Here is a 57,045-nt window from a genome sequence, read left to right on the forward strand (position 1 = left end):
CCAGCAAGGCCACCGCCACCGCCCGCACCCAGTCGGTATGCCCGGTGAGGGGCTGACCGAGAGGGCGGCCCTCTGCCACATCCCACACCCGCACCGTCTTGTCGTAGCCACCGGTGACTGCCACCGGGCGTCCGTCGAGGACGCCCACAGCGATCGAGGCGATGTGCCCGGTGATCGGCGGCCCCACTGGGCGGTCGGTTTCGACGTCCCACACCCGCACTGTCCCCTCGCGGGTGTGACGAATGACAACCAGCCGCGTCCCGAGGGCCGTCACCGCGAAGGGCCTGACTCCGTCGGAAGGCCTGGTCCGGTTCTTGTCGGTGATCAGGGACCACACCCACGAGGCGAGGCCGGCAGAGGCCACGGCCTGGCGGCCCTCCGGAGTCGTCAAGACGACCTCCCGCACGTCCCTGCCGGACGGCCCGGCCCCTGGAACAGGCTTCGCCCCGCTCGCCGCAGGCCGCCCCGCCCAGAAGTCCTCCACGTGTCCCCCGTTCGACCAGGACGGCCACCAGACTCCAGCAGGGCCCTCTCCGTCGGCCACGTGCACGGCACGCACCACTGCGGCCAGCTGTGGGTGGTCGGTGCGAAGGGCATGCATTCCCAGCAGCCAGCGCCGGACACCCGCGTCGCGGCCCCTGTAATGCAGGGACGCTCGGTACACCGCGGCCGACTCCCGTGCCCGGTGACCTGCGGCGCTGTCGAGCAGCGGGACTACGAACTCCGGATCGGCATGAACGAGGAATGCAGGATCCATGAGCAGGGAGTCCACGGACCCGCCGGACAACGCTTGTGCTATCGCCGTCTTCTGCTCAGCCCACCCAGCTTCGGACCATCCCCCAAAAGGTTCCGATGGCGTACCAGCCAAGACATCGTTGTGGCCCACGCGTCCACCCCCGTCACAGCAGGGCAACCTGGATGATGCCCCACCTCCACAGTGGCAGGCGATGATACATGTCGTGATCTTCCAAGGGCCGACGTTCCACCGGTCGGAACCGGACACCGAGCGACTACTGCCATGTGTCAGGTGAGGCTGGCACGCCTCCATGTCGGCCACCGCCACGCCGGACGCAAGGCACAAGGGTGTTTGCGCCCCTGGGATGAGTGAGGCGCATCCTGCAGACGAATGACGCAAACATCCACTTGCTGCTGTGAAGTCAGCCACGACACCGCCCGGCCCCCAGCTGCTCGGCGTACCGGAAAGCGGCTCCCAAACGACCGGCTGAGCCGCATGAGTTAAGCTGCTCGGCCGTGCCCACCGAGCAGTGGGCGACCGTTCTGAAGCAGCCGGAGACGGTCGCCTGGCTCATGTCACCGTGCGGGGTGGAAGAATGCGCAATCCGGCGGACGGTGCTTTGTCCGACATCTGGGTTCCCCGGTGGACTCGCTCGGAATGCGGAGGCACATCGTTGTCTCCGGTCAGCACTGTGGTGACCACGGTGCTCGACGGACACCGTGTCGCCGTCACCGCTGGCAAGGACGCCGCGTGCGTGTGGGACCTGACCGACGGCAGCTGCTCCGGTGAGATATCGGTCGGTGCGATGGAGGACATGGCGATCGTCCCGTTCGGAAATCGTCCGGCGGTCGCCGTCCTCGGCCACGATTCGCGCAGGGTCGGACTGTGGGACCTGGCCGCTGGACACCATGTGTCGGACCTGCCTGCCGAGGATACCCAAGCCGTGGCCGTAGTCATGATCGATGCCTGCCCGGTCGTCGTCACCGGCCACGAGGACTGCACGGTACGGCTGTGGGACCTGACGACTTGCCGGCAGATCGGTTCCCCCCTTGTTGGTCACACAACCTGGGTGGCCCACGTGGCCACTGCGATGGTCGACGGCCGTGCCGTCGCCATCACCGGCGGTGGCATGGACCTAGACCACGACTGGGACGAGAAGATACGAATCTGGGACCTCACGGAAGGCAGGCAGCTCACATCATTCCCCACCGCAGACGGCCCAGTCTCCGCGATCGCCGTGATGACACTCGGCGGCCGTCCCGTCGTAGTGGCCGGTTACTGGGACGGGCGGTTGGAACTGTGGGACATGACTACGGGACAGGCTCTCAGGGCATGGCAGGCCGAAAGCCTCACCGACCTCCTCTACCGGCCCGCCGGAGTCAGTGCACTGCAGACCATGGTGCTGCGTGGCCGCACCGTCGTGCTGGCCGGTCACGACGACGGCACCCTGCGGATCTGGGACGTGGCAACCGACGAACAGACCGGACCGACGCTCCAACTCCCCATCTGTGAGGGCGCCTCCGCACGCCAGCGGTCACTTGGGGCAAGGCGTCGTCGCGTGAGGCTGGCCATCGGTCCGGAAGGCGGTCTGGTCGCCTGCGCCGGCCAGGAGGTGGCGTTGCTGTACTACGGCGGGACGGCGCAGGGGTGTGACAGCGCCTGACCGGTCGCCGTTGCCGCTCGTGGCGCCGAGGCTTCCCCCCGGCTGTAACTGACGTCCTGGCCTGACCAGACCGGCGGCCCGCTCCGAAGCGGACCACCGAGACGCCGCGCCGACGGGGTTTTCCAGCGCCGTCGGCACGGGTTCGCTCCAGCGAGTGGGAGTGTTCGCCGAACAAACGGCCTTTCTGACTCTGTTCGTGAGAATGAGCAGCGATTCGGGCGGCAGCGGATCCGTGTCAGGTGGCGCGGATGTTCACGTGATTCGACGGCAGCCGAATACGGCCAAGTAGGTGGCCAGCACCACTCGATGCCCGACCGGTCGAACCACCAGCGGGGCGCCCAGCATCTCCTCGACCACGTCGTAGCCGGTTGCGGACCTGGTCCACTGGCTGCGGGATCACCGCCCGGATGTCCCGTTCGCGGAAGTGGGACCGGATCATGCGTGAGGAGTACGCCCGGTTCACGATCACCGTTGGCGCCAGACCGATGCCACCATAAGTGCCCGGTCGGCAAGCGGCAGACAGTCGATGGCTGGGCAAGATTCGACCGCGCGCTCCTTCACCGGGGGGTGCGGGGACGGAAGTCCGCTGCACGTTGAGTGAGACAACCCGGATTCTCATGGGTGTACGGCTCCGCTCGTGGCGGCAGCACCCTGCGTGACTTCGACAGCGCCGGACGCCTGGAGCCGCAGCACTGCCACCTCGGGGCCGAACGCGACCACGAGATCACCATTCGGTGCGGCTGTGAGCGCGTGCACGGGCAGAGGGAGCAGATAGTCGGTGGTGGCCCTGCGCCCTGTGGCCAGGTCGAGGAACCGCACGGTGTTGTCATGGCTGATGGCCGCCACGAGTCGCCCGTCATCGGTGCTGCTGACGGCTATCGCCCCGCTCGCACCTGACTCGGTGAGCTCGTGGCTGCCGACCTGGGCCATGGAGCTGAGGTCCCACAGGCAGACCGTTCCGTCCCGCCCCTTTGTCACCGCGGCAGGACCGCTGGGCAGCGTCGCGGTGGCCACCGAGGTCACCCAGTCCGTGTGGCCGGTCAATGGCCCGTCGACCTGGCGGCCGGTGGTGAGGTCCCACAGCCGCACCGACTTGTCCCAGCCGCCCGTCACCGCGATGGGCCGTCCGTCCAGAACAGTGGTGGCAACGGCTGTGACCCGGCTGGAGTGACCGGTGAGAGGCTCGCACAACGCCTTGCCAGTGTTGAGATCCCAGACCCCCACGGTGCGGTCGCTGCCCGCGGTGACCGCTACGGGCACTCCGTCCAGGTTCGCCGTGGCCATGGCGAGGACTCTGCCGTGGTGGCTGGGCGTCGCCGAGCGAACCTCTCGGCCGCTGACGGGATCGAGAATGTGCAAGGTCGCGTCCGGGCCGGCGGTCACGACGACCGGGCGCCCGTCCACGTCCGCTGTCGTCATAACGGCTGCCACGGTTTGCGAGGCATCGGTGACCTGCTGACCGGTGGCCACGTCCCAGGTCCGTACGGTCTTGTCGGAGCCCGCGGTGATGGCCACGGGCTTCCCGTCGAGAATCGTCGTGGTGAGGGCGACGACGGCGCCGGTATGACCGGAGCGGTGCCGGCCACCACCGTGAACCTGGGTGAGATCCCACATGCGCACCGTGCGGTCTTCGCCCGCGGTCAGGGCCACCGGACGTCCCTCCACGAGGGTGGTGTCGAGGTCCCACACCTGGCCGGTGTGCCCGGTAAGGGGCTCGCCCTGCTGCATCCGGGTCTCCAGATCCCACACCCGCACGGTCTGGTCCAGGCTGGCGGTCACCGCCAGCGTCGCTTGCCCGGCGGGCACGGTGTCCATGGCGCACACCCGCTCCGTGTGGCCGGTCAGCGGCCGCCCCGAGGGCCACCCTTCCACCGCGTCCAGCACAGTGACCGTGCCGTCCGGTTCGGCGGCGAGTGAAACCATTCGCCCCTGCAGCACCAGGGACCGGGAAGTGGCCCGAGGCCCGACTCCTACCGCGTTCCCGGTACTGATCCGGCCGCCTCTGCGGCCCGCTATCAGGTCCCACAGGTCTGTTCGCTCACCCGGGTCGGGGGACAGGGCCAGCAGTCCGTCCCCGGCAGCGGCACTCCTGATGGCTCGGATGTCGTCGGTGCGCTGAGTGCTCGTGGTCAGGTCCCAGACGTGCAGTGCCTGATCGGCTCCCGCACAGAGCACGACCCTGCTCGCGCCCAGGACCGCGGTCTCACGTCTTCGGATGGACGCGTCTTTGTCTCGGTAGTCGGCGGTCCAGTTCCCGACCAGTTCCGGTTCGGCCTGATAGTCGAGGGTGACGGCGACCACTCGGTTGTTGACCGCCGTCAGAGCTGACACGCCTGACAAGTCCTCCGCCTCCAACAACCCGAGCTCTGCCCGCTCGGCTCCTTCGATCGGGTGACCGGTGATGAGGTCCCACACGCGCGGCGGCTGGCCTTCCTCCTCAGTCACAGCGAACGGCCGCTGTCCTTCGACCAGAAAGGCATCCACGACCGCGAGACGCTCGGCGACTTGACGGTCGGCCATCAGATCCCACACCTGGACCGGTTGGTTCACGGCGGCGGCGACGGCGACGAGGCGCCCGCCCAGCACACCTATGTCCGTGACCCAGGGGAACGCGCTGATCTGGGCCCCGGTGAGCAGGTCCCATGCCTGCAGTGTCCGGTCCTTCCCCATGGTCAGAGCCACACGGCGCCCGTCCGGGGTCGCGCACTCCACCATGTCGACGAGTTCGCCTGCAGAACGGCCTGTCTCCAGATCCCACACGCCCACCGGCCCAAAGGCGTGCAGTGTGAACGCCAAGGCACGCTCGTCCACCAGAGCCGTGGCCACGGCCAGCAACTCGGCCGTCACCGACGACACCGAGTCGGTATGGCCCGTCGTCAGCTCATGCCGCAGCCTCCCGGTCGTCAAGTCCCACACCCGCACAGCCCCGTCCTTGCTTCCCGCAACGGCGACCGGCCGATGGTCGACAACCGCCGTCGCCACGGCCGTCACAGGAGCGTCGTGGCCTGTGAAAGCGCGCAGGAACCGAGGGTCGGAAGCAGAGCCGCTCGCCCACTCCGGAACCCACTCTGGACCGGGCTGCCCCGGCACATCCGCGCTCCCGAACCATGCGGCGAGTTCCGTCTCACCCAGCCGTGCCGCGTCCAGCGTCAGCACCTGGCGTCTCTGAACCGGCACCAGCGTCCGGTGCACTTCCGCCGAAGCCCGGTACACCGCTGCTATGGCCCGACTCCGAGAGTCGTCTGCACGGCCCAACAGCTCGATGACACGTGCCGGTTCCGTCGTGAGAAGGAGACTGGGATTCGACAACAAGGAATGCATGTCATGCGGCTCTTCCGCCGGTCCTTCGCTCATAGCCCCCGAGACTACGATCCGGCACTGACATCGGGGCCGTAGTGTGGATGGTGAGCCAGCAGTCTCCGCGCCAGGCGCCAGCCCTACAGCGTCGCCCATCGCCTGCTCGCAAGGCGGACGCGGATGCGGTGTGGAGGCGTTGACCGCTCGCGGCCATCACCAGCAGCCCGAGGCAAAGCCCTAGGCCGAAATCGTCAGCCCCGGCAAGGGACTCGGCGTCCGCTCCGGCCCGGCACCCACTACAAGCAGCAAGGCAAGATCCCGACCGGCACGGTGGTCAAGCTGCAGTTCAACGGCCAGCGCCTACGCTCCCTGCGCCGCGGCCTCGCCGACCTGCACCAGCCCCGCCGCTGCTTCCTCGGCAGCGGAGAAGTCGACCTCCTGGAACTTCCACGACACGATCCGCGCCCCCGCCGGAACTCGGTACACGTACTGCATACCGTTCTTGAACCCCGGCTGCAGCTGGTCGTTGCACTCCGGGTTCCCCTGCAGCTTGAACAGGTCCTTGATCGCGTCGTACCGGCGGCCCTGGTCGTCGATCAGTGAGTTCGCCACGGGATAGCCGCACGTGAGATCCATGCTGGCCTTCGTCTCGTTGCGAACCACCGTGTCGAGCACGATGAACACCGCCCCGTCCCCGGCCTTCACCGTCGCGGTTTCGCCCGGGTCGGTCTGCTTGATGCTGTCGGCCCGGGTCACCTTCGTCACGGTCACGTACGCGCCGCCGCTGCGGGCCTCGGTGCCGACCGCGGAGCCTGCAGCAGAGGGCGACGGAGACGGCGCGGCAGAGGGTACATCTACATCGGGGGTAGCCGGAGTACGCGTGTCCTCCCGGATCGACGCGGACGCCTCCGGCGCTGCTGCCCCCTGGTCGGAGACCAGGGTGTAGACCAGACCGCCGGAGGTGGCGGTCAGGGCGGCGGCCAGGCACACCGTGGCCGTTTTCCACGGGTTCCGAGGAGGCCCCGGCGCGTTCTGAGGCTTGGCCGGTATCGCATCATGCTGGATGTCGGTCATGGATCCGGCTCCTCGGGAGTACGGGAGAAGACTGGGCGCGCCGCTCCCATCGGGGTAGGAGCGTCCAGCAGCAACCACCGGATGGTATTGGGGCTGATGCCGTTAGGTGCTGCTTTTGCCTCTGTTGGTGATCCTGCTGGCTTATTCGGTCAGGCGGCGAGGGAGAGGTCGAGGCGGGCGAGGTGGCTGACGCGGGTGCGGTCGAGCGGGTGGCCGTTCTACCAGGCAAACCGTGTTTGACGGAATGGCTGCCTCGACGAGCGACACTCGGGCATGATGCGTGGCTGTGGGGCGGCAGCCGGTGGGGACGGATGAGCTGGTCGAGCACTGGACAGTGCTCGATGGCGAACCGGTGCTAGTGGTGGGCAAGCGGGGTGGGACGCGGCTGGGGTTCGCGTTGTTGCTGAAGTACTACGCCCGACACGGCCGGTTCTCCCGGGGCCGGGCGGAGTTCCCTGACGAGGAAGTGGAGTTCGTCGCCCGGCAGGTGAAGGTGTCGACCGCGGAGTTCGACTCGTACCAGTGGACTGGCAGCACGAACGAGTACCACCGCGCCCGGAAACGCGAGCACCCGAGGTTTTGGGTGTGCTCGGTGTATGACGCGGAGAAGCCGGCGGTCCGCCTCGCCATGACCTCACGCCTGCCCCTCGGCACCCCCACAACCTGAACCGCAGCCACCTCATCAAGGAGACCCGATGGATCCGGAAGCACTGAACCTCGTCCAGGCAGGCGGCGCAGCGATCGTCGCAGCCATGGTCACCGATGCCTGGCACACTGCCCGCACCCGGACCGTGCAGCTCTTCCAGCGACGTGGCCGTAACCCGCGGGAGATCGAAGCCCAGCTGGACCGCAGCGCCGCCCGCGTGAGGCGTGAAGGGACCGAAGCTGCCCGCGAGGGCGCGGTCGTCCGGTGGCGGGACGACCTGGAAGACCTCCTGAGCGAATACCCGGACGCCGCGGACGACCTCCAGGCTCTCGTCCGCGAGGTCGAGCCGCAGCTGCCGCCGGTCCAGCAGCAATGGGTGCAGAAAATCACCGCATCCGCCGCGGGGGCCACTGCCCAGGGCGCCATGTTCGGCAGCATCATCAACCACCCCGGCAGCCTCTCGGGAACCGCCGCCACTACGGGCAGCGGGGCGGACAGCGCCGCCGAGGAGAGGCAGGACAGGCGAGCGTGAGCGCAACAGACGGCCCGCAGCCGCGGTTCGTACAGAACGTCACGGGTGCCAATGGGTTCGCGTACGGTGCGATCGGCGCCGACATCCACGTCTTCGGCGACGGCTCACCGGTCTACCTGCTCCACAACTGGCACCCCGCCACCCCCACCGACCCCGGGTGGCTCCGCGAGCTGCCGAGCCGGATGCTCAACTCCCGCTTCGAGGTGGTGCCGTTCACCGGCCGGGAGACCGAGCTCGCCGAGCTGAAGGCCTGGCGGGACGGCGGACCGCGGCTCGCCGCGCACTGGATCCACGCCCCCGGCGGGCAGGGCAAGACCCGCCTCGCGGCCCGGTTCGCCGACGAGACCCAGGACGGCGGCTGGCGGGTGGTCACCGCCGCACACGGCCCCGGCTCCGTCCATCCCCCGCCCGGCAGCCAGGACCTGTCCCTGGACGGGCACGGCGGGGTGCTCCTCGTCGTCGACTACGCGGACCGCTGGCCGCTCACTCACCTCAACTGGCTCTTCAGCAACGCCCTGCTGCACCAGGACCTGCCCGCGCGGATCCTGCTGCTCGCCCGTACCGCCGACGTCTGGCCCGCCGTCCGCGCCTCGCTCACCAACCACCGGGCCACCACCTCCAGCGGACTCCTCACCGCCCCGCCCGACGGACCCGCCATGTACCAGGCGGCCCAGGATGCCTTCGCCGTGCGGTACGAGCTCCCGGCGGGCTCCGGCCCGGGCCCGGCGCCCCCGTACGACCTGACCCTCACCCTCCACATGGCCGCGCTCGTCGCCGTCGACGCCCAGGCGCACGGCCGCCGCGCCCCCACCGACATGGCCGGACTCACCGTCTACCTGCTCGACCGGGAGCATCTTCACTGGGCCACCTTGCACGCCCGTGGCGGCGCCAGCGCCACCCCGCCCGCCGCCATGAACAAGGCCGTCTTCGCCGCCGCCCTCACCGGAGCGGCCAACCGCACGCACGGCACCGAGGTCGTGCGCGCGCTGCGGCTCGACACCCCCACCGAACGCGTCCTCGACGACCACGCCCACTGCTACCCGCCGGAGCGGGACGGCGGGGAGACCGTCCTCGAACCGCTATACCCGGACCGGCTCGCCGAGGACTTCCTCGCCCTCACCCTCCCCGGTCACGAGGCCGACTACCCGGCCATGGAGTGGGCCGAGGAGGTCATCGGCGCTCTCCTCGGCCTGCACGCCGGCCGGGGCGTCACCTTCCTCGCCGCCGCCGCACAGCGCTGGCCGCATGTCGGAGCCCACCACCTCTATCCCATTCTCGCGATCGCACCGCGCCTCGCGCTCGCCGCTGGGAGCTCCGCCCTCATTGCGCTCGCCGCCCTGGACGACGTCCCCATCCGGCTGCTCGCCGCTGTCGAGGAGCAGTTCCCCGTCGGCCGGCACATCGAGCTGGACGCCGGGATGGCGGCCGTGACTCGGCGGCTCGTCACCGAACTGCACGCCCTGAATAACAGCCCCGCCGCCCGCACCACCGGCTTCCACAACCTGAGCACCCGCCTCCTGAACGCCGGGCTCGACGCCGAGGCCCTGGAGGTCGCCCAGCGGGGCGTGATCGCGTCGCGGGAGCTCGGCGACGACGTCCTGCTCGCCGCCGACCTGGGCCGGCTCGGCAACTGCCTGGCTCACAACGGGCGCCCAGCCGAGGCACTGCGGGCCACCGAGGAGGCCGCCGCCCTCGCCCGGCCGCTCGCCGCGGCCGAGCCCGCCCGGTGCGAGCCCTTGTACGCCGGCATCCTCGCGGACCTCGCCGTGCAGCTCTCCGAGACCGGCCGGCACGAGGAGGCCCTGGAGGCCGGCGAACGTGCGGTGGCGGCCTGGCGCCGGCTCTCCGCCGACGACCCCGCCCACGAGCCGCGGCTGGCCGACGCCCTGCACACTCTCGGCCGCCGGCTCTCCCACCAAGGGCTCCGAGCCGAGTCCGTCACGGTCTCCCGCGAGGCGCTCTTCCTCCGGCTCTCGCTCGCCGAACGGGATATGGCGGGGCACGAGCCCGGCCTCGCCGCCTCCCTCCTCACCCTCTCCGCCCAGTTGGCCGAGGAGGGACTGCCTGCGGAGGCTCTGGCGGTCTCAGGGCAGGCGGTGGAGAGCATGCGCGCCCTGGCCCGGGTCGATCCCACCGCCCACGACGAGGGCTTGGCACACGCCCTGGTGGCCCTCGGCGCCGACCTGGCCAGGGCGGGACGACTGCTGGAAGCGATAGACACGATGGCAGAGTCCGTCACCGTCCGGCGCCGCCTCTCCCGGGACAACCCGGCCGCCCACTCCGCCGAACTCTCGCAGTCCCTCTCCAACCTCGCTCTCCTCTTCCTTGACGCGAACCGGTCGGCCCAGGCGCTACCCGCCGCCGCGGAGGCCGTCCTGCTCCTGAAACTCCGCCAGGCCGAAGCGCCCGAACTCCACCGGGCCGGTCTCGGCCGGGCCCTGTCGATCCTGGCCGTCTGCCTGGACGCGACCGGCCGCCGGCCCGAACACCTCGGGGCGGCCGTCGACGCCGTCGGGCAGTACAAGGCCGCGTGGGAGGCCGACCCAGTGCGGTACGCCTTCGACCTCGCCCGCGTCTTCGACCAGCTGGGCCGGTACCTGGCGGCCGAGGAGCGCTGGGCGGACGCGCTCGGCGCACTGGAAGGCGGGCTCGCGTTGGCGGAGGCGTACACACACGTGGACCCGACCACGTACGCCCCCCTTATCTCCGGGCTGCGCACTGCGCTCGACGACTGCCGGCGGCGGACACGGCAACCCTGGTGGAGGCGACGAGGGCGGCGCCCGCGGTGGTGACACCCGCGACGCTGTCCTCGCGGCCGTACGGTACGGAGTCGGAGCTCACCCCTCACTGACGCCCGGCTTCTCCAGAATCAGACGCGACCCGCCGCACGTCGCCGCACGTGACACCCGTCGTTTGGGGCTGGTGACGATCCTGCTGGCTGTTCCGTGCCCGGCGGGCTGGCGGCTCGTTGGTCGGGGCAACAGCGGCCGCCTTGGCGTTCCCGGTCGCGGGTAGGGTGTGGAATGTCGATGCGGCCGAGGCCGTGGCCGAAGGTGCCTGAGCTGACCGCGCAGGTGGCGCGGGCGGTGGCGGCACGGGGCCCGTACCCGTTGGCGATGCGGGTCCGTGACGAGCTGGGCGAGCTGTTCGCGGACGCCGAGTTCGCTGAGGCCTTCGGAGCCAGAGGGCGGCCCGGCTGGTCACCGGGCCAGCTGGCGCTGGTGACGGTGTTGCAGTTCGCCGAGAACCTCACCGACCGGGCGGCAGCGCATCGCGTGCGGTACGGCATGGACCTGAAATACGCGCTCGGCCTGGAGCTGGATGATCCCGGGTTCGACGCCTCGGTGCTGTCCGAGTTCCGCACGCGACTGGTCGAGCACGGGATGGAGGAGAAGGTGCTCGACCTGCTGCTGACCGCCCTCAAAGACCGGGGCCTGGTGAAGGCCGGAGGCAGGCAGCGCACCGACTCCACCCGCGTGCTGGCGGCGGTACGCGATCTGAACAGGCTGGAGCTGGCCGGGGAGACGCTGCGGGCCACGCTGGAGGCGCTGGCCTGCGCGGCTCCGGACTGGCTGGCCGGGGCGGTGCCCGTCCGGGAATGGGCCGACCGCTACGGTCCGCGGACTCACTCCTGGCATCCGCCGGCTTCTACGAACAAGCGCGAGGAGATGGCCCTGGTTTACGGCCGGGACGGGTTCGCACTGCTGGAGGCGGTGCATGCCCCCGACGCCCCGGCCTGGCTGCGCGAACTCCCGGCGGTGCAGGTCCTGCGCACGATGTGGGTGCAGAACTACCACCGCACTGTGAGCGAGACCGGGGCGGAGGTAAAGCGGCGGGAGAGTAAAGACCTCCCGCCCGGCAGGCTGCGGCTGGCTTCTCCGTACGACACCGACGCGCGCTACGGCCTCAAACAGGGCTCCTGGTGGACCGGCTACAAGATCCACATCAGTGAGTCCTGCGACGAAACCGACGTGCAGGACGCTGCCACCGGACAGGCGGTGATCCCCGGAGCCGACGGACCGCCGCCGCGCTTGATCACCAACATCGCGACCACCGATGCCACGGTGACCGACGCAGAAATGACCGAACCGGTCCATCACTTGCTCGCCGCCCGCGATCTCCTGCCCGCCGAGCACTTCCTCGACTCCGGTTACGCGTCCGCCGAGTTGATCGTGGGCATGAAGAAGAACTTCGGGGTCACCCTGGTCACCCCGGTCCTGATGAACAGCTCACCCCAGGCACGTGCCGGCGCCGGCTTCGACCGCACCGCGTTCACCATCGGCTGGGACAAGCGACAGGCCACCTGCCCACGCGGGGACACCAGCACCTGGTGGAGCCCCGCCACCCTGCGCGGCACCAAGGCCATCGTCATCAAGTTCGACAAAGAGACATGCCGCCCCTGCCCGGTGCGCGACCATTGCACTCGCTCGAAGACCGGCGGCCGAACCCTCTCCCTGCAACCCCGCGAGGTGCAAGAAGTCCTCGACCATGCCCGCCTCCAGCAGGGCGACGAGCAGTGGCGAGCCAAGTACGCAACCCGCGCTGGGATCGAGGGAACCATCCACCAGGCCGTCGCGGTCACCGGCATGAGACATGCCCGCTACCTCGGTCTCCGAAAGACCCACCTGGAGCACGTCTTCTCCGCCGTCGCGCTCAACCTCATCCGCCTCGATGCCTGGTGGAACGGCCACCCGCTCGACCGCACCCGCGTCAGCCACCTCGCCCGCCTCGACCTCTCCCTCGCCGCCTGACCGAATAAGCCAGCAGGATCGTTGGTAGGCGCAATCCGGACGTCGGCACCTACCATCGGGCCCCGGACAAGACGAAGTCCCCGCAGCCGGGTGGCTGCGTTGCCTTCGCCCACATGGGAGGAGTGAAGATGGCGGGAATCGAAACCGTGTCCAACGGCCCAGAGCCTGTCTAATGATCTCCCTGCGGGCACAAGGAGGGCTCCGGGAGTCGGATGCACGCCCCCGACCACGAACCACCACGACGCAGATGAGACGTATGACAACCAAGATCCGGGCCATTCACGGGCCTAGCCACGGGAACTTGGCCCGACACGTGCCATCTGGGCTGGTCAGCGACGGTACGGCGCGCGTACCACCAGCACACGAAGAACCTGCTGGTCGTCTGCAGGACTGTTCCGGGGCGCCGACCTTAGCGTGCTGACAAGGGGAAGCCGGTGGTCACTGCCCGCCACGCCATGACGGTCGGGTGTAGCCGCAGGCTGAGGGTGCCAGCTAGCTCAATCTCATGGCGGTACAGCAGCGCGCACATCGCCAACTGCGAAGGTACAAGAGTTTTTAAATCGCAAGAGGCAGCAGTGTTGGGCGGCCTACCATGAGTCGCTGGCGATGAGACGGCCCCAAGTTCTGACGGCCCGAGTTGTGCCGCGAGTCCCGGTAACTGCTTGGTTCAGGCGAGGCAACAGACCACGACTTGAGCCGGTGACCCGCTCCACGTTTACGTTGCCCAGGAGGACAAACTGCGCTTCATCGTGCTCGATCGAGACGGTCCCACGAACGACGGTCCTCGCGCCTGCTTGCTGGCGCCACGCGGCGATCCAGGACCTGACAGCTATGCAGCGGACGATGAGTACATGACGCTCTACCAACTGTGGTTCCGTAACCACGGATCGCTCATCGAGTTGGGTGCGGTAAAGATCGGGTATGCCGACCTGATTCGGGGCGAGAGGCCTCTCGAGGCAGGGTCGTTCTCCGCACTATCGGGACTTGATCAGCGCCTGTACTGGTTTTCCGTGGGGCAGAGCGACCTTTATTACGAGAACATCCGCAAGCTTGGTAATGAGACGCGGCACGCGGTCTTGAACGGTCTGTGCGATATGGCGGTCGACCCCTCGGTCTTCGCAACCGCCATGCAATGGGACGTCACCCACACATCGCTGCTGCGTAGCCTCGAGACACGGACGGTGGCAGCCCAGTTCCGGCGCATCGCGCAGGGCGGTCCCCGGCTCACGGAGTACCGGTTCGACTACCTGGGCCCCGCCGGGCACGGCAGCTCGAACGGCAGTGCCACGAAACCCTGGCACCTCTCCTTTTCAGTCGAGCCGCATGCACAGCCCCCCACTAACATTCACGTTCTGATCGGTCGGAACGGGGTCGGAAAGACCACGGTGCTCGGCGACATCACCAGGGCCGTCGTACATCCGGAAGAGGACAGCGATGCCGTCGGGCGTCTCATCTGGGGCGAGGATGGACCCGGCTCCTTCGTCAACGTGGTCTGCGTGACCTTCAGCGCCTTCGACCCGGCTCAGGAGCAGTTCGAGTCGGAACAGGGCGCTGCTGAACAGGGTGAGCTGGAAGGCTGGGACGGTGCGCTGGACGTTACCGACGGCCAACCACCTCCCGCGGCCGAGGACAACGTTGCGGGTGCTTCCTTCAGGTATGTGGGCCTTGCCAAGGTGGATGAGCTGGGGCGCCCGACTCGGGAGCGCAAGACCCGCCTTGACCTAAGCAAGGAGTTCTCCAAGAGCGTGGAGGAGGTTGTCGCCGCCGGCCGAGTCCACAGTTGGATCAAGGCGCTAGAGACGTTGGGTAGCGACCCGTACTTCTTCGAATCTCCGGTCCGCTCCTTCGCGCAGGCTCTCCTGGACCGAGGCGTGTTCGGCCGTACGAGCGACCGTGACACTGCTTTGGAGATCTTTTCCAGTCTCAGCTCGGGGCATGCGATTGTCCTGCTGACGATGACGCGTCTGGTGGAAACCGTCGCCGAGCGGTCGCTGGTGCTCCTCGACGAGCCTGAAGGACATCTACATCCCCCGCTTCTGGCGTCCTTCGTCAGGGCCCTGTCCGACCTGCTCACCGACCGCAATGCGGTCGCACTCCTGGGCACCCACTCGCCGGTGGTCCTGCAGGAGGTCCCGCGCTCCTGTGTCTGGAAGGTCAGCCGCCGGGGCACCATGCAGCCGGAGCGGCCATCGATCGAGACCTACGGCGAGAACGTCGGGGTTCTCACCCACGAGATATTCGGCCTCGAAGTCCGGCGGTCCGGGTTTCACGCCGAGATCGAGAAGGCAGTCCGGGAACTGGGCACGTACGAGCAGGTCCTAGCCCGATTCGGCGGACAGCTCGGCGGGGAGGCGAAGGGCCTCGTGCGGATTCTGCTCGCCTACCAAACGTCGCAGGGGCGCCGCTGATGTGGCCTCTGGAGCCGCCCAGGGTCACCGCCCGTCAAAGTTACGAGGCGTGTGTGGCTGGCACCCGGAACGCGTCCCGCCAGGCACGGCTTCTGGCCGCCACTGAACGCATCGAGGAAGCAGGCGAGCAATTCCGGTGCGCGGCCCAGCAAGGCTCCCTGCACACCCTGGAGTGCGCGGCCTTCGCCCTACCGAATATCTCAGCGGCCGAAGCCGTGGCGTGGGTCTACGAGAACGGCATGCTCGGTACCAAGAACGGTCGAGTCATCTACGAGCAGCTGAGAACAGCCCCGCAACATGATCGTTGCCCCCTGTGCGGACACGGGGTCGTCAGAACCCTTGACCACGTCCTACCAAAGAAGTCGTTCCCTGCGCTGTGCGTCGATCCCTTGAACCTGGTGCCCGCCTGCGCCGACTGCAACCACGCCAAGGGCGACGCCCTCCCGACGAGTCTTGAGACGACTCCTCTGCACCCCTACCTCGACCGCATCGACGATGACCACTGGCTCGACGCGAGGATCGTGGGCGACAGCCCTCTTTGGCTCGACTTCTTCGTCAGCCCCTCGCCATCCTGGGATCAAGTCCTCACTGACCGAGTTCAGTACCACTTCGGACTTTTTGGACTGTCCAGTCTCTTCGCCATCCAAGCGAACCGCACCCTGAGCGGCATCCTCAGCCTGCTCACCGCTCTGCGTCACATTGGTGGGGCCCAGGAAGTGCGCAACTACTTGGCGGACGAGGCCGCCACACGCCTCGCTGACCGCCCCAACGGCTGGGAAGGAGTCACTTACCGGACTCTGGCGAGCAGCGACAATTTCTGCAACGGCGACGTCACACCCTGACTCCGGAGATTCAGCACACACCGCCGGTGATTGCGCAGCAGGCGCGCACGGTCCGGCCCTCGATCGCCTACGCGATCAGCACATCGTTCCTCGCCGAGCAGCAGCTACGTCCGGTCTGCCCGGAGGTGCAACCTCCAGCACCCACGCAGTCTCCCGCCAGTGGCTGGCGGGCGGGACCGGAGCAGCGAGGCTGTTGTCACTTGTCCACAACGTCCACCACATGCCCACGCGCCCACTCCGGCGACAGATCGAACACCTTGGCCAGCTCCGTCTACAAGGCTGTCGGAGCCGACGATGCAAGGGCAGCATCCGCCGTCCTTTGCAGGCAAGGCAATCCGGCGCAAACCTAGGACCAATCTAACTACTCGTCAGTAAAGTCAGCAAAAGGTCAGCATTCGTCTGAGCAAAGCTGATTACAGCCTGCGACAGATGAGACTCAACCGCCGGCGCCGACGGCTGTCGGACCGTGCTCGACAGCCTCCCTTCCACCAGGACAAGCGGAGGGCTGGGTGCGAGTGCCACCCCCAGCCCCCAGCCGCGTAAAACAGCAGGTCAACGAACCCTTCCCCTCGGCTTCAGGTGGGTAGGAGGCAGTTCCGGGGAGGGAATCGGAGGGCCGTCATAGCCCTTGACCTCGCCGAATCGGGACCCGTTCATCCAGTCTTCGCGGGCCTGCGCGATATCATCGTGTGACCGTCCGATCCAGTTCCAGAACATGACGATCTCCTCCTCGAACGGCTCGCCGCCCAGGAGCATCAGGCCCGCGTCCGACGAGGCGCGCAGGGGGAGTTCCGTGCGGCCGCAGCCGAGGTAGAGCATCGAGCCCGGGAGGACCGGGACGCCGTCGACGTGGGCCTCGCCCGACATCGACAGGACCGCGTACTCGAAGTCCGGGTCGAGCGGCAGACGGGCCTCGGCGCCCGCCGCGAGGGCCAGGTCCGCGCCGACGATCGGGGAGTACGCGGACCCCGGCGAGGTCGCCGTGTCCAGGGTGCCGAGGATGACCGTCGCGGTCAGGCCCGGGGCGCTCACCAGCGGGAGCTCGGGGTGGTGCTGGAAGTGCGGCTCCACATCGCGGTGGGCGTCCGGGAGGGCCACCCAGAGCTGGGCGCCGTGCAGGAAGCGGGCGTGCGGGCGCGGGCTCTCCTCGGAGTGGCTGATGCCACGGCCGGAGGTCATCAGGCCCAGCTCGCGCGGGCGCACCGTCGCCAGGCTGCCGACGCTGTCGCGGTGCAGCACCTCGCCCTCGTGGAGCCAGCTCACCGTCTGGAGGCCGGAGTGCGGGTGCGGCGCCACCTGCATGCCGGGCTCGTCCGCGATGTCGTCGGGGCCGTAGTGGTCCACGAAGCACCAGGCGCCCACCATGCGGCGGCCCAGGTTCGGCAGGAGCCGGCGTACCTCGGTGGACTCCCCGAGCTTGACCGTGCGCGGGCTGAGAAGTTCGCGCACCGGTTCGGCCACGACGAAGCCGCGGCCTCCGCAGGTGGAGAGAGCGGGCTGGCGATCGAGATTGCTCATGCGGACAACCTAGCCGCGAGGCGGGGAACGCGTCGGGTGGAATGTTGCACCGCCCGGGCGTGTTGGAGGCTGCGGACACACCATCCGATACGCGGAACGGACGACGGAAGGGACGCGATGAACGCGCCGAGGACGTACTTCGAGCACGGGACGGCAGCGGAGCGCTGGGCGCGGGCCCAGCTGTTCTTCGGCGCGAGGGAGTACGCGACGGCCGCACGCATCCTGGACACCCTCGCGGACGAGGTCCCGGAGCAGCTGGCGCCGCGCCTGCTGCTGGCCCGCGCCTACTACCACTCCGCCCAGCTCTCCCGCGCCGAGCACGAGCTCCGCGCCATCCTGGAGCGCTGGCCCGTGGAGGACTACGCACAGTTGATGCTCGGTCGCACGCTGGAACGGAGCGGCCGGGCCGCCGAGGCCCGTCCGTACCTGCGGATGGCCGCCGCGATGGCCGGGGAGTTCCCCGGGTAGAGGTCCGCGTACGGGCCGGACAGCCGCGGCTCCGGCACCCGAGGGGGCCCGCCCGGCCCCGTCCGTGCGGGGCCGGGGCTCCGGCTCGGCTAGCCTGGGTCCCATATGAACCGCCTGACCACGCCATTCGGCACCTACGAGCTCACCCGCTTCCCCGAGGACCCGCGCGACCGGCTCCGCGCCTGGGACGCCGCCGACGAGTACCTGCTGCGCCACCTCGACTCCGGTACCGGGGAACGCGGGCCGGTGGACCTGGCCGGCGCCGGGCAGATCACCGTGCTCGGGGACCGCTGGGGGGCGCTGACGACGGCGCTCGCCGCGTACCGGCCGACGCAGATCACCGACTCCTCCCTCACCCGCTCCGCCACTGCCGCGAACCTCGACCGGAACGGGATCGGGACGTCGAAGTCGACGGTGACGCTGCTGACCACGCAGGATCCGCCGCCCCAGCGGATCGACGTACTGCTGGTGCGCGTACCGAAGAGCCTGGCGCTGCTGGAGGACCAGCTGTACCGGCTGGCGCCGCACGTGCACGCGGGCACCGTGGTCGTCGGGACCGGCATGGTCAAGGAGATCCACACCTCCACGCTGCGGCTCTTCGAGCGGATCCTGGGCCCGACGAAGACCTCGCTCGCCGAGAAGAAGGCGCGGCTGATCTTCTGCACGCCGGGCACCCCCGGGGCCGTGCACCCGACGAGTGCCGGACCGTGGCCGCTGACGTACACGGTCGACGAGGACGCGGGGTCGGGCTCCGGCCTGACGGTCGTGAACCACGCCGGGATCTTCTGCGCCGACCGGATGGACGTCGGCACCCGCTTCTTCCTGCAGAACCTGCCGACCAACACGGACGGCGCCCGGGTCGTGGACCTGGGCTGCGGCAACGGCGTCGTGGGCACGGCGGTCCAGGTCCACGACCCGGACGCCGAGGTCGTCTTCACCGACGAGTCCTACCAGGCGGTCGCCTCGGCGCGGGCCACCTACCGGGCGAACGTCCGCGAGGGGCGGCGCACCGCCGAGTTCCTCGTCGGCGACGGGGTGGCCATGCTGCCCCCGGCCTCCGTCGACCTGGTGCTGAGCAACCCGCCCTTCCACTCCCACCAGGCCACGACGGACGCGACGGCGCTGCGGATGTTCGCGCAGTCGCGCAAGGTGCTGCGGCCCGGCGGCGAGCTGTGGATCGTCGCCAACCGGCACATGGGGTACCACACCCACCTGCGCCGGCTCTTCGGCAACAGCGAAGTCGTCGCGAGCGAGCCGAAGTTCGTGGTCCTGCGCGCGGTCAAGCAGGATCGTCCACGGGCTATGTGACCTGCCGGTAAGACCTACACTCGGCCGCGTGAGCAGCCAGGTGGGGGACGAGGGCGGCGGCGGGCGGTACCGCCGGGAGGACGTGGCCCGCGCGGCAGGCGTCAAGGTGCGCAACCTGCGCTACTACCAGGAGCGCGGGCTGCTGCCGCCGCCACGCCGCGAGGGCAGGATCGCCTGGTACTCCGAGGACCATCTGACGCGGCTGCGGCTGATCAGCGACCTGCTGGGGCGCGGCTACACCGTCAACGGCATCGCCGAGCTCCTGCACGCCTGGGAGGACGGCGGCGGTCTGTCGCAACTGCTGGGCCTGGAACGGGAGATGACCCGGGACTGGGTGCAGGAGGAGCCGGTCACGATGACCCGGGCCGAGCTGCGGGAGCTGTTCGGCCCCACGGCCACCGCCGAAGACACCCGGCGGGCGGCCGAGTTGGGGTACGTGACGGTCGAGGGGGACCTGGTGACCTACCCGAGCCGACGGCTGCTGGACGCGACGCTGGCGCTGGTGCGGCAGGGGGTCCCGCTGGCGGAGATCCTGGACGCCGGGGATTTCGTACAGGCGCAGGCGGCCGCGCTGGCGGACCGGTTCGTCGGACTGTTCCGGCGGCATGTGATCGGTGCACAGGGGCTGGAGCTGCTTTCGGCCACACAGTTGGAGCACATCACGGCAGCGGTGAGGGCACTGAGGCCGGTGGCGGGTGAGGTCGTGGCCACGGAGTTCGCGCGGGCGATGGCGCGCCGGGTGGACGCCGAGGTCGCCGAACTGCTCCGTACGGAGCAGTAGGAGTCGGCTGAAAGGGCGCGCTCGCACAACCTTGCCAACCTCCATTGGCACTCTTACATTCAACTCGTCGGTAACAACGGTGCACAGCCGAAGTTAAGGGACGATCTCATGGCAGATTCCCCCAAGTTACCCGAATCCCCCGGTGCTCCAGGTGCTGCAGGTGCCCCCGGTGCTCCCGGACCCGTCGACGGCCGTGTGCGCTGGCGTCGTTTCGCGGTCCTGACCGTCCCCGCCGTCGCCGTCACCGCCGGTCTCGGCATCGCCCTCGCGCAGGGCGCGCTCGCCGCCTCCTTCGCCGTCTCGGGGCAGCAGTTCAAGGTGTCGGCGAAGAGCCTGGAGGGCGAGGGCTTCGCCCAGTACGGCAGCGTCGACGTCAACGCCCGCGAGGAGCTGATCCCGGTGGCGGTCACCGCCATCAGGGAGGCCAAGCTCAACAGCCTCTGCCAGTCGGTGGTCACCACGCTCCCGGTGATCGGGGACATCTCGCTCAACCTCACGGCCGGGCAGAAGAAGCCCGTGGAGGCGAGCAACCTGTTCGTCGACGCGACGCAGCTCGCCGGCGACGCGGTCTTCACCAACATCGAGATCGGCCGTGACGCCTCCACCCTCGACAAGGGGCCGGCCGACGCTCAGGGGATGCAGGACCTGTTCGCCCAGCAGGCGGACAGGGTCAGCATCACCGATCTGCAGCAGACGGCGTGGGCCACCAACGCCGGCACCTTCAAGCTGTCCGGGCTGAGCATGAACGTCAGCAAGGGCAAGAAGGAATGCTTCTGACCCGCTGGCGGCGGTGGCGGCGCAGCAGACCCTTCTGGGGCGGGCTGTTCGCGGTCCTGGCCGGCGCGTGGATCTGTGTCCTGCCGCTGGCACCGCTGAAGATCATGCTCCAGCAGGGGGTGGCGGGGATCCCGTCCGTCCTGATGGGGATCGTCATGATCGTGTTCGGGCTCACCGCCTGGTTCGCGCCCGCGCAGCGCGGCCTGGCCGGTGTCCTCACCACGCTGATCGCGACGGCGGCCCTGGTCCTGTCCAACCTGGGCGGGTTCCTGATCGGCACCCTGCTCGGCATTCTCGGCGGCGGCCTGATGTTCGCCTGGCAGCCGTCCGCCGCCGCTGCCCCCGCTCCCGCCCCTCTCGCCGCCCCCGCCCCCGCTCCCTCCCCCGCGGTCCCCACGCCGCACTCCGATCCCCAAGGAGCACAGCCATGAACCGTACGCGCACCGCTCTCGCCCTCGGGATGGCCGCCGCCGCAGCCCTGTCGGCGGCCTCGGTCACCGCCTCCGCCTCCGCCGCCCCCTTACCGCTGGCCGGGTCGACCACCGTCACCCCGGCCGGGGACTCCTTCAAGGCCACCCTCAGCGGGAAGGCCACCTTCAAGGCCGGTTCGGTGACGGTGACCTGTACGGTCTCCGTCGCCACCGGTGCGGTGCCGGCCGCCCCCGGCAACACCAACCCGGCCGGGGCGGTCTCCTCGCCGATCACGCCGCCCACGTACAGCTCGTGCACCTCCAGCATGTGGGGCGTGACCCCCACGGTCACCACCAGCGGCTCCTGGTCGGTGTCGATGCAGAACGGCGCCCCGGCCACCGCCACCATGACCGTGCCGGTCGGCGGGCTCGTCGTGCACACCACGGGCCTCGCCACCTGTACGGTGACCGCCGCGCCGGCGGCCTCCGCCAACGTGCCCGGGAGCTGGACGAACGGCGCCCCGTCGAGCCTGACCTTCACCAACGCCTCGGTACCGGTCACGGTCACCGGCGGGTTCGGCTGCCCGACGAGCGCGACCACGTCCACCTTCAACGCCGTCTACCTGGTCAGCGACACCACCGACCCGGCGCAGCAGATCACCGTCGGTCCCTGACCCGCCACCCCCCGCACGCCCCGCACGCCCCGCACGCCCCGCACGCCGAAGCCCGCCGGTCTCCCCCGGAGTCCGGCGGGCCGTTCGTGCGTACGGCCGCTCAGCGGTGGGCCGGGCGCGCTGTGCCGAAAATTGCGTTGCCCCGCGGGAGGGCGGCGGGTGAAGCTCGCGGACATGTCACAGAGCACCGAACACCGGCAATCCGCGCCCCCGGCACGGCGGGACGTATCAGACCCCTTCTCCGGCGGGCGCCTCGTCGCCATCCCCCGCAAGGCCGCCCGGCGCGAGCAGCTGCTCGCCCACCTCACCGAGACCCTGTTCGCGGTGGACCGGGAGTACACGGAGCCCGAGGTGAACGACGCGCTGCGCACGGTGCACGAGGACTGCTCGGCGCTGCGGCGCTATCTGATCACCTCGGGCCGTCTCACCAGGACCCGGGACGGCAGTTGCTACCGTCGGCCGGCGACCACGCGGTAGTGGGTCGTCAGCCGCCCGTCCTCACCCAGCACGTGGAAGGCGACGGCGGGCGGCTCGTCGAGGTGGACGTGGTGGTCGGGCCCCGTCTGGATCTCCCAGGGGAGCCTGAGGGCGGAGACCACACCGGGCGCCACGAGCAGCGGGCGTCCGGCGAAGGTGGTCGCGGCCGCGGTGTGGGCGTGCCCGCACAGGAACGCACTGAGGTGCGGGTGCCGTTCGGCGAGCGCCGCCAGCCGCTCCTCGCCGAACTGCCGGATCCCGTCGACGTACGGGGTGTGCAGCGGTACCGGCGGGTGGTGGAAGGCGACCAGCACCGGGGTCTCGCGCGGGGTGTCGGACAGTACGCCGTCCAGCCAGGCCAGCGTGGACTCCTCCAGCAGGCCGTGGTCCTCGCCGGGAACGGACGAGTCGCACACGGCGAGCACGAAGCCGTCCCCGCGCAGCACTTGGTCGACCGGCGCCGCGGAGGCGTCGGCTCCCTCCCCCGACATCCCCTGCCGGAAAGCGACCCGCTCGTCGTGGTTGCCGGGGCAGACGACGAGGGGGTGCCGCGAGCGCAGCAGCTCGGCGGCCTCCTCGTACTCGGCGGGAGCGGCGTGGTCGGCTATGTCCCCGCTCACCAGAACCGCGTCGAGGTCGTACGGCAGGGCGTCGAGGTACTCCATGACGGCGCGGGTACGGTCGGCTGCCCGCGGGCCGCCGTCGAGGTGGATGTCGCTGAGGTGGGCGATCACGATCACGGGCGATGCCTCTTTCGTCTCTGGTCCACACGTGCGTACGCCGCATTCAACACACCGAGGAGATCATTCCTCCAGGCGCAGCGTCCGGTCCCCGACCGGGCCGAGGCCCGGGGATCGGGAGTTCCGCCGCCGGACACCCGCTATCCCCGGTACGTCTCCAGCAGGCGCAGCCAGATCTCGCTGATCGTGGGGAACGACGGAACCGCGTGCCACAGCCGCGCGATCGGCACCTCCCCCGCCACCGCGACCGTGGCCGCGTGAAGCAGCTCGGCGGCGCCCGGGCCGACGAAGGTGGCCCCGAGGACGACCTCGCGGTCCAGGTCGACGACCATCCGGGCCCGGCCGCGGTAGCCGTCGGCGTACAGCCCGGCGCCCGAGACCCTGGACAGGTCGTAGTCCACGGCGCGCACCCGGTGGCCCGCCCGTTCGGCCTCGGCCAGGCTGAGGCCCACCGCGGCGGCCTCCGGGTCGGTGAAGACCACCTGCGGGACGGCCCGCGTGTCGGCGGTCGCCGCGTGCGCACCCCAGGGTCCGGTGTCGAGCGGGGCCGTGCCGGCCGCGCGCGCGGCGATGGCGGCGCCCGCGATCCGGGCCTGGTATTTGCCCTGGTGGGTCAGGAGCGCGCGATGGTTGACGTCGCCGACCGCGTACAGCCAGTCGTGCCCCGGCACCCGGCAGCTGTCGTCGACCCCGATCCACTCCCCCGCGCGCAGCCCGACGGTCTCCAGCCCGATGTCCTCGGTCCGCGGCGTACGGCCCGTCGCCATCAGCAGTTCGTCGCCCTCCAGCATCTCGCCGCCTCGCAGGACCACCGTCACGGGCCCGGTGGAGCCGTTCCGTACGACCGCCTCGACGGCCACGCCCGTACGGACCACCGCCCCCGCCTCGCGCAGCGCGTCGGCGACCAGCTCGCCCGCGAAGGGTTCCATCCGCGGCAGCAGCCGCGGGCCGCGTACGAGTACGGTGACCTGCGCTCCGAGGCCCTGCCACGCGGTGGCCATCTCGGCGGCGACCACGGAGCCGCCCACGATCAGCAGCCTGCCGGGCACGTCCCGGGCGGAGGTCGCCTCCCGGCTGGTCCAGGGACGGGCCCCGGCCAGCCCCGGCACGTCGGGGATCATCGCCCGGGTACCGGTGGCGATCACCACCGCGTGGCGGGCGGACAGCACGTGGTGCTCGCCCTCGGGGCTGGTGACGGCCACCTTGCGGACCCCGTGGAGCCTGCCGTGGCCCCGGTACACATGGGCGCCGATCGAGCCGAGCCAGTCGATCTGGCCCTCGTCCTTCCAGTTCCCGGTCCAGTAGTCGCGGTGCGCGAACACCGCCGCCGTGTCCAGCGGCCCCGCCGCGGAGCCCGCCAGTCCCGGCACCCGGCGGGCGTCGGCCCGGGCCAGGACCGGGCGCAGCAGCGCCTTGCTCGGAACGCAGGCCCAGTACGAGCACTCCCCGCCCACGAGCTCGCTCTCCACGAGGGCGGTACTCAGCCCGGCGGCGCGGGTCCGGTCGACGATGTTCTCGCCCACCGGCCCCCCGCCGAGCACCACGACGTCGTACTCCACGGCTTCAGTCATACGGATCAGTGTCACCGCCCGCAGGGGGCGGCGTCGCGCAATCAGACTTCCGGCGTGCCGGAGTCCTGCGCTCCCGTGTCCTGGGCGCCCTTCTGCTCGGCGGCGATCTTCGCGCGCACCTCGTCCATGTCGAGGGCGCGGGCCTGCCCGATGAGGTCCGTCAGAGCCGCCTCGGGCAGCGCGCCGGGCTGGGCGAAGATGGCCACCTGGTCCCGGACGATCATCAGCGTCGGGATCGAGGTGATCTGGAAGGCACCCGCCAACTCCTGCTGCGCCTCGGTGTCCACCTTGGCGAAGACCAGGTCCGGGTGGGCTTCCGACGCCCTCTCGTAGACCGGGGCGAACTGCAGGCACGGCCGGCACCAGCCCGCCCAGAAGTCGATCAGCACGAACGGGTTCTCGCTGACCGTCTGGTCGAAGTTTTCCTTGGTGAGCTCGACTGTAGCCACGGTTTCCAGACCTCCTGATTGAGCCGTCTGCTTCTGGAACGAACGGCCTGCCGTCGGCATTCCTAGAACGGGTGAGGTGCGGGGACGGCGCGGGTCGTGGTCCAGCGCAGTTCCGTGAAGGCGTCCAGGTTCGCCTCGCCGCCGAAGCGGGCACCGGTGCCGGAGGCACCCACGCCGCCGAACGGGGCGACGGCCTCGTCGTTGACCGTCTGGTCGTTGACGTGCGCGATCCCGGTCGGGATCCGCTCGGCCAGGTCCAGGCCGCGCGCCGCGTCCCTGGTCACGATCCCGAGGGAGAGGCCGTACGGGCCCTCCGAGGCCAGGGCCACCGCCTCCTCTTCCGTCGCGAAGGAGCGTACGGGCGCGACCGGGCCGAAGACCTCCTCCGCGTAGGCGGGCGTGTCGTCGGCGACGCCCGCCAGCACCGTCGGACGGTAGAAGAGGTCCCGGTGAGTTCCGCCCGCGACGAGCTTGGCGCCCCGTCCGGTGCTGGCCTCCACCAGGGCGTGTACGCGCTCCACCTGGGCCCGGTCGATCAGCGGGCCCAGGTGGACCTGCTCGCGGTACGGGTCCCCGACCGCCAGGGCTTCGGCGCGTACGGCGAGGCGCTCCACGTACTCGTCGTAGAGCGAGGCGTGGACGAGGTGGCGCCCGGCCGTCATGCAGATCTGGCCCTGGTGGAAGAAGGAACCCCAGGAGGCCTGGGCCACGGCGGCCTCGACGTCGGCGTCGCGGAGCACGACGAGGGCCGAGTTGCCGCCCAGCTCCAGGTGGGCGCGGGTGAGGTGACGGCCGGCCAGCTCCGCGACGGAGCGGCCGGCGGCGGTGGACCCGGTGAAGGACACCACCCGGACCCGGGGGTCGGCGACCACCGCGGCACCGGTCCCGGCGTCGCCCGGCAGGACGTGCAGCAGCCCGCCCGGCAGACCGGCCGCGGTGAACACGGCGGCCAGGGCGAGGCCCCCGCAGACGGCCGTGCGCCGGTCGGGCTTGAGCAGCACCGCGTTGCCGAGGGCCAGGGCGGGCGCGACCGAGCGGATCGCGAGGATCAGCGGGGCGTTGAACGGGGCCACGACGCCGACAACCCCGGCCGGCACCCGGCGGGTGAAGGACAGCCGGGGCGCCTCGCTCGCCAGTACCTGGCCCGTGGGGCGCGAGGCCAGCGCGGCGGCCTCGTAGCATTCCTGTGCGGCGACGTGCAGCTCGAAGTCGGCCTTGCCCGGTATCGAGCCGGACTCCCGCACCAGCCACTCCCGCAGTTCCGCGGCGTGCGCGGAGAACAGGTCCCCGGCACGGCGCAGCACGGCCGCGCGCTCCAGGTGGGTGGCGCGCGCCCAGTCGCGCTGTGCGGCCCGGGCCCGTGAGGCGGCGTCCGCGACGTCCGCGGGCGCGGCCAGGTCGACGGTGGCGAGGGTGCGGCCGGTAGCGGGTTCGACGACCGCGGCGGCGCCGCCGGTGAGGGGGGTGGGTCCGTCCTGCCAGAGCGTCGGATCGAGAAGCGGCATGGCGCGGGGCCTCCGGTGGGGATGGGCGGGGCGGGGGGCGGCAGCACGCGCCATCGTGCCAGACCGGAGGCACCACTTCTGTTCAGTTATTGGGCAGTTGGCAAGGGTCCGTGTCCGGAAACGGTCGCCCACCGTACGGCGGCGGCCGGTTCAGCGCTCCAGGACGAGCGCGATGCCCTGCCCCACCCCGATGCACAGCGCCGCCATGCCGGTACCCGAGCCCGCCGCCGCCAGCTGGTGGGCGACCGCCCCGGCCAGCCGGGCCCCCGAGGCACCGAGCGGGTGGCCGATCGCGATGGCCCCGCCACGCGGGTTGACCACGGCCGGGTCGAGCTCCGGCCAGGAGGCGAGGCAGCCCAACGCCTGTGCGGCGAAAGCCTCGTTGAGCTCGAAGGTGGTGAGATCGGCGAAGCCCCGGCCGGCCTTGCCGAGTGCCCGCTGGACGGCGTCCACCGGTCCCAGGCCGAAGAGCTGGGGCTCGATCCCGGTGACGGCCGAGGCACTGATCCGGGCGAGCGGCTCCCGTCCGGTGGCGGCCAGTCCCGCCTCGTCCGTCAGCAGCAGGGCGGCGGCGCCGTCGTTGAGCGGCGAGGCGTTGCCCGCGGTGACCGTGCCGCTTCCGTCCGTCCGGAAGGCGGGCTTGAGCCGGGCCAGCGCCTCGGGCGTGGAACCCTCCCGGATGCACTCGTCCCGTACCAGGTCCACGCCCCCGTACGGCACGACCTCGTCCTCGTACAGTCCGGCGGCCCAGGCGGCAGCGGCCTTGCGGTGGCTCTCCAGGGCGAAGGCGTCCTGCGCCTCGCGGGTGATGCCGTGCTTGTCGGCCACGAGTTCGGCGCCCTCGCCGAGCGAGCCGGTCCACTCCGCGGGCATGCGCGGGTTGGTCATCCGCCAGCCGAGCGTGGTGGACCACATCTGCTGGTGGGCCGCGGGGAAGGTCCGTTCGGGCTTCTGCACCACCCAGGGCGCGCGGGTCATCGACTCGACGCCGCCCGCGATGGCGACGGAGGCGTCGCCGAGCGCGATGGCGCGGGCGGCCTGGATCACGGCTTCGAGGCCGGATCCGCAGAGCCGGTTGACGGTGACCCCGGGGACGCTGACCGGGAGCCCGGCCAGCAGCACGGCCATCCGCGCGACGTCGCGGTTGTCCTCGCCCGCTCCGTTGGCGTCGCCGAAGACGACGTCGTCGATGCGCGCGGGGTCGAGGTCGGGCGTACGGTCCACCAGCGCGCGCACGACGTGCGCGGCGAGGTCGTCCGGCCGGACCCCGGCGAAGGCCCCGCCGAACTTGCCGATCGGGGTGCGGACGGCGTCGACGACGTAGACGTCGCGGACGGTGCGGATGCTCATGGGGTCTCTCCTGGGCGGATCCGTACGGGCGGCGGCGCATCGGTGCCTGCGTGGGCACCGCACAACGCCGCCGGGCGCGCCCGGTGGGGCGCGCCCGAAGTCTCCGTCCGCAGGTCACCACCTGTCAACGGCCCCATGGTCGGTCCGGGCGCAGGTCCGGGTCCGGTCCGGGTCCGGTCCGGCTCCGGTCCGGCTCCGGTCCGGCTCCGGTCCGGCTCCGGTCCGGCTCCGGTCCGGCTCCGGGTCCGGGTCCGGCTCCGGGTCCGGCTCCGATGGGCCTCCGGGACCGTTCCGTGGGCCCACGGGGCCGTCAGGTCGATTCGCGGTGGACGGCCACGGCGGCCATCAGGTCGTGCCGCTCCGTGATCTCCGACGGCTCCCGCACCGCACGGTCGACCAGCGACGCCAGGTGGTCACCGGTCGGCATCTCGATCTGCACCGTACTCAGCCTCGGCCGCAGCAGCAGCCCGATGAGCAGGTCGTCGGCGCCGATGACCGCGACGTCCTCGGGGATGCGCAGGCCCTCGTCCTGGAAGGCACGCATCAGCAGCATCGCGTACTCGTCGTTGTACGCGAACACCGCGTCCAGCCCGAGCCCCCGCCAGCGGGCGGCGAGCGCCGCGGCCGACTCCTCGGAGTAGGCCATTGGGAGGGCCTCGACCCGGGCCCCCGACCCGGCCCCCGACCCGGCTCCCGCCCCGGCCACCGAGCGGGCGCCCGCCAGGCGGGGTGCGGAGAACAGTTCGAGGCCGTCCTCCTCGGGCACGATCACGCCGATCCGCCGTCGGCCGCGCGCGACCAGATGGGCTGCGGCCCGGACGCCGACCTCCTCCTGGTTCATGACCAGCGCGTGCGCCCCCGGCACGCCGGCCGGGCCCATCGTTATCACCGCGCGGGCGCCGGCCCGCTTCAGGGTGGCGACGTTGCGCGCCGAGAGCTCGATCTGGCCCAGCGAGATCACCGCCACCGGACGCAGCTCCGCCCAGGCACGCGCGGCCTCGTCGCCGCCCAGGCCGAGGCTCCCGTACTGGACGACGGTGTAGTCGAGGCGGCGCAGTGCCCACTGGAGCTCGTTGAGGAAGGTGGTGTACATCGGTCCGACCGGCACGTGCGAGGTGGGCAGCAGCACGATCCGGGTGTGTCCCGCGCGCAGGCTGCGAGCGGCCGCGTGCGGCACGTACCCGAGCTCCTCGGCGGCCTCGCGGACCTTGCGACGGGTCGCCTCGCTGATGCGCACGGCCTCCGCATTGTTCAGGACGTACGAGACCGTGGCGCGCGACACGCCCGCGAGGCGGGCCACGTCGGCGCTGGTCGGCACGGGCGGCGGCGTGGAAGACCCGGAGGCCGGTGCGGGCGGTTTCGGCGACTTCGATGACTGTGACATTGCCGTGGAATCTTTCCAGACCGGTTGCGCCCGGGGGCTGGCGGATGGCCAGAAACGACTGCTACGTGCTGGTTACACGAATCAGTGACACGCGTAATCAGCGTGTCACATCCGCCGTCACATCCACCTCAACAGGTATGTCGCCGGACGTGTCCCGTCACGTCCGGTCGCGTCCGGACGCTCCGTCCCCCCGCCGCGCTCCGTCGCACCCCCGCCGTCTCGACAGGAGCGCGCACACCTGGTCCGCACGCTTCGCAGGACGCCGGCGACTCCGGCGCAGGGGGCCTCGATGGCGCTGTGGCCGACGAGCAGCAGCGGGGCGGCAAGGCCGCGAACTTCGGCCTGATCGCAGGGGTGTCGGCGGTCTTCGCGACGCAATGCAGGCCTTCGCGGCCGTCAAACGGGCTCGTGTTCGGCCGCCACATGGCCGTGGACACCGGCCCTGGTGACGATGGTGCCGCCCGAGGACGAGGACGAGGACGCGGCGCGCGACTCGGGCGTCCTGGACATCGCCAACGTGCAGCCGATCCGCAGCGTGCGCCGACCCGTTCGACCTTCGTCCCTCCTTCCTGGAATCCTTCGAGGAACCTTCAGAAAGGCACCACAGTGCAGCTTCACACCCGGACCTGGGGTGAGGGCGACCGCGTCGCCCTCCTGATCCACGGCATCATGTCCGACCACCGCACCTGGCGCCGGGTCGGTCCGGCACTCGCCGGCCTCGGGTACCGCGTCATAGCCGTGGACCTGCGGGGCCACGGGGCCAGCGGCCGCGGGGAGTACAGCCCGGAGCTCTACGCGGACGACGTGGCCGAGACGCTTCCGGCCGGTGCCGAACTCGCCATCGGCCACTCCCTGGGCGGCCTGACCCTGTCGCTCGCGGTGGACCGGCTGAAGCCGCGGCGGGCGGTGTTCTCCGACCCGGCGTGGTCACTCGCCGCCATGGAGGGCGTCGGCCCCGAGATCCTCGCCCAGTTCAAGTCGGCGCCCAGGGAGCAGATCCAGGCGTTGAATCCGCGCTGGGAGGAGGCCGACGTCGACGTCGAACTGCAGACCCTGGCGGTGTGGGACGAAGCCACCGCGCTGAGCCTCGGCCCGCTGGTGGGAGCCGACCTGATGCCGGCCGCGCCGGTGGTGCCCTCGCTCGTGCAGCTCGCCGACCCGAGCGTCCTGATCTCGCCGGAGCGGGCGGAGGTCCTCACCTCCCGTGGTTTCGAGGTGCGTTCGGTCTCCGGGGCCGGGCACACCATCCACCGAGATGATTTCGACGGCTTCATGACCTCGCTGGAGGGCTGGATCTAGTCACCGCCACCACTCCCCCGTACCGTCTTTCCTACCGGTCGGTAATGGGGGAGTTGATCACGGTGTCGGATTCTTCGGTCTCGGATTCTCAGGTCTCGGATGCTTCGGCGGCAGCGGTCTCGGCGGGAACGGCGGGGACGGCGGGAACGGCGGGGACGGCGGGGACGGCGGGGACGGTGGCCGCGAGGTCCGCGTCCGGTACGGCCGGACCCTCGGGCCTGGTGGAGATGGCGGCCGCTCTCGCCGAAGGCAGCGTCACGGCACGGCAGTTGACCGAGCAGTCCCTGCGGCGGATCGCGGCCGCCCAGCCGGAGCTCAACGCTTTCCGGACCGTGCGGGCCGAGGCCGCCCTGGCCGAGGCGGACGCGGCGGACCGGCGGCTGGCCGCGGGCGAGCGGCTGCCGCTGCTGGGCGTCCCGCTCGCCGTCAAGGACGACATGGACGTGGGGGGCGAGCCGACCGCCTTCGGTTGCGCCGGGAACTTCGCGCCCAAGACCGCCGACAGCGAAGCGGTACGGAGGCTGCGCGCGGCCGGCGCCGTGATCGTCGGCAAGACCCAGACGCCGGAGCTGGGCCAGTGGCCCTTCACCGAGGGGCACGCCTTCGGCCGGACCCGCAACCCCTGGAACCCCGCCTACACGCCCGGTGGTTCCTCGGGCGGTTCGGCGGCCGCCGTCGCGGCGGGACTGGTCCCGGCGGCGCTCGGGTCCGACGGGGCGGGCTCGGTGCGGATCCCCGCGGCGTGGACGCACCTGGTGGGCGTCAAACCGCAGCGCGGGCGCATCTCCACCTGGCCGGAGCCCGAGTCCTTCCACGGGCTCACCGTCAACGGCGTACTGGCCCGCACGGTGGCCGACGCCGCGCTCCTGCTGGACGCCGCGAGCGGCCCGCACCCCGAGGACCTGCACCGCCCGGCCCGCATCTCGGCGTCCGAGGCGGCCCGCCGCACCCCCCGTCGGCTGCGGATCGCCCTCTCGTTCGCCATGCCGTTCACGGCGACGCCCAAGTCCCTTGACCCCGAGGTCCGTTCGGCGGTGGAGCGACTGGCCGGGCGGCTGGAGTCGCTGGGCCACGAAGTGGTCCCGGAGGACCCGCGCTACGGCCCGATCGGCCTGACCTTCGTCCCCCGGGCGACCAGCGGCGTACGGGACTGGGCGGCCCGGGTACCGGATCCCTCGCTGCTGGACCCGCGCACGCACGAGGCCGTACGGACGGGCCGGATCCTGGGCGGTCTGACGCTGCGGGCCGCCCGCCGGGCCGAGTCGGTACTGCGGCGGCGGGTCGGCGAGATATTCGACCGCTTCGACGTGGTCCTGACCCCGACGACGGCCACACCGCCGCTGCGGATCGGAGCACTGGCCGGGCTGGGTGCGATGGCCACGGACCGCGCGATGATCGCGGCCTGCCCGTACGCCTGGACGTGGAACGTCCTGGGCTGGCCGGGCGTGAACATCCCGGCGGGCTTCACGGCCGACGCACTGCCCCTGGGAGCGCAGCTGCTGGGCCCCGCGGAATCGGAGCCGGTCCTGCTCGGGCTGGCGGCGCAAGTGGAGGCGGCGGAGAACTGGGCGGCCCGCCGGCCGGGGTGAGGCGGGGCGGGGCCCCGCTCCGCCCCACCCGAAGCCCCGCGCCGCCGGGGATACGCCCCACCCGAAGCCCCGCACCGCCGGGGGTGCGCCCCAGCCCGAAGCCCCGCCCCGCCCCACTCCCTGCCCCCGCCCCGACCGCTACCCTCACCCGGATGACGGCACTTTCGCATCACAGCAACTCCGGCACCGGTCCCGGCCAGCCCGGCCGTGACGGCGCCACCGCCACCTCCGAGGCCGATCCGCAGGCCATCGGCCCGGTGCAGACGTCGTACGCCCCCGACCCCGACGGGGAACCCGATCCCGGCGAGATCGTCTGGACCTGGGTTCCGTACGAGGAGAACGACGGCCGCGGCAAGGACCGGCCGGTGCTCGTCGTGGCCCGGGAGGCGGCCGGGCGGACGCTGCTCGCCGTGCAGCTGTCCAGCAAGCGGCACGACCAGGACCGGGAGTGGGTGCCGATCGGCACGGGACCGTGGGACAGCGCCGGGCGGGAGTCCTGGGTGGCTGTCGACCGGGTGCTGCGGGTGCACGAGTCGGGAATGCGGCGTGAGGCCTGCGCGCTGGACCGGGGACGCTTCCAGCTGGTCATCGACCGGCTGCGCGAACGCTACGGCTGGCGGTAGCCGGTCAGCTGGTCGCCGAGGGGGCTGCGGCGGTACAGGACCTGCCGTCCGGCGCGCGCCCGGGTGGCGAGGCCCGCGGCGTACAGGACGCGCAGGTGCTGGGAGACGGCGCTCGGGGTGACCCTGAGGCGGCGGGCGATCTCGACCGTGGGCAGCGGCTCGTCGAGCAGGCCGAGCAGTCTCGCCCTGGGCGCGCCAAGGAGCGACACCAGAGCCGCCGCGTCGGCGACGGGGACCGGGCCCCAGAGCGTCGCCACTCCGCGGCTGGGGTACGCCAGCGTCGGCGGCTGGTCCGGGCTGACCGGTGGCGCGGGTTTGTGGGCGAACACGGACGGTAGGAGGAGCAGGCCCCGCCCGGACGCGGCCACGTGGTGACCGCCGATCATGTCGGAGATGTGCAGCACGCCGTTGTGCCACCGCAGGTTCGGGTGCATGTCGGCGAACAGCAGGCGCGCACCACCCACGGCCAGTTGCCGCGCGCGGTACGTCATGTCGGCTTCCAGGACGAGACGCACCTGCGGCCACACCGGCTCGACGGCGGCCTTCCAGTACCGCAGCAGGGCTTCGCAGATGTCATCGCGGAGCGCGGCGACGGCCGCGTCGGCGGCGGTGGCGGCGCGCAGGGCTTCGGGAAGCGGGTCCGGCGCGTGCGTGGCCAGCAGATCACGGCGGACCGCGTCGGGGGAGGTCCGGCGGACGACGGCCAGTTCCTCCTCGAAGGCCGGGGCGAAACCCGTGGGCCGCGGGGTCAGGAAGTCGGGGAGGGTGCGCCGCGTCGCGACCAGGGACATCAGCAGGCCGGCGTCGAGTGCGCCCAGTGCGCCGTGTCCACCCGGGCCGCCCCCTTCGCCGAGCACGGACCTGCGCCACGGGAGGAGCAGCGCGGACAGCCCCGGCTCGCGCAGCACCCGGAGGCTGAGCACCGTCTCGTGCAGGGGCGACAGGGCGAACCGCGTGTCCGCGAGATCCTCGACGCCGAGCTCGAAGCTGATCATTAAGCCGTACGCTACATCGATTGGCCCGGGGGCGCGGGTGCCGTGGACTTCCGCGCATGACACATCCAGCTCGCGCACGGCGCGCCGCCGTCGTCGCCCCGGGGATGAGCCGCCGGATGCTCCTGGTCCTCGCCCTGACCTGCGCCGTCGGGGTGGGCACCATCTACTTCCCGCAGGCGATCAGCCCGCTGGTCGTCGCCGGCCTGGGCGCGTCGCCCGATTCCGCCGCCCTCGTGGTCACCGCGACCAGGTGGGCTACACGGCCGGGATCTTTCTGCTGGTGCCGCTGGGCGACCGGCTCCCCTACCGCCCGTTGCTCGTCACCCTGTTCGCCCTCACCGGCGCCGGTCTGCTGGCCGCGGGCTGTGCTCCGGCCCTGCCGCCCCTCGTCGCCGCCGGCGCACTGGTCGGGGTCACCACCGTGGCCGCCCAGGTCATCGGTCCGCTGGCGGCCGGGCTGGCGGCCCCCGAGCGCCGCGGAGAGGTGGTGGGCACCCTGCTGAGCGGTTCCACCGGCGGCATGCTGCTGGCCCGTGCGTTCAGCGGGTCCCTCGGCGAGTGGCTGGGATGGCGCGCCCCCTACCTGGTGGCCGCGGTCGTGGTCCTGCTCCTCGCGACCGTCCTGGCCCGCATCCTGCCGGTCACCGCCCCGCCCTCGCGCCAGCCGTACCCGGGGCTGCTGGCCGAGCCGCTGCGCCTGCTGCGCGCGGAGCCGGAGCTGCGGCGCTCCTGCTTCTACCAGGCGGCGGTCTTCGGCGGGTTCTCCGCCGTGTGGACGTGTCTGGCCCTGCTGATGACCGGCCCGGCCTACGGCCTGGGGGCCCATGCCGTGGGAATGCTCGCCCTGGTCGGCGCGGCCACCCTGCTCTGCACCCCGTTCGCCGGTCGCCTGGTGGACCGCAGGGGACCCGATCGGGTGAACCTGTTCTGCGTGCTCGGGGTCCTCCTCGCGGCCGCGGTCCTGGCCGCCGGCGCCCGGGGCGGCGCAGCCGGCCTGGCCGCGCTGGTGGTCGGCACGCTGCTGCTCGACGTCGCGATGCAGTCCGGCATGGTCGCCAACCAGGCCCGGGTCTATGCCCTTCGCGACGACGCCCGCAGCAGGCTCAACACCGCCTACATGACCTGCGCCTACCTGGGCGGCAGCGCGGGTTCCTGGGCCGGGGTCCACGTCTACGGCCGGGCCGGCTGGCACGGGGTGTGCGCGCTCGTGGCCTTCCTCGCCGCCCTCGCCCTGGTCCGCCACCTCATGGCGCTGTACGGGAGGAACACGGGCCGGCGGCCCTGACGCCGTCGCCCGTCCCTACGCGGCGAAGGCCCGCTCGAAGGCCTCCCGGGTCCGCGGATCGCGGTCCAGGATCCCGAACACCACCCGGTCGAACACCCCCGCGAACCGTCCCGCCAGCAGGCCCCGGAAGGCTTCCGCCACCTCCGCCGGATCGTTGCGGAACACCCCGCACCCCCACGCTCCCAGCACCAGCCCCCGGTACCCGTGCAGCGCGGCCACCTCCAGGACCAGCCCGGCCCGCCGTACCAGGGCCTCCGGGATCTCCGCGGCCCGCTCCGGCTCCTGGCGGCGGATCGTGCCCGCGTTCGGGGCGGGGGAGGTCAGGAAGCCGACCCGGAAGGGGTTCTCCAGCAGCGCGCCCCGGTCGTCGCGGAAGACGGGCACGCCGGGTGAGTGAATCACCCGGTCGGTGTAGAAGGTGCTGCGTTCCGCGCGGTGGACCTCGTAGTACTCCGGCGCCTCCAGCAGGGTCTCGTACAGGGCCGAGGCGCGGCACAGCGCCTCCTCCTGGGCCTTGGCGCCGCGGACGTAGCCGCCGCCGGGATTCCGGGCCGAGGCGAAGTTCAGCACGGCCACCCCGGCGCCTTCCGGGTCGGGCCGCGGGCCCGCCGCGACGAGCCTGCGGGCGGCGACCGTGCTGCTCTCCCCGGTTACCTCGACGGTCGTCCCGCCGTCCCCGCGCGCGATCATCTCGCCTGGAATGACGCGGTTTGGTCCATATATCCTGGTTCCTGCCTTGGCTTCCGCCAGGGCGGCGGCCAGCGCTACCTGCCGTCCCGACCGCGTCCGGTAGCCACCGGCCGCCAGGATTTCCGCGTTCTCCCGCGCGATCTCGCGCAATCTGCTGCTCACACCGTCATCTTCTGCACCATCAGCCTCGGCGGCAAAGGTATTTGTGCCCGGCAGACGGGTAGGGACGGGTGATGTCACGACCGACGACAGGAGACGAGGACCCGGTCATGTCACAGGATTCACCCGCTCCGCCCACCGGCCACCCACCCGCACCAGCGATCACCGAGCCCGAGGCCGAGGACCTGGTCCACGGCATATGTTTCAAGACCGGTCCACCCCGCCTCCTGGGCGCCGAGCTCGAATGGCTGGTCCTGGACGCGGAGCGGCCCGGTCGGCCCCTGTCCCCCGAACGGCTGCTCGCCGCGCACACCACCGCCCGCGCCCTGCCCCTCCACTCCGGGGTGACCGTGGAACCCGGCGGCCAGCTGGAGCTCAGCTCGGCCCCCGCCACCTCCCTGAGCGCCTGCGTGGACAGCCTGCAGGACGATCTGACCGCCGTACGGGCCGCCTTGCTCACGCAGGGGCTGGTCCTGCACGGCCACGGCCACGACTCCCGCCGCCCGTACCGCCGGCTGCTGGCCAGCCCCCGCTACGACGCGATGGAGGCCTACTTCGACCGCACCGGCCCGGCCGGGCGCGCCATGATGTGCGCCTCCGCCTCCGTACAGGTCTGTGTGGACGCCGGACACGAGGAGCCCGGCGTCCTCGGCCACGGCCGGCGCTGGCGGCTGGCGCACCTGCTGGGCGCGGTCCTGGTGGCCGCGTTCGCCAACTCCCCCGCGCACGAGGGTCCGTACGCCGGATGGCGCTGTGCCCGCCAGGGCACCTGGGCCGACATCGACGACGGCCGGCGCGCGCTCGCCCCGCCGCTGGACGGCCCGCCGCGCGACACCTGGACCCGGACGGCACTGGACACCGAGGTGATGTGCGTACGGTCCCTCGGCGACGGGCCGTGGACCGTCCCGCGGGGCATGACCTTCCGCGACTGGCTGCGCACGGGCGGCCACCCGGGGCAGCGGCCCCCCACCGCGGAAGACCTGGACTACCACCTGTCCACGCTGTTCCCGCCCGTGCGGCCGCGCGGCCACCTGGAGCTGCGGATGATCGACGCCCAGCCCGGTGACGACGGCTGGCTGGTCCCGGTGGCCGTCGTGCACGCGCTGTTCGACGATCCCGAGGCGGCCGAGACCGCGTACCGGGTCGCCAAGGGGCTCGCCGACGCCTACGGCTCCGAGCCCGCGCCCCACAATCCGCTCTGGCGCTCCGCCGCCCGTCGCGGCCTGTCCGATCCGGAGCTGCGCGCGGCGGCCAGGGCCTGCTTCCGGGCCGCCTCCGAGGCGCTGCCGCGGCTGGGCGCGAGCGCGCACGTCCGCGACACGGTCGGCGCCTTCACCGAGCGCTTCGTCCTGCGCGGTCGCAGCCCGGCCGACGAACCGCCCCACCCCCATCCCACCGCGACGGAGGCCCGGCCGTGACCACCGAATCCCATCCCGGCCTGCGGGAGCGGGCGGCCGCCGCGCTGACCGCCGCCCGGGCCCGTACGGCCTCGCTCACCGACGCCGTGACCGACGAGGACCTCACCGCGCAGCACTCCCCCCTCATGTCCCCGCTGGTCTGGGACCTGGCGCACATCGGGAACCAGGAGGAGCTCTGGCTGCTGCGCAACGTCGCGGGGCGCGACTCCATGCGCCCCGAGATCAATTCGCTCTACGACGCCTTCGAGCATCCCCGCTCCGAGCGGCCGAAGCTGCCGCTGCTGGGGCCCGGGGAGGCCCGCCGCTACGCGTCCGAGGTACGCGGCAGGGTCTTCGACCTGCTGGAGCGCACTCCGCTGGAGGGCACGGCGCTGCTGGACTCGGGCTTCGCCTTCGGGATGATCGCCCAGCACGAACAGCAGCACGACGAAACCATGCTGATCACCCATCAGCTCCGCCGGGGCGCCCCCGTACTGACCGCCCCGGACCCGGATCCCGCGTACGATCCGCCGCCCGCGGCCGAAGTGCTCGTCCCCGGCGGCCCGTTCACCATGGGGACGTCGGCCGAGCCGTGGTCGCTGGACAATGAGCGGCCCGCGCACACCCGGGACACGGCGCCGTTCTGGATCGACACGGTGCCGGTGACCAATGCCGCGTACGAGGCGTTCATCGCCGACGGCGGCTACCGCGAGCCCCGCTGGTGGGCGCCGGCGGGCTGGGAGCAGATCCGCGAACACGACATCGGGGCACCGCTGTTCTGGCACAGCGAGGGCGGCCAGTGGCTGCGCCGCCGCTTCGGCGTCACCGAGCCGGTGCCGGGCGAGGAGCCGGTGCTGCACGTCAGCTGGTACGAGGCGGACGCCTACGCCCGCTGGGCGGGGCGCCGACTGCCCACGGAAACCGAGTGGGAGAAGGCCGCCCGGCACGATCCGGCGAGCGGCCGCTCGACCCGATACCCGTGGGGCGACGCCGACCCCACCCCCGCCCACGCCAATCTGGGCCAGCGCCATCTGCGTCCGGCCCGGGCGGGCAGCTACCCGGCCGGCGCCTCCCCCCTGGGGGTGCGCCAGCTGATCGGCGACGTATGGGAGTGGACGGCCTCCGATTTCCTGCCGTACCCGGGGTTCCGGGCCTTCCCGTACCGCGAGTACTCGGAGGTCTTCTTCGGGCCGGAGCACAAGGTGCTGCGGGGCGGTTCGTTCGCGGTGGACCCGGTGGCCTGCCGGGGCACGTTCCGCAACTGGGACCTGCCGGTGCGGCGGCAGATATTCTCCGGCTTCCGCACCGCGAGGGACGTCTGATGTGCCGTCATATCGCCTATCTGGGACCGGTGGTGGCGCTCGGGCGGCTGCTGAGCGAGCCCGCGCACTCGCTGGTCCACCAGTCCTGGGAGCCGCACCACCAGCGCAGCGGCACGGTCAACGCCGACGGCTTCGGCGTCGGCTGGTACGCCGACGACGACCCGGTGCCGGCTCGCTACCGCAAGGCCGGGCCGATCTGGTCCGACCTGACCTTCACCGATCTCGCCCGCGTGGTGCGCAGCGGGGCCGCACTGGCCGCCGTACGGGACTCCACGCTGCCCGGGGCCGACGGGGAGGCCGCGGCAGCGCCGTTCGCGGACGGGCCGTGGCTGTTCAGCCACAACGGCGTGATACGGGACTGGCCGGACGCGGCGGCTCCGCTCGCGCTCGGCCTGCCGCCCGAGGAGTTGCTGCAGTTGGAGGCGCGCACGGATTCGGCGCTGATCTGGGCGCTGACCCTGCACCGGCTGCGGGCCGGGGACGACCTGGGCACCGCGCTGGCCGGACCGGTGCGGGAGCTGGCCGGGGCCGCTCCCGGCTCCCGGCTGAACCTGCTGCTGACGGACGGCTCCGCCATCGCGGCGACGGCCTGGGGCGATTCGCTCTGGTACCTGGCCGACGCGCAGACGCAGCGCGTGGTGGTGGCGTCCGAGCCGTACGACGACGACTCCCGCTGGTGCGAAGTGCCCGACGGGACCCTGCTGACCGCCACTCGTACCCGGGTCGAGCTGACCCCGCTCAAGGAGACCCCCATGAGGGAGAAGGAGCGCTCGTGAACGACTTCCAGATGACCCGGACCCTCGATGAGAACGCCGCTGAGGCGGCGCTGCGCGCGGACGTGCTGCACGGGTTGACCCAGACCCCCAAGGTGCTGCCGCCGAAGTGGTTCTACGACGCGCGGGGCAGTGAACTCTTCGAGGAGATCACCCGGTTGCCCGAGTACTACCCCACGCGCGCGGAGCGGGAGATCCTGCTGGAGCGGGCGCAGGAGATCGCCTCGGCGAGCGGGGCCCGGACCCTGGTGGAGCTGGGCTCCGGCTCCTCGGAGAAGACCCGGCACCTGATCGAGGCGATGCCCGCGCTGGACACGTACATCCCGGTGGACGTGAGCGAGAGCGCCCTGGCCGGTGCGGCCGAAACGCTGCTGGCGGCTCATCCGGGGCTGCGGGTGCACGCGCTGCTGGCCGACTTCACGGCGGCGCTGCGCCTGCCGGAGTCCCCCGGGCCCCGGATGGTGGTGTTCCTGGGCGGCACGATCGGGAACCTGCTGCCGCCGGAGCGCGCGGTGTTCCTGGCGTCCGTGCGGGCGATGCTCTCGCCCGGTGACACGCTGCTGATCGGCACGGACCTGGTCAAGGACGAAGCCGTGCTGGTGGCGGCGTACGACGACGCGCAGGGGGTGACGGCCGAGTTCAACAAGAACGTACTGGCCGTCATCGACAGGGAGCTGGGCGCGGACTTCCACACCGCCGACTTCCAGCACGTGGCGGTGTGGAACCGGGAGCAGGAGTGGATCGAGATGCGGCTACGGGCCCGGTCCGAGGTCCTGGTGAAGATCAGGGCACTGGATCTGGTGGTGCCGTTCGCGGCGGGCGAGGAGATCCTGACGGAGGTGTCCGCGAAGTTCCGTCAGGAGGGGGTGCGCAAGGAACTGGCGGCCGCGGGGCTGGAGCTGACCCAGTGGTGGACGGACGCGGCGGGCCGTTTCGCACTGTCCTTGTCGGTCGCCGACGGTTTGGCGGGCTGAGTGGGGATGCCCGGGAGCGGCACCGGGTGTGAGGAGGCGGCGATCGCCGTCTGAGCGGCGGCCGCGAGGTCCCGCCGGTCCGCGTGGCGGCCCGGCGGGATCCGCGGCAGCAGCCTGACCTCGGCCCGCACTCCGCGGGCCCGGGCGATCCGCCAGAGCGAGGCGGTCAGCGGGTCGTCCCCGACGAAGGCGGGCTCCCCGGCGGTGTGCCCGTCACACCGCAGGTACGTGAGGCGGATCGGCTGTACGGGAACCCGTGCGTCCAGGGCCGACTGGAAGACGGCCCTGCGGAAGGTGCCCTGGGCCCGCCCGCACCACGTGGAGCCCTCGGGGAAGACCGTGACCCGGTCGCCGGCCAGCAGCGCGCCGGTGACGCTCCCAACGGTGTCGGGCAGGGCGCGGATCCGGTCGCGTTCGATGAACAGGGTTCCGGCCCGTGCGGCGAGGCTGCCGAGGACCGGCCAGGCCCGGATGTCGCTCTTGGCCAGCATCCGGCAGGGCAGGACGGCGGCGACGAGCGGGATGTCCAGCCAGGAGATGTGGTTGGCGACGACGAGGCGTCCGCCGGCCGGACCGGGGCTGCCGCCGTGCACGGTGATCCGTACGCCGAAGGCCCGGACCAGCGCGGCCGACCAGGCCCGTACGGCGGCGTGCCGGAGCCGGGCGGGAAGCAGCCGCAGCGGCGGGGCGCCGAGGACCCCGGCCAGGATCAGGGCGGTGGCGGCGGCGAGCCGGAGCACCGCGTGCGGGATGCTCGCGGTGCTCCCCGCGTGGCCGGCGCAGGCCCCGGGGGTGCAGGGCGAGGTGGGCAGCCAGACGCTCATGCGCCCGGGACGAGCGAGAGGAAGTGCTTGAGGTAGCGCGGGTTGGTGCGGCGCAGGGACAGCAGTACGTACAGGTCGGCGCAGCCGAACTCGGCGTCGAGGGCGGGCTCTCCGCAGACCCAGGCGCCCAGGCGCAGGTAGCCGCGCAGCAGCGGGGGCAGTTCCGTGCGGGCGGGGAAGGGGATGCCCTCGGGGTTCCAGGGGAGGTGGGGGGTGACCCGGTACTCCTCGGGGGCGAACGCGCGGGCCAGGGCGGCCTCGCGGGTGGCCGCGGCCAGCACCCCTCCGTCGGCGAGCGGTATCGAGCAGCAGCCGGCGAGCCAGTTGTGCCCGGAGCGTTCCATGTAGCGGGCGAGTCCGGCCCAGATCAGGGCGATGACGGCGCCGTTGCGGTGGTCGGGATGGACGCAGGAACGGCCGACCTCGACCAGGTCGGGCCGGATGGGGGCGAGGGCGGAGAGGTCGAACTCGCCCTCGGAGTAGAGGCGTCCGGCGACGGCGGCCCGCTCCGGGGGCAGCAGCCGGTAGGTGCCGACGACCTGTTCGCGCTCCTCGTCGAGGACGAGGAGGTGGTCGCAGTACGCGTCGAAGGAGTCGGCGTCGAGGCCGGGCTCGGGCCCGTCCAGACGGGCGCCCAGCTCCCCGGCGAAGACCTGGTGGCGCAGGCGCTGGGCGGCGCGCACCTCGTCCTCGTTGCGGGCCAGGCGCACGGCGTAGCGGGGACCGCCGACGGGGGCGGTGCCCGTGGCGGCGGGAGCCGGTGTGACGGCGGGGGCCGGGGAAAGCGGGGACGGGGACAGGGGTGCGATGGTCATGGCGGCTCCTGATCCGGGCACGGAGGGCCGGGCCGGCAGGTGTGCGACCTGGCTCCTTTACTTCTTCCGTGACCGGCTGGATTCGACATGACCGCTCAGCGGCCCGCGGATGTGCGGACGCTGAACTCGGCGGTGCTCCCGGTGGGCGGCCGGGTCGGCGGTCGGGTCGGCGGCCGGGTCGGCGGTCGGGTCGGCGGTCGGGTCAGCGGTCGGGTCAGCGGTCGGAGCTGAGCACCTTGCTGATGGTGTCGGAGGCCGCCCTGGCCGCCTGCTTGGGGTCCTGGCCGTTGAGGACGGCCGTCATGAAGGGCTTGATCGGGTTCTTCGCCTCGACCTCGGCCCAGCGGGCGGACTTCGGGGTGGCCCGGCCCTGGGCGGCGCCGACGGCCATGCTGGCGGCGCCGTCGTTGCCCTCGACCACGTGCGCGAGCGTGGTCTTGTTCGGCACGTAGCTCATGGTGCGGGCGAGTTCGGTCTGCCACTTCTCGCTGACCAGCGCGGTGATCACGGCCACCGCCTCCTTCCGCTGCCGGGTCCCCTCCGGAATGATCAGGTCCGAGCCGCCCGTGAACACGGCACCCGCCCTGTCGGAGGTCTTGCCGGGGATCGGGAAGTAGCCGAGCTTGCCCTTGAGCGCCGGGTTGGCCGCCTCGATCGCGGCGGCCTGGCCGGGCGGGGCGATGATCTGGGCGACCTGACCGCCGGCGAAGACCTCCGACTGCGGGGGCGTCTCCTCGTCGGCGTCCTTGGGGCCGTTGCCGAGGCTCTGGAGCTGCTTGTAGAACTCCATCCCGGCCAGGGCCCTCTCGTCGTCGAGGCTGCCGACCCACCGGCCGCTGGTCTCGATGGCGAGTTCGCCGCCCTCGTCCCAGATGAAGCCGGCGAGGACGTACCAGTTCTGGCCGGCGAGGTAGATGCCCTGCTGGCCGCCCCTGTCGAGCTTCTGGGTGGTCTGGAGCCACTCCGCGCGGGTCTTGGGCGTGTTCTTGATCCCGGCGTTCGCGAAGAGGTCCTTGTTGTAGATCACCACCCGGTTCGCGGCGTACCACGGGACGCCGTACTGGGCGCCGTTGACGCTTCCCGGGTCGGACAGCCCCCTGAGCCAGTCCTTGCTGCCCCATTCGCGCAGGCCTTCGAGGGTGAGCTCGGAGAGGCCGCCCGTCTCGATGTACTGCGCGACCTGGGTGTTGCCCACCTCGATGACGTCGGCGCCCTCCTTGCTCCTGCCCTTGAGCACGGCGTTCACCTTCTCGCCGATGCCCGTCCACTCCTGGATCCGGACGTCCAGGTCGATACCCGGGTGTTCCCGCTCGAAGGACGCGGTGAACTTTCCGATGAAGTCCTCCGACGCGCTGCCCTTCATCAGCCAGAGCGTCACCTTCTGCGCTCCCGGGGCCGGGTCACCCGACTGGCCGCAGCCCGTCAGGGCGGTCGCGGCCGCGAGGGCGGTACACACGGCGAGGAAGCGCATCTTCACGAAAGGCCACCTTCTGGGGACGGATCTCGGATGGCTTGAAATTGGCATAGACCAATGGGTGGGTCAAGGGCCTTTCGCTCGGAACTGTTCACGCAAAGTTCGCGGAGCCGGACTTACTGGGGCACCGTAGAACGAGGCAGAAGCCACCCAGTGTCGGGAGACCCCCATGTCCAATCACACGTACCGGGTGACCGAAATCGTCGGCACCTCCCACGAGGGCATCGATCAGGCCATCCGCAACGGGATCGCCCGTGCGGGCCAGACCGTGCGCAACCTCGACTGGTTCGAGGTCGTCCAGGTACGCGGGCACCTCGAGAACGGCGAGATCGCCCACTACCAGGTGGGACTCAAGGTCGGCTTCCGCCTGGAGGGCGAGGACTGACCGGCTCCCCTGCCCGCTCAGGTCCGGCCTTCCCCCTCCTGCGCCGCCTTGAGTTCGGGTGCGTCCGCCGCCCAGTCGGCCAGGACGACCCGGAATCCGGCGGCGCGGGCAGCCTGGCAGACCAGTTCGTCGTCGTCCACGAGCATGCGCACCTCCCGGCCCCGGGCGATCCGCTTCAGCACCTCCAGCTTGGTCGTCCGGGCCGGCCGCCGGTCCTGGTTCCCGCGCATCCACAGCCGCCCCTCGGGCAGGCCGTGCCGGACGAGCCAGTCCTCCGTGTCCGCCCGGCACCGCTCGGGACGGCCGGTCAGGTAGACGACCTCGCAGTCGGCCCCGCTCTCCAGCGCCAGCGCCACTCCGCGCCCGAGCGGCGGATCGGCCGGCGCCGCGCCGAAGAAGCCGGTCCAGTCGCGGGGACGGCGCTCCAGGAAGTGCTGGCGGTGGCCCGTGTCCGCCAGGGTGTTGTCGATGTCGAAGACGGCCAGCGGCCGGTGGGTGTTCCCGCTCATCCCGCAACCCTAGGTCCTGTCGTCAAAGTGGCGTCGGTCAGGCCCGCGGCGTCCGGTGCCGTGCATCACAAGGCGGAGGGGCGCCCGAGTACTGGACGCACTCGGGCGCCCCGACAACGGGCCCAGGTGCATTGCCCCGGGAGGTCGAGTCGCGGGAATCCTCGCGGCCCCCGGACGTTGAGACCTGTGTGATCCGAAGACTCTCCATACTCGACCGGTCCCGCACCCGTGAGGGCCGCCCGGTTCCGGAGGCCCTGCGCGACACCGTGGACCTGGCCCGGACGGCCGAGGAACTCGGTTACCACCGCTTCTGGGTATCGGAACACCACAGCGTGCCCGGGGTCGCGGGCTCCGCCCCGACCGTGCTGGCCGCCGCCGTCGCCGGCGCCACCCGGCGGATCAGGGTGGGAACGGGCGGGGTCATGCTGCCCAATCACCAGCCGCTCGTGGTCGCGGAGCAGTTCGGGGTCCTGGAGGCGCTGTACCCCGGCCGGATCGACATGGGGCTCGGCCGTTCGGTCGGCTTCACCACCGGCATCCGGCGGGCCCTGGGCCGGAACACCGCCGATGCCGGCCGGTTCGAGGAGCAGCTGGCCGAGTTGCTGGGCTGGCTCGACGGCAGCCAGCGGGCGCATCCCGAGGTGCACGCCCGCCCCGCCGAGGGGCTGCGGATACCGGCTTACGTACTGGCCACCGGTGAGGGCGCCGGGATCGCCGCGCGGGCCGGGCTGCCGCTGGTCGTGGGAGACCTGCGGGCCCGCGACAAGGTCACGGAGGTCGTCGGGGCGTACCGCGGGGAGTTCCGGCCCACGGCGTGGGGCGCCGAGCCGTACGTGGTGGTCTCCGGCACGGTGGCGGTGGCGGCCACCGCTGCGGACGCCCGCCGGATCCTGGTCCCCGAGGCGTGGTCCCTCGCCCACTCCCGCACCCGGGGCAGCTTCCCGCCGCTCCGACCCGCCGAGGAGGTCGAGGCCATGGCCATGACCCCGAAGGAGCGGCAGCTGTACGAGGGGGCTCTGGCCGGGCACGTCCACGGAACCGAGGAACAGGTCGCGGCGGAGCTGTCCGAGGTCGCCGAGCTGACCGGCGCGGACGAACTGCTGGTCACCACCTCCACCTACGACCGGGCGGCACTGCTGGACTCCTACCGCAGGCTGGCCCGGGTCGCGGGCCTCACGCCCCGGGCCGGGCTCTAAAATAGGACGAATGCACCAGCCCGCCGATCCTGCCCCTTCCGCCCGTGACACCGACGGCCGTGACGCCGACGCCCGTGACGCCGACGGCCGTGACGCGCACGTACGCGTCCGGGGAGCCCGCGAGCACAACCTGCGCGGCGTCGACGTGGACATCCCGCGCGACGCGCTGACCGTGTTCACCGGGGTCTCCGGCTCCGGCAAGAGCTCGCTCGCGTTCGGCACGATCTACGCCGAGGCCCAGCGCCGGTACTTCGAGTCCGTGGCCCCGTACGCCCGCCGGCTCATCCATCAGATCGGCGCCCCGAAGGTGGACTCGATCACGGGGCTGCCGCCCGCCGTCTCGCTGGAACAGCGCCGTTCCTCCCCGGGCTCGCGCTCCTCGGTCGGGACCGTCACCCTGCTGTCCAATTCGCTGCGGATGCTCTACTCGCGGGCCGGGACCTACCCGCCGGGTGCCGCGCGGCTCGACTCCGACGCCTTCTCCCCCAACACCGCTGCCGGAGCCTGCCCTTCGTGCCACGGACTCGGCCGGATCCACCACACCAGCGAGGCACTCCTCGTTCCCGATCCGGGCCTGTCGATCCGTCAGGGCGCCATCGCCGCCTGGCCGGGTGCCTGGCAGGGCAAGAACCTGCGGGACATCCTGGAGGCGCTGGGTCATGACGTGGACCGGCCCTGGCGGGAGCTGCCGGCGAAGGACCGCGAGTGGATCCTGTTCACCGAGGAGCAGCCGGTGGTGACCGTGCACCCGGTGCGGGAGGCCGACCGGATCCAACGGCCGTACCAGGGAACGTACATGAGCGCCCACCGCTACGTGATGCGGACGTTCTCCGACAGCAAGAGCACCTCCCTGCGGGCCCGTGCGGAGAGTTTCCTCACCGACTCCCCCTGCCCGGTGTGCGAAGGGCGGCGGCTGCGGCCGGAAGCCCTGGCGGTGACGTTCGCCGGGTACGGCATCGCCGAGCTGGCGGCGATGGCGCTGACCGACCTGGACCGCGTACTGGCCGGTGCGACGGGGGCCCCGGACCCGCGCGGGGAAGCGGGCGAGGGGGCGCCGGGCGGGGAAGCGGCGGGCGGGGAAGCGGCGGGCGGGGAAGCGGCGCGGGTGCTCGCGGAGGACCTGCGCTCGCGGATCGGCCCCGTCGTCGAGCTGGGGCTCGGCTATCTGAGCCTGGACCGCGCCGCGCCCACCCTGTCCACGGGCGAGCTCCAGCGGTTGCGGCTGGCGACACAGCTGCGGTCGGGACTGTTCGGGGTGGTGTACGTACTGGACGAACCGTCGGCGGGGCTGCATCCGGCCGACACCGAGGCGCTGCTCGGCGTACTGGACCGGCTGAAGGCGGCCGGGAACACGGTGTTCGTCGTGGAACACGATCTGGACGTGGCACGGCACGCCGACTGGCTGGTGGACGTGGGACCGCTGGCCGGGGAGCACGGCGGCCGGGTGCTCTACAGCGGGAGGCCGGAGTCGCTGGCCGGTGTGGCGGAGTCGGCGACGGCCCGGCACCTGTTCGCGGTGCGGGAGCCTGCTGCCGCCCCCCGCCCGGTGCGCAGGGCCACCGGGGCGGTGCGGCTCAGCGGCGTCCACCGGCACAACCTCCGTGGTGTGAGCGCAGAGTTCCCGCTGGGCGTGTTCACGGCGGTGACCGGGGTGTCGGGGTCGGGGAAGTCCACGCTGGTGGGCCAGGCGCTGGCCCGGGAGGTCGAAGGGCGCCTCGCGGATCCGGGCTTCCCCGTACGGCGGCTGGTGGAGGTCGACCAGAAGCCGATCGGCCGCACCCCCCGGTCCAACCTGGCCACGTACACGGGCCTGTTCGACGTGGTGCGCAGGCTGTTCACGGCGGCGCCGGAGGCCAGGGCGCGGGGCTGGAAGGCGGGCCGGTTCTCCTTCAACGTGGCGGGCGGCCGGTGCGAGACGTGCCAGGGCGAGGGCTTCGTCTCGGTGGAGCTGCTGTTCCTGCCGAGCACGTACGCCCCGTGCCCGCGGTGCGGGGGCGCCCGGTACGACCCCGAGACCCTTGAGGTCCGGTACGCGGGCCTGAACATCGCGGAGGTGCTGGCGCTGACGGTGGAGTCGGCGGCCGGGTTCTTCGCGGAGGTCCCGGCGGCGGCTCGCAGCCTGCGGGCGCTGGAGGACATCGGGCTGGGCTACCTGCGGCTGGGGCAGCCGGCCACCGAGTTGTCGGGCGGCGAGGCGCAGCGGATCAAGCTCGCCACGGAACTGCAGAGGCTGCGCCGGGACCACACGCTGTACCTGCTGGACGAGCCGACGACCGGGCTGCATCCGGCCGATGTGCAGGTGCTGATGCGGCAGTTGCACGGGCTGGTGGACGCGGGGCACTCGGTGGTGGTCGTGGAGCACGACATGGGCGTGGTGGCGGGCGCGGACTGGGTCATCGACCTGGGCCCGGGCGGTGGCACGGAAGGCGGCCGGATCGTGGCGGCGGGAACCCCGGCGGAGGTGGCCCGCACCACGGGCAGCCGGACGGCAGCCTATGTGGCACGGGCACTGGGGAAGGTCCCGCGGACGCCCTGACACGGTGAGCGCCGTGGGCCCGGCGGACGAGGAGCGGCCCTCCCCCGGTGGGGGAACGACCGTACTCGGCGAACGCGATGAGCCTTTTCGCACGGAGTGCTTGTCGCAGGTTCACGCATCGCCCGGCAGCAGGTGCTGCGGCAGTTCGCGGAAACTCCACCGGCCCCGGCTGCGGGTGAACTGCCAGACGAGGTCGTGGCGGTCGGGCCAGGTCGCGGGGACGCCGGGCACCTCGTCGGCGCCGAGGGCGCGGACCAGGCGGGGGATGCCGGTGTGCTCCCAGCAGACGAGTGCGGGCACCGGGCCGGCCAGCACGGCCTGGGCGAGGGCGGGTTCGGCGCCGACGGCGATGTCGGCACGGACGGGGGTGCGCAGTGCGGTGGCCAGGGCCGCCACGGTCTGCTTGCACCGGGCGGGGGCGGCGACCTTGCCGCCGGCCGCGAAGACGGCGGCGGGGCGGGGCAGCGAGGAGCCTTTGGCGGGCGGGAAGAGCCGCGGCAGCTCGTCGGCCCGGCGCCAGCCGCGCCCGGCCAGGGAGCCGGGGTCGTCCTCGCCCTCCTCGTCCCGGCCCGTGTCACCGGCGTACGGCTTCTCCGCGTGCCGGATCACCATGACCAGGGCGTCCTTGGGCACGGGCTGCGCGCCCGCGGCGGGGCCGCGGGGGTGGTCGTCCGTGGAACAGCCGGCCGCCGCGAGCGGGGAGAGGGCGGCGGCCAGCACGGCACGGCGGCGCGGTCCGGGCCCGGCGGGGGCTTCTGGCATGCGGTCACTGTCCGCCACGGTCCTGCGCGGCCGGGACACGGCGCGGGCCGGGGCCGGGATGAGCGCCCGGTCGGCGCAGCGGGTCAGCCGATCGGCCCAGGCCCGGGCGGGGCCTGGGGCGGGCCTGGGCCTGGGCCTGGGACCGAGAGCCGAGGGCCAAGGCCGGGCGGCAGACGGCAGACGGCAGGCGGCAGGCGGCAGGCGGCAGGCGGCAGGCGGCAGGCGGCAGGCGGCAGGTCAGCCCTTGCGCACCGCCCGCAGCCACTCCTTGTTCATCGCGGCGATCGACGGCAGCGGGATGCCCTTGGGGCAGGCCGTGGCGCACTCGCCGGTCAGGGTGCAGCCGCCGAAGCCCTCCTCGTCCATCCGGGCCACCATGTCGAGCACACGGGTCTCGCGCTCCGGCGAGCCCTGCGGGAGGACGCCCAGGTGGTTGACCTTGGCCGAGGTGAAGAGCATCGCGGAACCGTTGGGGCAGGCCGCCACGCAGGCACCGCAGCCGATGCACTCGGCGTGCTCGAAGGCGAAGTCGGCGTCGGCCTTGGGTACGGCGGTGGCGTGCGCCTCGGGTGCGGATCCGGTGGGGGCCGTGATGTAGCCGCCGGCCTGGATGATCCGGTCGAAGGCGCCGCGGTCGACGACGAGGTCCTTGACCACCGGGAAGGCCGCGGCCCGCCAGGGTTCGACGTCGATGGTGTCGCCGTCCGCGAAGGAGCGCATGTGGAGCTGGCAGGTGGTGGTGCGTTCCGGGCCGTGGGCGTCGCCGTTGATGACGAGGCTGCACGCGCCGCAGATGCCCTCGCGGCAGTCGTGGTCGAAGGCGACCGGGTCCTCGCCGCGCAGGATGAGGTCCTCGTTGAGGGTGTCGAGCATCTCCAGGAAGGACATGTCCTTAGAAATGCCGTCGACCTCGTAGGAGGCCATGGCGCCGGGGGCGTCGGCGTTCTGCTGGCGCCAGACGCGCAGGGTGAGCTTCATGCGTAGCTCCGCTGGGTGGGGTGGACGTACTCGAAGACGAGGTCTTCCTTGTGGAGGACGGGGGCGGCGCCGGTGCCCTGGTACTCCCAGGCGGCCGCGTAGCCGAACTCCTCGTCGCGGCGGGCGGCTTCGCCGTCGGGGGTCTGGGATTCCTCCCGGAAGTGGCCGCCGCAGGACTCGGCGCGGTGCAGGGCGTCGAGGCACATCAGCTCGGCGAGTTCGAGGTAGTCGACGATGCGGTTGGCCTTCTCCAGCGACTGGTTGAACTCCTGGCCGCTGCCCGGGACCTTGATGCGCCGCCAGAACTCCTCCCGGATCTCCGGGATCCGGGCGAGTGCCTTGCGCAGACCGGTTTCGGTGCGGGCCATCCCGCAGTACTCCCACATGAGTTCGCCGATCTCACGGTGGAAGGAGTCAGGGGTGCGGTCGCCGTCGACGGCGAGCAGCTTCGCGAGGCAGTCGCGGGTCTCGCGGACGGCGGCCGCGGCCTCGGGGTGGCTGTCGTCGATCTCGTCGTGGTGCGGGTGACGGGCGAGGTAGTCGTTGATGGTGGAGGGGAGGACGAAGTAGCCGTCGCCGAGCCCCTGCATGAGGGCGGAGGCGCCGAGGCGGTTCGCGCCGTGGTCGGAGAAGTTGGCCTCGCCGATCGCGAAGAGGCCGGGGACGGTGGTCTGGAGGTCGTAGTCGACCCACAGGCCGCCCATCGTGTAGTGCACGGCCGGGTAGATCCGCATGGGGACCTCGTACGGGTTCTCCGCGGTGATCCGCTCGTACATCTCGAAGAGGTTGCCGTACTTCTCGGCGACCTTGTCCCGGCCCATGCGGCGGATGGCGTCGGCGAAGTCGAGGTAGACGCCCTGTCCGCCGGGGCCGACGCCGCGTCCTTCGTCGCAGACGTTCTTGGCAGCTCGGGAGGCGATGTCGCGGGGGACGAGGTTGCCGAAGGAGGGGTAGATCCGCTCCAGGTAGTAGTCGCGCTCCGCCTCGGGGATGTCGGCCGCGGGGCGGGTGTCGCCCTTGGCCCTGGGGACCCAGATGCGGCCGTCGTTGCGCAGGGACTCGCTCATCAGCGTGAGCTTGGACTGGTGGTCGCCGGTCCGCGGGATGCAGGTGGGGTGGATCTGGGTGAAGCAGGGATTGGCGAAGTAGGCGCCGCGCCGGTGCGCCCGCCAGACGGCGGTCGCGTTGGAGTTCATGGCGTTGGTGGAGAGGTAGAAGACGTTGCCGTAGCCGCCGCTCGCCAGCACCACCGCGTCGGCGTAGTGGGTGGAGATCTCGCCGGTGACCAGGTCGCGGGCCACGATGCCGCGGGCCACGCCGTCGACCGTGATCAGGTCGAGCATCTCGGTGCGGGCGTGCATCTCGACGTTGCCGGCGGCGATCTGCCGGGACAGGGCCTGGTAGGCGCCGAGGAGGAGCTGCTGGCCCGTCTGGCCGCGGGCGTAGAAGGTACGGGAGACCTGGACGCCGCCGAAGGAGCGGGTGTCGAGGAGGCCGCCGTACTCGCGGGCGAAGGGGACCCCCTGGGCCACGCACTGGTCGATGATCTCCACCGAGATCTGGGCGAGCCGGTGGACGTTGGACTCGCGGGCGCGGAAGTCCCCGCCCTTGACGGTGTCGTAGAAGAGGCGGTGCACCGAGTCGCCGTCGTTGCGGTAGTTCTTCGCGGCGTTGATGCCGCCCTGGGCGGCGATGGAGTGGGCGCGGCGCGGGGAGTCGGAGAAGCAGAACTGGACGACGTGGTAGCCCTGTTCGGCGAGGGTGGCGCCGGCCGCGCCACCGGCCAGGCCGGTGCCGACGACGATGACGGTGTGCTTGCGCCGGTTGGCCGGGTTGACGAGCCTGGCCTCGAAGCGGCGGCGGTCCCAGCGCTCCGCGATCGGGCCCCCGGGTGCCTTGGTGTCGGCGAGCGGCCCGCCGGTGGTGTAGCTGGCGTAGTCGTTCATGCGGTCGCTCACGGTCAGTTCACCACTCCGGTCATGACGGCGACGGGGACGGACACGAAGCCCGCGAAGAGGACGAGGGCCAGGGCGTTGGCCAGGAACTTCAGGGTCCGGTCGCGGCGGGCGTTGCCGGCGCCGAGGGTCTGCGCGGCGCTCCAGAAGCCGTGCCGGACGTGCAGGCCGAGCGCGGCCATCGCCACGATGTAGATCGTGTTGCCGTACCAGGTGGAGAAGGTGGCGAGGACGTTCTCGTACGGGTGGCCGGCCCAGGCGCGTTCGTTGACGGTGAGCGTGGTCAGGTCGAGCACGTGCCAGACGATGAACAGGGCGAGGATGATCCCGCCCCAGCGCATGGTGCGGGTGGCGTAGCTCGCGCGGCGGCGCTTGTGCGCGTACTTCACCGGGCGGGCCTTGATGTCGCGGCGGCTGAGCTGGTACGCGGACACGGCGTGGGCGACGACCGCTGCGAGCAGGACCACCCGGGCGGCCCACAGGCCCCAGTGGCTGTGCAGGAAGGGCTCGCCCATGTGCCTCAGCCAGTGGGCGTAGTCGTTGAAGTCTCCCGGGCCGAAGAAGATCTTGAGGTTGCCCAGCATGTGGACGACGAGGTAGCCGAGCATGATCAGTCCGGAGACCGCCATGACGGTCTTCTTCCCGATGGTGGAGTCCCAGAGCGTCGATACGGCGGAGCCGCCTGTCCGGGTCCGGGTACGCGTTGCCAGAGCCATGGGTTCGACGGTAGAGACGAAGGACCCGAAAGGTCCAAGACATGATGTCGGTCATCTTGATAGACATTGCCTATGCAGTTTCAGCAGCTGGCGTACTTCGTGGCCGTCGCCGAGACCCGGCACTTCACTCGGGCCGCGGAGCGCGAGCACGTGGCACAGCCGTCGCTCTCGCAGCAGATCAAGGCGTTGGAGCGGGAGCTGGGGGCGGAGCTCTTCAGCCGGGCGCGGGGCAACATCGCGCTGACCGAGGCGGGTGAGACGCTGCTGCCGCTGGCCCGGCGGATCCTGGCGGACGCGGACACCGCACGGCTCGAGGTGCAGGAGCTGGCGCAGCTGCGGCGCGGACGGGTGCGGCTGGGGGCCACTCCGAGCGTGTGCACGGGCCTGCTGCCGGACGTGCTGCGTACCTTCCACACCGCACACCCCGGGATCGAGCTGGTGATCGAGGAGAGCGGTTCGCTCGACCTCGTACGGGAACTGGCACGCGGGGCCCTGGACCTGGCCCTGATCGCCCTGCCGCTGCCGCCCTCGGCTCCGGCGCTGACGACGGTGGAGCTGCTGACGGAGGACCTGGTGGTGGTCTCCTCCGCGGAGCTGCCGCCGCCGGGCGACGGGGGGCCACTGAGCATCTCCGGGCTGCGCGACGAGCCGATGGTGATGTTCCGCCACGGGTACGACCTGCGGGAGCTGACCGTGACGGCCTGCCGCGCGGAGGGTTTCGAGCCGGTCTTCACCGTGGAGGGCGGCGAGATGGACGCGGTCCTGGGCTTCGTCCGGGCGGGTCTGGGCATCGCGGTGGTACCGGCGATGGTGGTGGACCGCGCCGGTCCCGGCCTGCGGGCGACCCCCTTGGCGGGCTCCCCGCTGCGCCGCACGATCGCTCTGGCCCACCGCACCGATGTGGCTCCCCCGCGGGCGGCGCGCGAGCTGCAGCGCATCCTGGTGGGCTGACCGGGGCTGTCAGGGGCGACCAGGCGGGGTCAGGTGCGGTCAGGCGCGGTCAGGCGGTGGCTATCGGCAGGACCTGGTCGAGCCCGCCGGACAGCATCCCGAAGGCCGCGTCCGCGTCGGCCACGGCCGCCGGGAAGGCCTGGTCGGCGCCCTGCCCGGAGTCGATGCGACGCCAGTTCTCCCGGCCCAGCTCGTGGCGGACGGCCACCAGGTGCAGCGCGGCCAGCCGGGCGGTCAGCGGCGTGGCCGACTCGGCTTCGAGGACCGCGGCGAGCAGTTCCACCTCGCGGGCGGTGTAGAGGGCGAGGCGCGACTCCAGACTCGCGGTGGAGTAGACCAGCCGCTGGAAGGAGAGGACGGACGGATGGTCACAGAGCCCGGTGATCGGGTCCCGTCGGTCGAGGGCTTCCAGGAAGTGCGCGTGCACCGCCGCGACCGGACCCTGGCCGGCCGGCCGGTCGCGCACGACGCGCGCCGCCTCGTCCTGATGGTCGGCGAACCGGTCCAGCACCAGGTCCTCCTTGCTCGGGAAGTACCGGAACAGCGTGGGCTTGGAGACCTCCGCCGCGGCGGCGACGTCCGCCACCGATACCGCGTCGAAGCCCCGCTCCAGGAAGAGTTCCAGCGCCGTGGCCGCCAGTCGGTGACGCGTACGGAGCTTCTTGTTCTCGCGCAGACCCGTCGTGTTGTCCATGGCTCCCACCCTAGCACACACATGTGACCGAGTTACTTTTTGCACTCAGTTACTTTTCTAACCGGGTTGCTTTTTCTCGCCCGACCCGCTTTCCTTGAGACACGACAGCGAGACCGACAGCGAGACGACGACGAGAGAGGACTCCCGATGACCGGCGTTCTGATCGTGGGCTCCGGCCCCACCGGACTCACCCTGGCCTGTGACCTGACCCTCCGCGGGATCGCCGTCCGCGTCCTCGACGGACGTTCCGGACCCCACCGCGAGTCGCGGGGCAAGGGCCTCACTCCGGGCAGCCTGGAGGTCTTCGCCCGGCTCGGTGCCGCGGAGCGGATGTCCGCCATCGGCACCCGGGGCGTGGTCCTGCGCAAGTACTTCGACGGCGCCCACATCAAAGACACACCGTCCGGCGACGGCCTCCTGATCGGCCAGTGGCAGGTCGAAGAGGCTCTCCGCGAGCGGCTCGCCGGCCTGGGCGTCCGGGTCGAGTACCGGGCCCGGGTCGTCGGCATCACGCAGGACGCGGCCGGGGTCACCGCGGAGCTGGCGGACGGCCGTTCGGTCCGTGCCGGCTACGCCGCGGGGTGCGACGGCGGCCACAGCTCCGTCCGCAAACTCCTCGGGATCCCCTTCGAGGGACGCACGGACGCGACGGAGACGATGGTGATCGGTGACGTCAGGGCGCCGGGGCTGAGCCGGGACCACTGGCACCAGTGGTTCACCTCGGACGGCGGGGGAATGCTGCTCTGCCCGATACCGGCGACGGACGTCTTCCAGCTGCAGGCCTCACCCGAACCCGGGGAGGACGGCGAGCCGCTGCCTCCCTCGCTGGAGAGCTTCCAGCGGCTCTTCGACCGGCACGCCCGGGTTCCGGGGATCCGGCTGGCGGATCCCACCTGGCTCTCGGCCTGGCGGGTCAATGTCCGCATGGCCGCCCGGATGCGCGAGGGCCGGGTCTTCCTCGCCGGGGACGCGGCGCACGTCCATCCCATAGCCGGCGGCCTCGGCATGAACACCGGGGTGCAGGACGCGGCGGCGCTCGGCCTCGCGCTGGCCGCCGCCCTGACCGACCCGGCCGCGGACGGCGTGCTCGACGCCTACGAGGCCGAGCGGCTGCCGGCGGCCGCCCACGTACTGGCCGACACCGTCGGGCGGCACGAGCGGGTCCTGGCAGCCGTGCGCGAGCCCGGCCGCGGCACCGAGGCCGGGCTGGCCTGACCCCCGGGTGGGGGTCAGGGGGAGGGCACCGCGTCCGAGAGGGAGAGGGTGTGGATGCGGTCGGGGGATCCGGGGCGGGCGTAGTACCAGCCCTGGGCGGTGTCGCAGCCGAGGGCGCGCAGCTGGGCGGCCTGGGCGCCGGTCTCCACACCTTCGACGGTGACGGCGAGTTCGAGGCTGTGGGCCAGCGCGACGATCCCCTCCACGATCTTGACGTCGACGGGGTTGGCCGGGATCTGCTGCATCCCCTGGGTGAAGGAGCGGTCCAGCTTCAGGACACTCACCGGGAGGCGGCGCAGGTTGGCCAGGTTCGAGTAGCCGGTGCCGAAGTCGTCGAGGGCGATGTCGACGCCGAGGGCCGCGAGCCGGCGCAGCGGCTCGAGGAGTTCGTCGTCGGCGCCTATCAGGGCCGACTCGGTGACCTCCAGGCACAGTGCGCCGGGGGCGAGGCCCGACTTCTCCAGCACGGCGACGGTGTCGGCGACCAGGCCGGGATGGTGCAGCTGGGTCGGCGAGAGGTTGACGTTGATCCGCAGGGCCGAGCCGCCGTGCTGGCGCTGCCAGTTGCGGGCCTGGCGGACCGCCTCCTCGAGGACCCAGCGGCCGAGCGGCACGATCAGTCCGGTCCGTTCGGCGAGCGGGATGAAGCGGTCCGGGCCGAGCACCCCGTACTGCGGGTGCGACCAGCGCACCAGTGCCTCCGCGCCGTGCACGCTGCCGTCGTGCATGTGGACCAGCGGCTGGTACTCGATGAAGAACTCGCCGCGCTCCAGCGCCGCCGGCAGGGCGTTGGTCAGTCCGTGCCGGGTGATGGCCCGGGCGTCGGCCTCGGCGTCGGCGAACTCGAAGCGGTTGCCGCCGGCCGCCTTGGCCCGGTACATCGTGATGTCGGCGCTGCGCAGCACCTCCGCGGGGGTGCGCTCCCCGGCCGGACCCTCGACGATGCCGATGCTGCCCCGGACCGACAGCTCGCGGCCCTCCAGCCGGATCGGCGTGGAGAGGGCAGACAGGATGCGGACGGCGAGGTCGGTCACCTTGTGTTCGATGTCGGAGCCGGTGGTCAGGGCGACGAACTCGTCGCCGCCGAGCCGGGCGACGACCTCGCCGGGCCCCGTCGCACAGCTCTGCAGCCGGTCGGCGACCTCGACCAGAAGCCGGTCGCCCGCCGAGTGGCCGAGACTGTCGTTGACCGTCTTGAAACCGTCGAGATCCAGGTAGCACAGGCCGAAGTGGCTGCCCCCGGCCCCGCTGAGGGCCTTCTCCAGCCGCTCGAAGAACAGCGTCCGGTTGGGCAGACCGGTCAGGGCGTCGTGCGTGGCCTCGTAGCGCAGGCGCAGGTTCAGCAGCCGGCGTTCGGTGGTGTCCTCCATCAGCGCCAGCTGGTACTGGGGCACCCCCTCGGCGTCGCGGAGCAGGGACACCGTCAGGTTGGTCCACAGCACGGTGCCGTCGTGCCGGTAGTACGGCTTCTCCACGCGGTAGTTCTCGCGTTCGCCGCGTACCAGCTCGCCGTACATGCGCCAGACGTGCGGGGTGTCGTCGGGGTGTCCCCACTCGCTGACCTTGCG

At 71.8% G+C, this 57,045-nt stretch carries 49 protein-coding genes and 1 pseudogene (1 of these 50 only partly in view); 27 read left to right on the forward strand and 23 right to left on the reverse strand.

All coding sequences use genetic code 11. The features are described from left to right. Positions 1 to 391, reverse strand: a pseudogene (locus ACFCZ1_RS15080) (hypothetical protein); the annotation flags it as partial. Positions 392 to 1,439: 1,048 nt separating this feature from the next. Here ACFCZ1_RS15080 and ACFCZ1_RS15085 point away from each other — a divergent pair. Continuing rightward, entirely contained in the window at positions 1,440 to 2,399 is a 960-nt protein-coding gene (locus ACFCZ1_RS15085) for a WD40 repeat domain-containing protein (protein WP_376678720.1), read from the forward strand. Between the two features lie 615 nt (positions 2,400 to 3,014). On the opposite strand, the gene ACFCZ1_RS15090 is transcribed toward ACFCZ1_RS15085, so the two are convergent. Both ACFCZ1_RS15090 and ACFCZ1_RS15095 read right to left on the reverse strand, forming a co-directional pair. Beyond that, positions 3,015 to 5,753, reverse strand: coding sequence for a WD40 repeat domain-containing protein (locus tag ACFCZ1_RS15090; protein ID WP_376678721.1), 2,739 nt, complete (start codon positions 5,751 to 5,753; stop codon positions 3,015 to 3,017). A 303-nt stretch (positions 5,754 to 6,056) separates the two neighbouring features. Continuing rightward, a complete protein-coding gene (locus tag ACFCZ1_RS15095; RefSeq protein WP_252308856.1) occupies positions 6,057 to 6,770 on the reverse strand; it encodes a hypothetical protein in 714 nt (237 codons plus the stop codon). Between the two features lie 301 nt (positions 6,771 to 7,071). Here ACFCZ1_RS15095 and ACFCZ1_RS15100 point away from each other — a divergent pair, with 301 nt between their 5' ends. From ACFCZ1_RS15100 to ACFCZ1_RS15125, 6 genes are all read left to right on the forward strand, one after another. Further along, positions 7,072 to 7,437 (forward strand): DUF4158 domain-containing protein, encoded by a 366-nt coding sequence (locus tag ACFCZ1_RS15100; protein ID WP_376678722.1) that lies wholly within the window; start codon positions 7,072 to 7,074, stop codon positions 7,435 to 7,437. 28 nt (positions 7,438 to 7,465) lie between these two features. Further along, entirely contained in the window at positions 7,466 to 7,948 is a 483-nt protein-coding gene (locus ACFCZ1_RS15105; RefSeq protein ID WP_252308858.1) for a hypothetical protein, read from the forward strand. After that, entirely contained in the window at positions 7,945 to 10,740 is a 2,796-nt protein-coding gene (locus ACFCZ1_RS15110; RefSeq protein WP_252308859.1) for a tetratricopeptide repeat protein, read from the forward strand. Before ACFCZ1_RS15105 ends, ACFCZ1_RS15110 begins: the two co-directional genes overlap by 4 nt. Before the next feature lie 261 nt (positions 10,741 to 11,001). Next, a complete protein-coding gene (locus ACFCZ1_RS15115) occupies positions 11,002 to 12,699 on the forward strand; it encodes an IS1182 family transposase (protein WP_327738872.1) in 1,698 nt (565 codons plus the stop codon). Between the two features lie 851 nt (positions 12,700 to 13,550). Then, entirely contained in the window at positions 13,551 to 15,107 is a 1,557-nt protein-coding gene (locus ACFCZ1_RS15120; protein ID WP_158734312.1) for an AAA family ATPase, read from the forward strand. Positions 15,108 to 15,160: 53 nt separating this feature from the next. Further along, complete coding sequence (locus ACFCZ1_RS15125; RefSeq protein ID WP_314245546.1) at positions 15,161 to 15,949, forward strand: hypothetical protein; 789 nt, start codon at positions 15,161 to 15,163, stop codon at positions 15,947 to 15,949. A gap of 552 nt (positions 15,950 to 16,501) precedes the next feature. On the opposite strand, the gene ACFCZ1_RS15130 is transcribed toward ACFCZ1_RS15125, so the two are convergent. Continuing rightward, a complete protein-coding gene (locus tag ACFCZ1_RS15130; RefSeq protein WP_376678723.1) occupies positions 16,502 to 17,467 on the reverse strand; it encodes a pirin family protein in 966 nt (321 codons plus the stop codon). Positions 17,468 to 17,584: 117 nt separating this feature from the next. Here ACFCZ1_RS15130 and ACFCZ1_RS15135 point away from each other — a divergent pair, with 117 nt between their 5' ends. The 7 genes from ACFCZ1_RS15135 (at position 17,585) to ACFCZ1_RS15165 (ending at position 22,362) form a co-directional block, all read left to right on the forward strand. Beyond that, positions 17,585 to 17,935: a tetratricopeptide repeat protein gene (locus tag ACFCZ1_RS15135; RefSeq protein WP_376678724.1), complete on the forward strand. Its 351-nt coding sequence runs from the start codon at positions 17,585 to 17,587 to the stop codon at positions 17,933 to 17,935. A gap of 114 nt (positions 17,936 to 18,049) precedes the next feature. Next, entirely contained in the window at positions 18,050 to 19,243 is a 1,194-nt protein-coding gene (locus tag ACFCZ1_RS15140; RefSeq protein WP_376678764.1) for a methyltransferase, read from the forward strand. 28 nt (positions 19,244 to 19,271) lie between these two features. After that, positions 19,272 to 20,024: a MerR family transcriptional regulator gene (locus ACFCZ1_RS15145; RefSeq protein WP_376678725.1), complete on the forward strand. Its 753-nt coding sequence runs from the start codon at positions 19,272 to 19,274 to the stop codon at positions 20,022 to 20,024. 195 nt (positions 20,025 to 20,219) lie between these two features. Beyond that, positions 20,220 to 20,801, forward strand: coding sequence for a DUF6230 family protein (locus ACFCZ1_RS15150; protein ID WP_376678726.1), 582 nt, complete (start codon positions 20,220 to 20,222; stop codon positions 20,799 to 20,801). Next, positions 20,792 to 21,232, forward strand: coding sequence for a DUF6114 domain-containing protein (locus ACFCZ1_RS15155; protein WP_376678727.1), 441 nt, complete (start codon positions 20,792 to 20,794; stop codon positions 21,230 to 21,232). The genes ACFCZ1_RS15150 and ACFCZ1_RS15155 overlap by 10 nt, the downstream gene beginning before the upstream one ends. Continuing rightward, positions 21,229 to 21,885, forward strand: a complete 657-nt coding sequence (locus tag ACFCZ1_RS15160) for a hypothetical protein (RefSeq protein WP_376678728.1) — start codon at positions 21,229 to 21,231, stop codon at positions 21,883 to 21,885. Before ACFCZ1_RS15155 ends, ACFCZ1_RS15160 begins: the two co-directional genes overlap by 4 nt. Positions 21,886 to 22,059: 174 nt before the next feature. Continuing rightward, on the forward strand, positions 22,060 to 22,362 hold the full coding sequence (locus ACFCZ1_RS15165) for a DUF2087 domain-containing protein (protein ID WP_376678729.1): 303 nt from the start codon (positions 22,060 to 22,062) through the stop codon (positions 22,360 to 22,362). Here the strand turns inward: ACFCZ1_RS15165 and ACFCZ1_RS15170 are convergent. The 6 genes from ACFCZ1_RS15170 to ACFCZ1_RS15195 all read right to left on the reverse strand — a co-directional run bounded on the left by ACFCZ1_RS15170 (position 22,335) and on the right by ACFCZ1_RS15195 (position 29,361). After that, complete coding sequence (locus ACFCZ1_RS15170; RefSeq protein WP_376678730.1) at positions 22,335 to 23,102, reverse strand: metallophosphoesterase; 768 nt, start codon at positions 23,100 to 23,102, stop codon at positions 22,335 to 22,337. The two genes, ACFCZ1_RS15165 and ACFCZ1_RS15170, sit on opposite strands and share 28 nt — an antisense overlap. A gap of 140 nt (positions 23,103 to 23,242) precedes the next feature. Beyond that, positions 23,243 to 24,673, reverse strand: a complete 1,431-nt coding sequence (locus ACFCZ1_RS15175) for a dihydrolipoyl dehydrogenase family protein (protein ID WP_376678731.1) — start codon at positions 24,671 to 24,673, stop codon at positions 23,243 to 23,245. 41 nt (positions 24,674 to 24,714) lie between these two features. Next, a complete protein-coding gene (locus ACFCZ1_RS15180; RefSeq protein WP_376678732.1) occupies positions 24,715 to 25,122 on the reverse strand; it encodes a thioredoxin family protein in 408 nt (135 codons plus the stop codon). Between the two features lie 62 nt (positions 25,123 to 25,184). Beyond that, the gene (locus ACFCZ1_RS15185) at positions 25,185 to 26,627 is read right to left on the reverse strand and encodes an aldehyde dehydrogenase family protein (protein WP_376678733.1); all 1,443 of its coding nucleotides are present in this window, start codon (positions 26,625 to 26,627) and stop codon (positions 25,185 to 25,187) included. A 150-nt stretch (positions 26,628 to 26,777) separates the two neighbouring features. Next, a complete protein-coding gene (locus tag ACFCZ1_RS15190) occupies positions 26,778 to 27,977 on the reverse strand; it encodes a thiolase family protein (protein ID WP_376678734.1) in 1,200 nt (399 codons plus the stop codon). A gap of 310 nt (positions 27,978 to 28,287) precedes the next feature. Next, positions 28,288 to 29,361: a LacI family DNA-binding transcriptional regulator gene (locus tag ACFCZ1_RS15195; protein ID WP_376678735.1), complete on the reverse strand. Its 1,074-nt coding sequence runs from the start codon at positions 29,359 to 29,361 to the stop codon at positions 28,288 to 28,290. A gap of 606 nt (positions 29,362 to 29,967) precedes the next feature. Here ACFCZ1_RS15195 and ACFCZ1_RS15200 point away from each other — a divergent pair. After that, positions 29,968 to 30,660: an alpha/beta fold hydrolase gene (locus ACFCZ1_RS15200; protein WP_376678736.1), complete on the forward strand. Its 693-nt coding sequence runs from the start codon at positions 29,968 to 29,970 to the stop codon at positions 30,658 to 30,660. Positions 30,661 to 30,748: 88 nt separating this feature from the next. Here ACFCZ1_RS15200 and ACFCZ1_RS15205 read toward each other — a convergent pair whose 3' ends face one another. Further along, positions 30,749 to 30,919 (reverse strand): hypothetical protein, encoded by a 171-nt coding sequence (locus ACFCZ1_RS15205; protein ID WP_376678769.1) that lies wholly within the window; start codon positions 30,917 to 30,919, stop codon positions 30,749 to 30,751. On the opposite strand from ACFCZ1_RS15205, the gene ACFCZ1_RS15210 reads away from it, so the two are divergent. Together ACFCZ1_RS15210 and ACFCZ1_RS15215 are read left to right on the forward strand one after the other, a co-directional pair. Beyond that, positions 30,888 to 32,249 carry an amidase gene (locus ACFCZ1_RS15210; protein ID WP_376678765.1) on the forward strand — a complete coding sequence of 454 codons (1,362 nt, stop codon included), beginning with the start codon at positions 30,888 to 30,890 and terminating at the stop codon, positions 32,247 to 32,249. The two genes, ACFCZ1_RS15205 and ACFCZ1_RS15210, sit on opposite strands and share 32 nt — an antisense overlap. A 152-nt stretch (positions 32,250 to 32,401) precedes the next feature. Next, positions 32,402 to 32,872 carry a type II toxin-antitoxin system PemK/MazF family toxin gene (locus ACFCZ1_RS15215; protein ID WP_376678737.1) on the forward strand — a complete coding sequence of 157 codons (471 nt, stop codon included), beginning with the start codon at positions 32,402 to 32,404 and terminating at the stop codon, positions 32,870 to 32,872. Here the strand turns inward: ACFCZ1_RS15215 and ACFCZ1_RS15220 are convergent. Beyond that, positions 32,857 to 33,867: an ArsR/SmtB family transcription factor gene (locus ACFCZ1_RS15220; RefSeq protein WP_376678738.1), complete on the reverse strand. Its 1,011-nt coding sequence runs from the start codon at positions 33,865 to 33,867 to the stop codon at positions 32,857 to 32,859. The genes ACFCZ1_RS15215 and ACFCZ1_RS15220 overlap by 16 nt on opposite strands. A 250-nt stretch (positions 33,868 to 34,117) precedes the next feature. On the opposite strand from ACFCZ1_RS15220, the gene ACFCZ1_RS15225 reads away from it, so the two are divergent. Continuing rightward, positions 34,118 to 35,152, forward strand: coding sequence for an MFS transporter (locus tag ACFCZ1_RS15225; protein ID WP_376678739.1), 1,035 nt, complete (start codon positions 34,118 to 34,120; stop codon positions 35,150 to 35,152). A gap of 15 nt (positions 35,153 to 35,167) precedes the next feature. Here ACFCZ1_RS15225 and ACFCZ1_RS15230 read toward each other — a convergent pair whose 3' ends face one another. Beyond that, positions 35,168 to 36,004 carry a TIGR02452 family protein gene (locus ACFCZ1_RS15230; protein WP_376678740.1) on the reverse strand — a complete coding sequence of 279 codons (837 nt, stop codon included), beginning with the start codon at positions 36,002 to 36,004 and terminating at the stop codon, positions 35,168 to 35,170. Positions 36,005 to 36,111: 107 nt separating this feature from the next. Between ACFCZ1_RS15230 and egtA the strand changes: the two genes are divergently transcribed. From egtA to egtD, 4 genes are read left to right on the forward strand one after another with little or no spacing between them, the layout of a single operon-like run. Beyond that, positions 36,112 to 37,419, forward strand: coding sequence for an ergothioneine biosynthesis glutamate--cysteine ligase EgtA (gene egtA, locus ACFCZ1_RS15235; protein WP_376678741.1), 1,308 nt, complete (start codon positions 36,112 to 36,114; stop codon positions 37,417 to 37,419). Beyond that, on the forward strand, positions 37,416 to 38,720 hold the full coding sequence (gene egtB, locus ACFCZ1_RS15240; RefSeq protein WP_376678742.1) for an ergothioneine biosynthesis protein EgtB: 1,305 nt from the start codon (positions 37,416 to 37,418) through the stop codon (positions 38,718 to 38,720). Before egtA ends, egtB begins: the two co-directional genes overlap by 4 nt. Next, on the forward strand, positions 38,720 to 39,496 hold the full coding sequence (gene egtC / locus ACFCZ1_RS15245; RefSeq protein WP_376678743.1) for an ergothioneine biosynthesis protein EgtC: 777 nt from the start codon (positions 38,720 to 38,722) through the stop codon (positions 39,494 to 39,496). The genes egtB and egtC overlap by 1 nt, the downstream gene beginning before the upstream one ends. After that, on the forward strand, positions 39,493 to 40,467 hold the full coding sequence (gene egtD, locus ACFCZ1_RS15250) for an L-histidine N(alpha)-methyltransferase (RefSeq protein WP_376678744.1): 975 nt from the start codon (positions 39,493 to 39,495) through the stop codon (positions 40,465 to 40,467). The genes egtC and egtD overlap by 4 nt, the downstream gene beginning before the upstream one ends. Here egtD and ACFCZ1_RS15255 read toward each other — a convergent pair. From ACFCZ1_RS15255 to ACFCZ1_RS15265, 3 genes are all read right to left on the reverse strand, one after another. Continuing rightward, positions 40,350 to 41,291, reverse strand: a complete 942-nt coding sequence (locus tag ACFCZ1_RS15255; RefSeq protein ID WP_376678745.1) for a lysophospholipid acyltransferase family protein — start codon at positions 41,289 to 41,291, stop codon at positions 40,350 to 40,352. The genes egtD and ACFCZ1_RS15255 overlap by 118 nt on opposite strands. After that, positions 41,288 to 42,106 carry a GNAT family N-acetyltransferase gene (locus ACFCZ1_RS15260; RefSeq protein WP_376678746.1) on the reverse strand — a complete coding sequence of 273 codons (819 nt, stop codon included), beginning with the start codon at positions 42,104 to 42,106 and terminating at the stop codon, positions 41,288 to 41,290. The genes ACFCZ1_RS15255 and ACFCZ1_RS15260 overlap by 4 nt, the downstream gene beginning before the upstream one ends. Positions 42,107 to 42,320: 214 nt before the next feature. Further along, entirely contained in the window at positions 42,321 to 43,583 is a 1,263-nt protein-coding gene (locus tag ACFCZ1_RS15265) for an extracellular solute-binding protein (protein ID WP_376678747.1), read from the reverse strand. 166 nt (positions 43,584 to 43,749) lie between these two features. Between ACFCZ1_RS15265 and ACFCZ1_RS15270 the strand changes: the two genes are divergently transcribed. Continuing rightward, positions 43,750 to 43,965: a dodecin gene (locus tag ACFCZ1_RS15270; RefSeq protein ID WP_376678748.1), complete on the forward strand. Its 216-nt coding sequence runs from the start codon at positions 43,750 to 43,752 to the stop codon at positions 43,963 to 43,965. 17 nt (positions 43,966 to 43,982) lie between these two features. On the opposite strand, the gene ACFCZ1_RS15275 is transcribed toward ACFCZ1_RS15270, so the two are convergent. After that, positions 43,983 to 44,474: a hypothetical protein gene (locus ACFCZ1_RS15275; RefSeq protein ID WP_376678749.1), complete on the reverse strand. Its 492-nt coding sequence runs from the start codon at positions 44,472 to 44,474 to the stop codon at positions 43,983 to 43,985. A gap of 188 nt (positions 44,475 to 44,662) precedes the next feature. Here ACFCZ1_RS15275 and ACFCZ1_RS15280 point away from each other — a divergent pair, with 188 nt between their 5' ends. Further along, positions 44,663 to 45,670 carry an LLM class flavin-dependent oxidoreductase gene (locus ACFCZ1_RS15280; protein WP_376678750.1) on the forward strand — a complete coding sequence of 336 codons (1,008 nt, stop codon included), beginning with the start codon at positions 44,663 to 44,665 and terminating at the stop codon, positions 45,668 to 45,670. A 10-nt stretch (positions 45,671 to 45,680) separates the two neighbouring features. Continuing rightward, positions 45,681 to 48,206: an ABC transporter gene (locus tag ACFCZ1_RS15285; RefSeq protein ID WP_376678751.1), complete on the forward strand. Its 2,526-nt coding sequence runs from the start codon at positions 45,681 to 45,683 to the stop codon at positions 48,204 to 48,206. 111 nt (positions 48,207 to 48,317) lie between these two features. Here the strand turns inward: ACFCZ1_RS15285 and ACFCZ1_RS15290 are convergent, their stop codons facing one another. The 4 genes from ACFCZ1_RS15290 to ACFCZ1_RS15305 all read right to left on the reverse strand — a co-directional run bounded on the left by ACFCZ1_RS15290 (position 48,318) and on the right by ACFCZ1_RS15305 (position 52,617). Further along, complete coding sequence (locus tag ACFCZ1_RS15290; protein WP_376678752.1) at positions 48,318 to 48,968, reverse strand: hypothetical protein; 651 nt, start codon at positions 48,966 to 48,968, stop codon at positions 48,318 to 48,320. Positions 48,969 to 49,205: 237 nt separating this feature from the next. Next, positions 49,206 to 49,946, reverse strand: coding sequence for a succinate dehydrogenase/fumarate reductase iron-sulfur subunit (locus ACFCZ1_RS15295; protein WP_376678753.1), 741 nt, complete (start codon positions 49,944 to 49,946; stop codon positions 49,206 to 49,208). Beyond that, complete coding sequence (locus ACFCZ1_RS15300) at positions 49,943 to 51,892, reverse strand: fumarate reductase/succinate dehydrogenase flavoprotein subunit (RefSeq protein WP_376678766.1); 1,950 nt, start codon at positions 51,890 to 51,892, stop codon at positions 49,943 to 49,945. The genes ACFCZ1_RS15295 and ACFCZ1_RS15300 overlap by 4 nt, the downstream gene beginning before the upstream one ends. A gap of 14 nt (positions 51,893 to 51,906) precedes the next feature. Then, entirely contained in the window at positions 51,907 to 52,617 is a 711-nt protein-coding gene (locus ACFCZ1_RS15305) for a succinate dehydrogenase (protein ID WP_376678754.1), read from the reverse strand. Positions 52,618 to 52,689: 72 nt separating this feature from the next. On the opposite strand from ACFCZ1_RS15305, the gene ACFCZ1_RS15310 reads away from it, so the two are divergent. Beyond that, the gene (locus tag ACFCZ1_RS15310; RefSeq protein WP_376678755.1) at positions 52,690 to 53,568 is read left to right on the forward strand and encodes a LysR family transcriptional regulator; all 879 of its coding nucleotides are present in this window, start codon (positions 52,690 to 52,692) and stop codon (positions 53,566 to 53,568) included. 49 nt (positions 53,569 to 53,617) lie between these two features. Here the strand turns inward: ACFCZ1_RS15310 and ACFCZ1_RS15315 are convergent, their stop codons facing one another. Then, complete coding sequence (locus ACFCZ1_RS15315; RefSeq protein WP_376678756.1) at positions 53,618 to 54,262, reverse strand: TetR/AcrR family transcriptional regulator; 645 nt, start codon at positions 54,260 to 54,262, stop codon at positions 53,618 to 53,620. A gap of 147 nt (positions 54,263 to 54,409) precedes the next feature. Here ACFCZ1_RS15315 and ACFCZ1_RS15320 point away from each other — a divergent pair, with 147 nt between their 5' ends. Further along, the gene (locus tag ACFCZ1_RS15320; protein WP_376678757.1) at positions 54,410 to 55,477 is read left to right on the forward strand and encodes an FAD-dependent monooxygenase; all 1,068 of its coding nucleotides are present in this window, start codon (positions 54,410 to 54,412) and stop codon (positions 55,475 to 55,477) included. A gap of 14 nt (positions 55,478 to 55,491) precedes the next feature. Here the strand turns inward: ACFCZ1_RS15320 and ACFCZ1_RS15325 are convergent, their stop codons facing one another. Further along, a protein-coding gene (locus tag ACFCZ1_RS15325; RefSeq protein WP_376678767.1) for a putative bifunctional diguanylate cyclase/phosphodiesterase crosses the window boundary here: on the reverse strand, positions 55,492 to 57,045 show its 3' portion. 555 nt of this gene lie beyond the right edge of the window; only the last 1,554 of its 2,109 coding nucleotides appear in the window; the start codon falls outside the window, past its right edge — the gene reads right to left on this strand; its stop codon occupies positions 55,492 to 55,494.

Source organism: Streptomyces sp. NPDC056224 (genome assembly GCF_042267665.1).
Lineage (GTDB): Bacteria > Actinomycetota > Actinomycetes > Streptomycetales > Streptomycetaceae > Streptomyces.

Coding starts and splice junctions, on each gene's coding strand:
- ACFCZ1_RS15090 (WP_376678721.1), bottom strand. CDS start 5,753: ATGAGCGAAGGACCGGCGGAAGAGCCGCATGACATGCATTCCTTGTTG.
- ACFCZ1_RS15095 (WP_252308856.1), bottom strand. CDS start 6,770: ATGACCGACATCCAGCATGATGCGATACCGGCCAAGCCTCAGAACGCG.
- ACFCZ1_RS15105 (WP_252308858.1), top strand. CDS start 7,466: ATGGATCCGGAAGCACTGAACCTCGTCCAGGCAGGCGGCGCAGCGATC.
- ACFCZ1_RS15120 (WP_158734312.1), top strand. CDS start 13,551: ATGACGCTCTACCAACTGTGGTTCCGTAACCACGGATCGCTCATCGAG.
- ACFCZ1_RS15130 (WP_376678723.1), bottom strand. CDS start 17,467: ATGAGCAATCTCGATCGCCAGCCCGCTCTCTCCACCTGCGGAGGCCGC.
- ACFCZ1_RS15135 (WP_376678724.1), top strand. CDS start 17,585: ATGAACGCGCCGAGGACGTACTTCGAGCACGGGACGGCAGCGGAGCGC.
- ACFCZ1_RS15155 (WP_376678727.1), top strand. CDS start 20,792: ATGCTTCTGACCCGCTGGCGGCGGTGGCGGCGCAGCAGACCCTTCTGG.
- ACFCZ1_RS15160 (WP_376678728.1), top strand. CDS start 21,229: ATGAACCGTACGCGCACCGCTCTCGCCCTCGGGATGGCCGCCGCCGCA.
- ACFCZ1_RS15165 (WP_376678729.1), top strand. CDS start 22,060: ATGTCACAGAGCACCGAACACCGGCAATCCGCGCCCCCGGCACGGCGG.
- ACFCZ1_RS15175 (WP_376678731.1), bottom strand. CDS start 24,673: ATGACTGAAGCCGTGGAGTACGACGTCGTGGTGCTCGGCGGGGGGCCG.
- ACFCZ1_RS15185 (WP_376678733.1), bottom strand. CDS start 26,627: ATGCCGCTTCTCGATCCGACGCTCTGGCAGGACGGACCCACCCCCCTC.
- ACFCZ1_RS15190 (WP_376678734.1), bottom strand. CDS start 27,977: ATGAGCATCCGCACCGTCCGCGACGTCTACGTCGTCGACGCCGTCCGC.
- ACFCZ1_RS15195 (WP_376678735.1), bottom strand. CDS start 29,361: ATGTCACAGTCATCGAAGTCGCCGAAACCGCCCGCACCGGCCTCCGGG.
- ACFCZ1_RS15210 (WP_376678765.1), top strand. CDS start 30,888: ATGGCGGCCGCTCTCGCCGAAGGCAGCGTCACGGCACGGCAGTTGACC.
- ACFCZ1_RS15215 (WP_376678737.1), top strand. CDS start 32,402: ATGACGGCACTTTCGCATCACAGCAACTCCGGCACCGGTCCCGGCCAG.
- ACFCZ1_RS15220 (WP_376678738.1), bottom strand. CDS start 33,867: ATGATCAGCTTCGAGCTCGGCGTCGAGGATCTCGCGGACACGCGGTTC.
- egtA (WP_376678741.1), top strand. CDS start 36,112: ATGTCACAGGATTCACCCGCTCCGCCCACCGGCCACCCACCCGCACCA.
- egtC (WP_376678743.1), top strand. CDS start 38,720: ATGTGCCGTCATATCGCCTATCTGGGACCGGTGGTGGCGCTCGGGCGG.
- ACFCZ1_RS15255 (WP_376678745.1), bottom strand. CDS start 41,291: ATGAGCGTCTGGCTGCCCACCTCGCCCTGCACCCCCGGGGCCTGCGCC.
- ACFCZ1_RS15260 (WP_376678746.1), bottom strand. CDS start 42,106: ATGACCATCGCACCCCTGTCCCCGTCCCCGCTTTCCCCGGCCCCCGCC.
- ACFCZ1_RS15270 (WP_376678748.1), top strand. CDS start 43,750: ATGTCCAATCACACGTACCGGGTGACCGAAATCGTCGGCACCTCCCAC.
- ACFCZ1_RS15275 (WP_376678749.1), bottom strand. CDS start 44,474: ATGAGCGGGAACACCCACCGGCCGCTGGCCGTCTTCGACATCGACAAC.
- ACFCZ1_RS15285 (WP_376678751.1), top strand. CDS start 45,681: ATGCACCAGCCCGCCGATCCTGCCCCTTCCGCCCGTGACACCGACGGC.
- ACFCZ1_RS15290 (WP_376678752.1), bottom strand. CDS start 48,968: ATGCCAGAAGCCCCCGCCGGGCCCGGACCGCGCCGCCGTGCCGTGCTG.
- ACFCZ1_RS15295 (WP_376678753.1), bottom strand. CDS start 49,946: ATGAAGCTCACCCTGCGCGTCTGGCGCCAGCAGAACGCCGACGCCCCC.
- ACFCZ1_RS15300 (WP_376678766.1), bottom strand. CDS start 51,892: ATGAACGACTACGCCAGCTACACCACCGGCGGGCCGCTCGCCGACACC.
- ACFCZ1_RS15305 (WP_376678754.1), bottom strand. CDS start 52,617: ATGGCTCTGGCAACGCGTACCCGGACCCGGACAGGCGGCTCCGCCGTA.
- ACFCZ1_RS15310 (WP_376678755.1), top strand. CDS start 52,690: ATGCAGTTTCAGCAGCTGGCGTACTTCGTGGCCGTCGCCGAGACCCGG.
- ACFCZ1_RS15315 (WP_376678756.1), bottom strand. CDS start 54,262: ATGGACAACACGACGGGTCTGCGCGAGAACAAGAAGCTCCGTACGCGT.
- ACFCZ1_RS15320 (WP_376678757.1), top strand. CDS start 54,410: ATGACCGGCGTTCTGATCGTGGGCTCCGGCCCCACCGGACTCACCCTG.